The sequence below is a fragment of the Desulfosporosinus nitroreducens genome (assembly GCF_023897015.1).
GTDB classification, from domain to species: domain Bacteria; phylum Bacillota; class Desulfitobacteriia; order Desulfitobacteriales; family Desulfitobacteriaceae; genus Desulfosporosinus; species Desulfosporosinus nitroreducens.
Genome location: NZ_JAMHFY010000001.1, coordinates 1 through 54,353, shown reverse-complemented (window position 1 = coordinate 54,353; position 54,353 = coordinate 1). Strand labels below are relative to the sequence as shown.

General features: G+C 42.9%; 82 protein-coding genes and 1 pseudogene (1 of these 83 running past the window's edge). 65 read left to right on the top strand and 18 right to left on the bottom strand.

Annotation, left to right across the window (positions count from 1 at the left end; translation table 11 throughout):
- The 8 genes from M8E35_RS00410 to M8E35_RS00375 form a co-directional block, all read left to right on the top strand.
- A protein-coding gene (locus tag M8E35_RS00410; RefSeq protein WP_252466659.1) for a baseplate J/gp47 family protein crosses the window boundary here: on the top strand, positions 1–358 show its final stretch. 680 nt of this gene lie to the left of the window's left edge; 358 of the gene's 1,038 nt are visible here — the last part of the coding sequence; its start codon lies beyond the left edge, outside the window; the stop codon is at positions 356–358.
- A 12-nt stretch (positions 359–370) separates the two neighbouring features.
- Complete coding sequence (locus M8E35_RS00405) at positions 371–757, top strand: phage tail fiber protein (RefSeq protein ID WP_252466655.1); 387 nt, start codon at positions 371–373, stop codon at positions 755–757.
- Between the two features lie 10 nt (positions 758–767).
- The gene (locus tag M8E35_RS00400) at positions 768–1,571 is read left to right on the top strand and encodes a putative phage tail protein (RefSeq protein WP_252466651.1); all 804 of its coding nucleotides are present in this window, start codon (positions 768–770) and stop codon (positions 1,569–1,571) included.
- 12 nt (positions 1,572–1,583) lie between these two features.
- The gene (locus M8E35_RS00395) at positions 1,584–3,104 is read left to right on the top strand and encodes a hypothetical protein (protein ID WP_252466650.1); all 1,521 of its coding nucleotides are present in this window, start codon (positions 1,584–1,586) and stop codon (positions 3,102–3,104) included.
- Positions 3,104–3,313 carry a hypothetical protein gene (locus M8E35_RS00390; protein ID WP_252466641.1) on the top strand — a complete coding sequence of 70 codons (210 nt, stop codon included), beginning with the start codon at positions 3,104–3,106 and terminating at the stop codon, positions 3,311–3,313. Before M8E35_RS00395 ends, M8E35_RS00390 begins: the two co-directional genes overlap by 1 nt.
- Positions 3,310–3,489 carry a CD1375 family protein gene (locus M8E35_RS00385; RefSeq protein ID WP_252466639.1) on the top strand — a complete coding sequence of 60 codons (180 nt, stop codon included), beginning with the start codon at positions 3,310–3,312 and terminating at the stop codon, positions 3,487–3,489. Before M8E35_RS00390 ends, M8E35_RS00385 begins: the two co-directional genes overlap by 4 nt.
- Before the next feature lie 77 nt (positions 3,490–3,566).
- Positions 3,567–4,058 (top strand): hypothetical protein, encoded by a 492-nt coding sequence (locus M8E35_RS00380; RefSeq protein ID WP_252466636.1) that lies wholly within the window; start codon positions 3,567–3,569, stop codon positions 4,056–4,058.
- Positions 4,059–4,069: 11 nt separating this feature from the next.
- Positions 4,070–4,342 carry a hypothetical protein gene (locus M8E35_RS00375; RefSeq protein WP_252466629.1) on the top strand — a complete coding sequence of 91 codons (273 nt, stop codon included), beginning with the start codon at positions 4,070–4,072 and terminating at the stop codon, positions 4,340–4,342.
- A gap of 63 nt (positions 4,343–4,405) precedes the next feature.
- On the opposite strand, the gene xerA is transcribed toward M8E35_RS00375, so the two are convergent.
- From xerA to M8E35_RS00360, 3 genes are all read right to left on the bottom strand, one after another.
- The gene (gene xerA / locus M8E35_RS00370) at positions 4,406–5,233 is read right to left on the bottom strand and encodes a site-specific tyrosine recombinase/integron integrase (protein WP_252466627.1); all 828 of its coding nucleotides are present in this window, start codon (positions 5,231–5,233) and stop codon (positions 4,406–4,408) included.
- Positions 5,234–5,329: 96 nt separating this feature from the next.
- Entirely contained in the window at positions 5,330–5,572 is a 243-nt protein-coding gene (locus M8E35_RS00365) for a hypothetical protein (protein WP_252466624.1), read from the bottom strand.
- Between the two features lie 50 nt (positions 5,573–5,622).
- Positions 5,623–6,096 (bottom strand): hypothetical protein, encoded by a 474-nt coding sequence (locus tag M8E35_RS00360; protein WP_252466623.1) that lies wholly within the window; start codon positions 6,094–6,096, stop codon positions 5,623–5,625.
- Positions 6,097–6,264: 168 nt separating this feature from the next.
- On the opposite strand from M8E35_RS00360, the gene M8E35_RS00355 reads away from it, so the two are divergent.
- The 4 genes from M8E35_RS00355 to M8E35_RS00340 all read left to right on the top strand — a co-directional run bounded on the left by M8E35_RS00355 (position 6,265) and on the right by M8E35_RS00340 (position 8,655).
- A complete protein-coding gene (locus M8E35_RS00355; protein ID WP_252466622.1) occupies positions 6,265–6,474 on the top strand; it encodes a helix-turn-helix domain-containing protein in 210 nt (69 codons plus the stop codon).
- A gap of 146 nt (positions 6,475–6,620) precedes the next feature.
- Positions 6,621–6,872, top strand: a complete 252-nt coding sequence (locus M8E35_RS00350) for a hemolysin XhlA family protein (protein ID WP_252466620.1) — start codon at positions 6,621–6,623, stop codon at positions 6,870–6,872.
- Between the two features lie 171 nt (positions 6,873–7,043).
- Complete coding sequence (locus M8E35_RS00345; protein ID WP_252466617.1) at positions 7,044–8,429, top strand: N-acetylmuramoyl-L-alanine amidase; 1,386 nt, start codon at positions 7,044–7,046, stop codon at positions 8,427–8,429.
- Between the two features lie 49 nt (positions 8,430–8,478).
- A complete protein-coding gene (locus M8E35_RS00340; protein ID WP_252466614.1) occupies positions 8,479–8,655 on the top strand; it encodes a hypothetical protein in 177 nt (58 codons plus the stop codon).
- A gap of 81 nt (positions 8,656–8,736) precedes the next feature.
- Here M8E35_RS00340 and M8E35_RS00335 read toward each other — a convergent pair whose 3' ends face one another.
- From M8E35_RS00335 to M8E35_RS00325, 3 genes are read right to left on the bottom strand one after another with little or no spacing between them, the layout of a single operon-like run.
- Complete coding sequence (locus M8E35_RS00335) at positions 8,737–9,396, bottom strand: DUF6941 family protein (RefSeq protein WP_252466611.1); 660 nt, start codon at positions 9,394–9,396, stop codon at positions 8,737–8,739.
- Between the two features lie 50 nt (positions 9,397–9,446).
- On the bottom strand, positions 9,447–9,869 hold the full coding sequence (locus tag M8E35_RS00330) for a type II toxin-antitoxin system PemK/MazF family toxin (RefSeq protein WP_252466608.1): 423 nt from the start codon (positions 9,867–9,869) through the stop codon (positions 9,447–9,449).
- On the bottom strand, positions 9,856–10,053 hold the full coding sequence (locus M8E35_RS00325) for a hypothetical protein (RefSeq protein ID WP_252466606.1): 198 nt from the start codon (positions 10,051–10,053) through the stop codon (positions 9,856–9,858). Before M8E35_RS00325 ends, M8E35_RS00330 begins: the two co-directional genes overlap by 14 nt.
- A 227-nt stretch (positions 10,054–10,280) precedes the next feature.
- On the opposite strand from M8E35_RS00325, the gene M8E35_RS00320 reads away from it, so the two are divergent.
- Positions 10,281–10,526, top strand: coding sequence for a hypothetical protein (locus tag M8E35_RS00320; protein ID WP_252466604.1), 246 nt, complete (start codon positions 10,281–10,283; stop codon positions 10,524–10,526).
- Between the two features lie 108 nt (positions 10,527–10,634).
- Here M8E35_RS00320 and M8E35_RS00315 read toward each other — a convergent pair whose 3' ends face one another.
- From M8E35_RS00315 to M8E35_RS00280, 8 genes are all read right to left on the bottom strand, one after another.
- The gene (locus M8E35_RS00315; protein WP_252466602.1) at positions 10,635–10,829 is read right to left on the bottom strand and encodes a DUF6019 family protein; all 195 of its coding nucleotides are present in this window, start codon (positions 10,827–10,829) and stop codon (positions 10,635–10,637) included.
- 63 nt (positions 10,830–10,892) lie between these two features.
- Positions 10,893–11,435, bottom strand: a complete 543-nt coding sequence (locus M8E35_RS00310; RefSeq protein WP_252466601.1) for a hypothetical protein — start codon at positions 11,433–11,435, stop codon at positions 10,893–10,895.
- A gap of 94 nt (positions 11,436–11,529) precedes the next feature.
- Entirely contained in the window at positions 11,530–11,757 is a 228-nt protein-coding gene (locus M8E35_RS00305; protein ID WP_252466600.1) for a hypothetical protein, read from the bottom strand.
- 5 nt (positions 11,758–11,762) lie between these two features.
- Complete coding sequence (locus M8E35_RS00300; RefSeq protein WP_252466597.1) at positions 11,763–12,422, bottom strand: hypothetical protein; 660 nt, start codon at positions 12,420–12,422, stop codon at positions 11,763–11,765.
- 16 nt (positions 12,423–12,438) lie between these two features.
- A complete protein-coding gene (locus tag M8E35_RS00295; protein WP_252466596.1) occupies positions 12,439–13,833 on the bottom strand; it encodes an FtsK/SpoIIIE domain-containing protein in 1,395 nt (464 codons plus the stop codon).
- A complete protein-coding gene (locus tag M8E35_RS00290; RefSeq protein WP_252466593.1) occupies positions 13,811–14,008 on the bottom strand; it encodes a hypothetical protein in 198 nt (65 codons plus the stop codon). The genes M8E35_RS00295 and M8E35_RS00290 overlap by 23 nt, the downstream gene beginning before the upstream one ends.
- Positions 14,009–14,124: 116 nt before the next feature.
- Positions 14,125–14,313 (bottom strand): helix-turn-helix domain-containing protein, encoded by a 189-nt coding sequence (locus M8E35_RS00285; RefSeq protein ID WP_252466592.1) that lies wholly within the window; start codon positions 14,311–14,313, stop codon positions 14,125–14,127.
- Positions 14,314–14,363: 50 nt separating this feature from the next.
- A complete protein-coding gene (locus tag M8E35_RS00280) occupies positions 14,364–14,567 on the bottom strand; it encodes a helix-turn-helix domain-containing protein (protein ID WP_252466591.1) in 204 nt (67 codons plus the stop codon).
- 199 nt (positions 14,568–14,766) lie between these two features.
- Here M8E35_RS00280 and M8E35_RS00275 point away from each other — a divergent pair, with 199 nt between their 5' ends.
- Positions 14,767–14,976 carry a helix-turn-helix domain-containing protein gene (locus M8E35_RS00275; RefSeq protein ID WP_252466589.1) on the top strand — a complete coding sequence of 70 codons (210 nt, stop codon included), beginning with the start codon at positions 14,767–14,769 and terminating at the stop codon, positions 14,974–14,976.
- A 192-nt stretch (positions 14,977–15,168) separates the two neighbouring features.
- Positions 15,169–15,426, top strand: a complete 258-nt coding sequence (locus tag M8E35_RS00270; protein ID WP_252466586.1) for a hypothetical protein — start codon at positions 15,169–15,171, stop codon at positions 15,424–15,426.
- Positions 15,427–15,714: 288 nt separating this feature from the next.
- Here the strand turns inward: M8E35_RS00270 and M8E35_RS00265 are convergent, their stop codons facing one another.
- Genes M8E35_RS00265 through M8E35_RS00255 form a run of 3 tightly spaced genes read right to left on the bottom strand, consistent with a single transcriptional unit; the run spans position 15,715 to position 17,646 of the window.
- The gene (locus tag M8E35_RS00265; protein WP_252466584.1) at positions 15,715–16,836 is read right to left on the bottom strand and encodes a site-specific integrase; all 1,122 of its coding nucleotides are present in this window, start codon (positions 16,834–16,836) and stop codon (positions 15,715–15,717) included.
- Positions 16,820–17,011: a hypothetical protein gene (locus tag M8E35_RS00260; RefSeq protein ID WP_252466581.1), complete on the bottom strand. Its 192-nt coding sequence runs from the start codon at positions 17,009–17,011 to the stop codon at positions 16,820–16,822. The genes M8E35_RS00265 and M8E35_RS00260 overlap by 17 nt, the downstream gene beginning before the upstream one ends.
- A gap of 2 nt (positions 17,012–17,013) precedes the next feature.
- A complete protein-coding gene (locus M8E35_RS00255) occupies positions 17,014–17,646 on the bottom strand; it encodes a LexA family protein (protein WP_252466578.1) in 633 nt (210 codons plus the stop codon).
- A 176-nt stretch (positions 17,647–17,822) separates the two neighbouring features.
- Between M8E35_RS00255 and M8E35_RS00250 the strand changes: the two genes are divergently transcribed.
- From M8E35_RS00250 to M8E35_RS00150, 21 genes are all read left to right on the top strand, one after another.
- Positions 17,823–18,065: a helix-turn-helix domain-containing protein gene (locus tag M8E35_RS00250; protein ID WP_252466576.1), complete on the top strand. Its 243-nt coding sequence runs from the start codon at positions 17,823–17,825 to the stop codon at positions 18,063–18,065.
- 48 nt (positions 18,066–18,113) lie between these two features.
- Positions 18,114–18,314: a hypothetical protein gene (locus M8E35_RS00245; protein ID WP_252466574.1), complete on the top strand. Its 201-nt coding sequence runs from the start codon at positions 18,114–18,116 to the stop codon at positions 18,312–18,314.
- Between the two features lie 155 nt (positions 18,315–18,469).
- Positions 18,470–18,736 (top strand): hypothetical protein, encoded by a 267-nt coding sequence (locus M8E35_RS00240; RefSeq protein WP_252466572.1) that lies wholly within the window; start codon positions 18,470–18,472, stop codon positions 18,734–18,736.
- On the top strand, positions 18,726–18,950 hold the full coding sequence (locus M8E35_RS00235) for a hypothetical protein (protein WP_252466569.1): 225 nt from the start codon (positions 18,726–18,728) through the stop codon (positions 18,948–18,950). The genes M8E35_RS00240 and M8E35_RS00235 overlap by 11 nt, the downstream gene beginning before the upstream one ends.
- A complete protein-coding gene (locus M8E35_RS00230; protein WP_252466565.1) occupies positions 18,934–19,296 on the top strand; it encodes a 3D domain-containing protein in 363 nt (120 codons plus the stop codon). Before M8E35_RS00235 ends, M8E35_RS00230 begins: the two co-directional genes overlap by 17 nt.
- A 17-nt stretch (positions 19,297–19,313) precedes the next feature.
- Positions 19,314–19,694 (top strand): hypothetical protein, encoded by a 381-nt coding sequence (locus tag M8E35_RS00225; protein ID WP_252466546.1) that lies wholly within the window; start codon positions 19,314–19,316, stop codon positions 19,692–19,694.
- Positions 19,695–20,081 carry a hypothetical protein gene (locus M8E35_RS00220; RefSeq protein ID WP_252466543.1) on the top strand — a complete coding sequence of 129 codons (387 nt, stop codon included), beginning with the start codon at positions 19,695–19,697 and terminating at the stop codon, positions 20,079–20,081.
- Positions 20,082–20,095: 14 nt separating this feature from the next.
- Entirely contained in the window at positions 20,096–21,718 is a 1,623-nt protein-coding gene (locus M8E35_RS00215) for a PcfJ domain-containing protein (protein ID WP_252466541.1), read from the top strand.
- Between the two features lie 34 nt (positions 21,719–21,752).
- Positions 21,753–22,865, top strand: a complete 1,113-nt coding sequence (locus M8E35_RS00210; protein ID WP_252466538.1) for a DUF3102 domain-containing protein — start codon at positions 21,753–21,755, stop codon at positions 22,863–22,865.
- Between the two features lie 31 nt (positions 22,866–22,896).
- On the top strand, positions 22,897–23,838 hold the full coding sequence (locus tag M8E35_RS00205; RefSeq protein ID WP_252466535.1) for a DnaD domain-containing protein: 942 nt from the start codon (positions 22,897–22,899) through the stop codon (positions 23,836–23,838).
- A gap of 23 nt (positions 23,839–23,861) precedes the next feature.
- A complete protein-coding gene (locus M8E35_RS00200; protein ID WP_252466522.1) occupies positions 23,862–24,278 on the top strand; it encodes a hypothetical protein in 417 nt (138 codons plus the stop codon).
- A 15-nt stretch (positions 24,279–24,293) separates the two neighbouring features.
- Positions 24,294–24,689, top strand: coding sequence for a single-stranded DNA-binding protein (locus M8E35_RS00195; RefSeq protein WP_252466520.1), 396 nt, complete (start codon positions 24,294–24,296; stop codon positions 24,687–24,689).
- A gap of 14 nt (positions 24,690–24,703) precedes the next feature.
- Entirely contained in the window at positions 24,704–25,288 is a 585-nt protein-coding gene (locus tag M8E35_RS00190; protein WP_252466516.1) for a Holliday junction resolvase RecU, read from the top strand.
- A gap of 16 nt (positions 25,289–25,304) precedes the next feature.
- On the top strand, positions 25,305–25,742 hold the full coding sequence (locus M8E35_RS00185) for an ASCH domain-containing protein (RefSeq protein WP_252466514.1): 438 nt from the start codon (positions 25,305–25,307) through the stop codon (positions 25,740–25,742).
- Positions 25,739–25,966, top strand: coding sequence for an alanine racemase (locus M8E35_RS00180; protein WP_252466512.1), 228 nt, complete (start codon positions 25,739–25,741; stop codon positions 25,964–25,966). The genes M8E35_RS00185 and M8E35_RS00180 overlap by 4 nt, the downstream gene beginning before the upstream one ends.
- 44 nt (positions 25,967–26,010) lie before the next feature.
- Entirely contained in the window at positions 26,011–26,283 is a 273-nt protein-coding gene (locus M8E35_RS00175; protein ID WP_252466509.1) for a hypothetical protein, read from the top strand.
- 6 nt (positions 26,284–26,289) lie between these two features.
- Positions 26,290–26,490: a hypothetical protein gene (locus tag M8E35_RS00170; RefSeq protein WP_252466506.1), complete on the top strand. Its 201-nt coding sequence runs from the start codon at positions 26,290–26,292 to the stop codon at positions 26,488–26,490.
- A gap of 319 nt (positions 26,491–26,809) precedes the next feature.
- A complete protein-coding gene (locus M8E35_RS00165) occupies positions 26,810–27,034 on the top strand; it encodes a hypothetical protein (RefSeq protein WP_252466494.1) in 225 nt (74 codons plus the stop codon).
- 37 nt (positions 27,035–27,071) lie between these two features.
- Complete coding sequence (locus M8E35_RS00160; protein WP_252466492.1) at positions 27,072–27,473, top strand: hypothetical protein; 402 nt, start codon at positions 27,072–27,074, stop codon at positions 27,471–27,473.
- Positions 27,455–27,919: a hypothetical protein gene (locus M8E35_RS00155; protein ID WP_252466479.1), complete on the top strand. Its 465-nt coding sequence runs from the start codon at positions 27,455–27,457 to the stop codon at positions 27,917–27,919. Before M8E35_RS00160 ends, M8E35_RS00155 begins: the two co-directional genes overlap by 19 nt.
- Positions 27,906–28,325 carry an RNA polymerase sigma factor sigma-70 region 4 domain-containing protein gene (locus tag M8E35_RS00150; protein WP_252466476.1) on the top strand — a complete coding sequence of 140 codons (420 nt, stop codon included), beginning with the start codon at positions 27,906–27,908 and terminating at the stop codon, positions 28,323–28,325. The genes M8E35_RS00155 and M8E35_RS00150 overlap by 14 nt, the downstream gene beginning before the upstream one ends.
- Positions 28,326–28,478: 153 nt before the next feature.
- Here the strand turns inward: M8E35_RS00150 and M8E35_RS00145 are convergent, their stop codons facing one another.
- Complete coding sequence (locus tag M8E35_RS00145; protein WP_252466465.1) at positions 28,479–28,628, bottom strand: hypothetical protein; 150 nt, start codon at positions 28,626–28,628, stop codon at positions 28,479–28,481.
- Positions 28,629–29,120: 492 nt separating this feature from the next.
- Here M8E35_RS00145 and M8E35_RS26350 point away from each other — a divergent pair, with 492 nt between their 5' ends.
- The 29 genes and pseudogenes from M8E35_RS26350 to istB all read left to right on the top strand — a co-directional run bounded on the left by M8E35_RS26350 (position 29,121) and on the right by istB (position 54,151).
- A complete protein-coding gene (locus M8E35_RS26350; protein ID WP_289710601.1) occupies positions 29,121–29,255 on the top strand; it encodes a hypothetical protein in 135 nt (44 codons plus the stop codon).
- A gap of 832 nt (positions 29,256–30,087) precedes the next feature.
- Positions 30,088–30,441 (top strand): HNH endonuclease, encoded by a 354-nt coding sequence (locus M8E35_RS00140; RefSeq protein ID WP_252466462.1) that lies wholly within the window; start codon positions 30,088–30,090, stop codon positions 30,439–30,441.
- Positions 30,442–30,680: 239 nt separating this feature from the next.
- Positions 30,681–31,022 (top strand): P27 family phage terminase small subunit, encoded by a 342-nt coding sequence (locus M8E35_RS00135; RefSeq protein WP_252466459.1) that lies wholly within the window; start codon positions 30,681–30,683, stop codon positions 31,020–31,022.
- Complete coding sequence (locus M8E35_RS00130; protein ID WP_252466456.1) at positions 31,012–32,685, top strand: terminase TerL endonuclease subunit; 1,674 nt, start codon at positions 31,012–31,014, stop codon at positions 32,683–32,685. Before M8E35_RS00135 ends, M8E35_RS00130 begins: the two co-directional genes overlap by 11 nt.
- A 14-nt stretch (positions 32,686–32,699) precedes the next feature.
- Complete coding sequence (locus M8E35_RS00125) at positions 32,700–33,872, top strand: phage portal protein (protein ID WP_252466454.1); 1,173 nt, start codon at positions 32,700–32,702, stop codon at positions 33,870–33,872.
- Positions 33,859–34,653, top strand: a complete 795-nt coding sequence (locus M8E35_RS00120; RefSeq protein WP_252466452.1) for a head maturation protease, ClpP-related — start codon at positions 33,859–33,861, stop codon at positions 34,651–34,653. Before M8E35_RS00125 ends, M8E35_RS00120 begins: the two co-directional genes overlap by 14 nt.
- A 27-nt stretch (positions 34,654–34,680) precedes the next feature.
- Entirely contained in the window at positions 34,681–35,883 is a 1,203-nt protein-coding gene (locus tag M8E35_RS00115; protein WP_252466449.1) for a phage major capsid protein, read from the top strand.
- Positions 35,884–35,897: 14 nt separating this feature from the next.
- Positions 35,898–36,203, top strand: coding sequence for a hypothetical protein (locus M8E35_RS00110; protein ID WP_252466447.1), 306 nt, complete (start codon positions 35,898–35,900; stop codon positions 36,201–36,203).
- A complete protein-coding gene (locus tag M8E35_RS00105; protein WP_252466445.1) occupies positions 36,178–36,531 on the top strand; it encodes a hypothetical protein in 354 nt (117 codons plus the stop codon). Before M8E35_RS00110 ends, M8E35_RS00105 begins: the two co-directional genes overlap by 26 nt.
- A complete protein-coding gene (locus M8E35_RS00100) occupies positions 36,518–36,829 on the top strand; it encodes a hypothetical protein (RefSeq protein WP_252466442.1) in 312 nt (103 codons plus the stop codon). Before M8E35_RS00105 ends, M8E35_RS00100 begins: the two co-directional genes overlap by 14 nt.
- A complete protein-coding gene (locus tag M8E35_RS00095; protein WP_252466438.1) occupies positions 36,829–37,248 on the top strand; it encodes a hypothetical protein in 420 nt (139 codons plus the stop codon). Before M8E35_RS00100 ends, M8E35_RS00095 begins: the two co-directional genes overlap by 1 nt.
- Positions 37,249–37,253: 5 nt before the next feature.
- Complete coding sequence (locus M8E35_RS00090) at positions 37,254–38,039, top strand: major tail protein (protein WP_252466433.1); 786 nt, start codon at positions 37,254–37,256, stop codon at positions 38,037–38,039.
- A 26-nt stretch (positions 38,040–38,065) separates the two neighbouring features.
- Positions 38,066–38,476 (top strand): hypothetical protein, encoded by a 411-nt coding sequence (locus tag M8E35_RS00085; protein ID WP_252466430.1) that lies wholly within the window; start codon positions 38,066–38,068, stop codon positions 38,474–38,476.
- Positions 38,477–38,637: 161 nt separating this feature from the next.
- Positions 38,638–41,526, top strand: a complete 2,889-nt coding sequence (locus tag M8E35_RS00080) for a phage tail tape measure protein (RefSeq protein ID WP_252466427.1) — start codon at positions 38,638–38,640, stop codon at positions 41,524–41,526.
- Positions 41,526–42,938: a hypothetical protein gene (locus M8E35_RS00075; RefSeq protein WP_252466415.1), complete on the top strand. Its 1,413-nt coding sequence runs from the start codon at positions 41,526–41,528 to the stop codon at positions 42,936–42,938. The genes M8E35_RS00080 and M8E35_RS00075 overlap by 1 nt, the downstream gene beginning before the upstream one ends.
- Positions 42,935–43,270 (top strand): hypothetical protein, encoded by a 336-nt coding sequence (locus M8E35_RS00070; protein WP_252466412.1) that lies wholly within the window; start codon positions 42,935–42,937, stop codon positions 43,268–43,270. The genes M8E35_RS00075 and M8E35_RS00070 overlap by 4 nt, the downstream gene beginning before the upstream one ends.
- A complete protein-coding gene (locus tag M8E35_RS00065) occupies positions 43,267–44,058 on the top strand; it encodes a hypothetical protein (protein WP_252466409.1) in 792 nt (263 codons plus the stop codon). The genes M8E35_RS00070 and M8E35_RS00065 overlap by 4 nt, the downstream gene beginning before the upstream one ends.
- A 45-nt stretch (positions 44,059–44,103) precedes the next feature.
- Positions 44,104–44,442 carry a hypothetical protein gene (locus M8E35_RS00060; RefSeq protein WP_252466406.1) on the top strand — a complete coding sequence of 113 codons (339 nt, stop codon included), beginning with the start codon at positions 44,104–44,106 and terminating at the stop codon, positions 44,440–44,442.
- Position 44,443: 1 nt separating this feature from the next.
- Positions 44,444–44,581, top strand: coding sequence for an XkdX family protein (locus M8E35_RS00055; protein WP_252466404.1), 138 nt, complete (start codon positions 44,444–44,446; stop codon positions 44,579–44,581).
- A gap of 61 nt (positions 44,582–44,642) precedes the next feature.
- Positions 44,643–45,008 carry a hypothetical protein gene (locus M8E35_RS00050; RefSeq protein WP_252466392.1) on the top strand — a complete coding sequence of 122 codons (366 nt, stop codon included), beginning with the start codon at positions 44,643–44,645 and terminating at the stop codon, positions 45,006–45,008.
- A 10-nt stretch (positions 45,009–45,018) separates the two neighbouring features.
- On the top strand, positions 45,019–45,864 hold the full coding sequence (locus M8E35_RS00045; protein ID WP_252466380.1) for an N-acetylmuramoyl-L-alanine amidase family protein: 846 nt from the start codon (positions 45,019–45,021) through the stop codon (positions 45,862–45,864).
- Positions 45,865–45,909: 45 nt separating this feature from the next.
- Positions 45,910–46,350: a hypothetical protein gene (locus M8E35_RS00040; RefSeq protein WP_252466377.1), complete on the top strand. Its 441-nt coding sequence runs from the start codon at positions 45,910–45,912 to the stop codon at positions 46,348–46,350.
- A 183-nt stretch (positions 46,351–46,533) separates the two neighbouring features.
- Positions 46,534–48,198 (top strand): AAA family ATPase, encoded by a 1,665-nt coding sequence (locus tag M8E35_RS00035; protein ID WP_252466365.1) that lies wholly within the window; start codon positions 46,534–46,536, stop codon positions 48,196–48,198.
- Positions 48,199–48,266: 68 nt separating this feature from the next.
- A complete protein-coding gene (locus M8E35_RS00030) occupies positions 48,267–49,133 on the top strand; it encodes a DNA adenine methylase (RefSeq protein ID WP_252466363.1) in 867 nt (288 codons plus the stop codon).
- A gap of 189 nt (positions 49,134–49,322) precedes the next feature.
- A complete protein-coding gene (locus M8E35_RS00025; RefSeq protein ID WP_252466351.1) occupies positions 49,323–50,144 on the top strand; it encodes a DUF4393 domain-containing protein in 822 nt (273 codons plus the stop codon).
- Between the two features lie 90 nt (positions 50,145–50,234).
- A complete protein-coding gene (locus M8E35_RS00020; RefSeq protein ID WP_252466348.1) occupies positions 50,235–51,017 on the top strand; it encodes a DNA adenine methylase in 783 nt (260 codons plus the stop codon).
- Positions 51,014–51,258 (top strand): annotated as a pseudogene (locus M8E35_RS26815) (hypothetical protein). Before M8E35_RS00020 ends, M8E35_RS26815 begins: the two are co-directional and overlap by 4 nt.
- Positions 51,259–51,869: 611 nt before the next feature.
- Complete coding sequence (gene istA / locus M8E35_RS00010; RefSeq protein WP_252466346.1) at positions 51,870–53,408, top strand: IS21 family transposase; 1,539 nt, start codon at positions 51,870–51,872, stop codon at positions 53,406–53,408.
- Positions 53,408–54,151: an IS21-like element helper ATPase IstB gene (gene istB, locus M8E35_RS00005; RefSeq protein ID WP_252466333.1), complete on the top strand. Its 744-nt coding sequence runs from the start codon at positions 53,408–53,410 to the stop codon at positions 54,149–54,151. Before istA ends, istB begins: the two co-directional genes overlap by 1 nt.
- Positions 54,152–54,353: the final 202 nt, after the last annotated feature.

The following is a 54,353-nucleotide window of genomic DNA, read 5'->3' as shown; positions in this document are numbered from 1 at the left end:
CCCAGGATCAGAGTTAGTAGTGGATGTGGCAAACAACATCGAGGACCATCGACCAATCGGCGCAACAGTTACCGTTGAGGCCGCCGCGGGTAAGGACATCGATATATCCGTAAGTCTAACAATTAGCTCTGAATACACGCAGAATCAAGTCGAGATTAATATTCAAACGAATATTATCGCTTACCTAGCGGAAATTGCTTTCGTGGAAACATACGTCAGTTTTGCAAGGATTGGCAGCCTTATTCTCGGGAGCGAAGGTGTTCTGGATTACACAGGCCTAACAGTCAACACGGGTACCGCAAATATTGCTATTGCTGATACCGAGGTGGCGATTCTCGGCATAATTACATTAACTTAGGAGGTGGCTTATTTGAGTCAGTTATCTGATTACCTTGAAAATGCACTAATTAATGCTGTACTCCGGAACACAGCATACAGCTCACCAGTGACCGTATATGCGGCACTTTTCACCTCTGATCCGACAGATGCAGGAACTGGTACGGAAGTAACGGGCGGTGCCTATGTACGTATGCCAGTTGCATTCACGGATCCGACCGATGGGCAGACCAGCAATTCTGCCGATGTCCTATTCCCGATCGCAACAGCAAACTGGGGAACAATTACGCACGTTGGGCTATATGACGCACTAAGCGGCGGAAATCTTTTGTTTCACGCGCCGCTGGAGTTTTCTAAGGTTATAAATATTTCAAGCCAGTTTAAGGTTCCGCAAAACTACCTAATCGTACGACTTAAGTAGGTGATTGAATATGCCGGCAATTCAGCAGCAAACATGGGATGAGATACAGGTCCTGACATGGGGTGACTTAGATCAGAACCTGTATCTTGATTTTCGTATAGCGTTAGTAGATGGGCTTATTGAAGCGCAGGCTCAAGGTGTTGACCTAAGCATTGGTAAGTCAGCAATTGAGGGTATTGTGGAGATGCTGGTCCAGGGAGTTAAGATTGAATTTTCGCCAGCAATCGTACAAGTCCGGGCAGAGATTGTTGTTTCGTCCAATGTTTCCAGACGTGACTATAAAGGAGATATGCTAAAGTTACTCCCTAGTTACTACAACAACTCCAGGTTATTTGGTAGTCTCCTGGATACTTATACTAAAGAGCTTCGAGGGCTAGAATTCAAGCTAGACACCGTTCAAGATAGTTATTTTGTCGACAGTGTCGTGGAGAATATTATCCGATGGGAGCAGGATCTTGGTATTGCTTCTGATGTCTCTAAACCATATAATTTCAGGCGCGAGAAAGTTAAGGCTAAGCTTAGAGCGGTAGGTACCACGACAAAGGCCATGATCGAGACGGTGGCTGCAGCATTTAGCGATGGGCAGGTTGAGGTAATCGAGGACAATGCAAGCTATGCCTTCCGAGTTAAATTTACCGGGACAAAAGGAACGCCCGCAAATATGACTGACCTTACAGCGATCCTAGAAGAGATCAAGCCCGCGCACCTTGCATTTTCTTATGATTACACCTACAACACTTGGAGTTTTTTGGCTGATAAGACGTGGCAGGAAGTATCGGCTTTAACCTGGGCAGAGATACAGACTTTTAACTAAAGGAGTGATGAAATGCTCACGACAACCAATTACGGCTTAAAAAAGCCGGAGCTTACTGACAATGTCAAGATATCAGATTTCAATGAAAATGCGGACATTACTGACGCTCAATTGAAGACACAATCTGATACCCTTACTGCGCATTTGGCGGAAGAAGCGACACAGGATGATCTCGGGCATATTCGACTTTCCGACTTTCCGAAACCACTGGACTATGGTAGGTATCAAGCTGAGTTTGGCTTTGATAACTCTGTGTTATATAGTGCTGGTATTGGCGCAGATGGTGCAGGATTAGACCATACAATAGTGAGGGATCAATTACAGTCGGGTGATGCCCATCAAACTTACGGCAATTATGTACGGGGGCAGCGAATCTTAAATACCAACTACGATTATATAAGCGATTTTACATTCTACGTAGATAGTATTGTCGGTACTGCCCCAGACGCTAGAGTGTCTGTTAGGAATGGCATTACTTATGAAGTGTTAGGTAGTAAGATAGTCACACCTATATTAGGGTCAAATAAAGTCGTTTTTGATAGCTTGGTCGATATTAGGGGTTTGTCCAATATAGTGTTAGCCATAGATACAAACGGCGCTGGGAATATAAGCAATCAATTTGGTATCGCGAGGGCTACTAGCAATTTAGTAGAAAATGAAAACTTTTTTTACTCTAACGATTTGTGGGTTACGCCCCAAGAATCTCTTGTGCATGAGCTTAAATATAGTGTAACTGCCCTTACGAAATACACTTCTGGCACAATCGCTAAAACTATTAACCCTCTATACCTAAAAAAATACGGAAATTTAAAATTCACAAAGACTACTCCTGTTAATACGAGCGTGGTCTGTGATGTGTTGGATAGTTCGGATAATGTGTTAAAAGCAGATGTGACTAGTATTACGGATTTAAGTGACATCGACCCTATCACATACCCATCACTCAAAACTCGTTGGACATTATCTCGTAACTCAATAACTGACGAGTCACCTACTGTAAGTGATCCTAGTTGGACTTGGGAGGGTTCTCTTTATGATGGTGCGTGGGAGAAGATTGCCGAACAAACTCTTACGAGTGCTACCGCACAAGTTGATTTTTCGAATATACCAAGTGGATATAAAAACTTTAAGATATTTTATAATACAAGAAGTAGCTTATCGACCAACAGAAAGATATTATTAAGATTTAACGATGATACATCAACAAATTATAGGTATCAATCGACTAATTTTTTTGATACAACGGTGGGAACTGGGGAGTTTTTATTGCAAACGTACATTGGTTTTAGCAATGCTTTGTCAGCGTCCACTGGAAACCATTCGTTTGGAATAATAGATGTATCAAATTTCGATTATTCTAAACCAAAACGCGTACACAACATACATTATTTCGACACATCTACTTCATTATATACATTTATTGTAAGTGGGTCGTGGGAAAACGCGATATCGGAAATAAATAAAATATCATTCGTGGCTGAAGCAGATAGTATCGGGATAGGTAGTAGATTCGTTCTATGGGGGTGTAAGTAGTGGCGGATAAATTAGTTATAAATTGCTCAACCAGAGAAGCTGTAGAAACTATATTTACACCCGAGGAAATAGCACAACAGGAACAAGATAAATTAGCGCAAGAAGAAAAAGAACAGCTAGACTTACTCATACCAACCATAGAAGAGGTTGCAAAAGCTGAGTTTGATTTAAAAACCATTACATTATTACAGGAGGTAGGTTTACTATGACAATTGTACAAGAGAAGTTAATTAACGCTTATACAACATTGGTTTTAGCGGGTAGAAAGGTCATCGAGGACGTACCAGAAACCGCTGTATTACTGGATGATGGAGTAACAGAAAGCACCATGAGAGCAGAGGTTGATATAAAGGTGGCTGAACGAACAATTGCAGTATTAGGTTAATGAACATTTGACGCATTATATGCAGCAAAACGCCCTTACAAGAGGGCGTTATTTTATTGTCCTAAGGAGGGGTAAGATTGTTTAGATTTAAAATTTATTCCAGGAATTACGAATGTCTCTCGACTGACGTTAAGGTAACAGAAGGCATCGAGAACGGATCGACCTTGACGGAGATTGATACAGGGAACGAATTTATCTTTAGCGGCACAGCCTGGGTTCCTAAAATTGTTAAAACTTCTATAAATGGGAGTTTAGCGAAGACTGTAAAGGTAATGACTGATAAGGTAATTGTCGCTGGAGCAACTTATACAGCACCTCTTGAAGATATGACTGGATATTCAAAGATTGCCGGTATATCTATTGCGGATGCAAGTCACACATATACTTTAAACTGCTCCTATAGCCCTGATGGGGTTTTGCTTACCATACCGGTTGCCTTAAGCGCGTCAGGCGTGGCAGTATCAAAACACGGGGAAGCTACAGCCCGTGGGGATTACGCAGCGATACAAATTATAAACGGCGACACAGTAAGCAGGACATATAATGCGTGGATGCGCAAGTTAGTGTAAGGAGGCTGAATATGAACGATTTAATTTCTAGATTAGAAACTAACGGCTTAATAGATTCAAACGGAAACATTATTCTAGACGAAAACCAGTGTGTAGAGCAACAGACTTTTACAATTTTCTTTGGGGATATTTTTAATGATCCGAGCATTACGGATAAGTACGTAGCATTAAGTGGCGAAATTTCCTTTCAATGGGGAGACCCACAGCAAATAATAACCACTACTTCTGAATCTATGGGTTATCAACAATTCTTCGATCAATGGCACCAACTAGGTATTATCTAACTTCGCTAAAGACTGCTAAAACGAAGATATGTAATAAAGCCCCCATTTTAGGGGGCTTCCGAGTTAGCTAACCAAATACTTATCGTACATCTGAGCCATCGCCGAGGCATTAACGTGAGTATATTTCCTCGTTGTATCCGTGGATTCGTGCCCAAGTAGTCGGGCGATAAAATCTATGTCTGCTCCCTGCTCATACATTCCACTGGCAAAAGTGTGTCTGAGCATATGGGGCGTAACCGCATCCTTGATTCCTGCTTTTCGGGCTTGGTCTTTGATCTGCATTTCAACGCTGCGGACCGTTAAGCGTGCGCCATACTTATTAGTAAACAATGCAGGGTTATCATCTTTCCGAGTGTTAAGGTAGCTGATCAAGCAGAACTTAGCAATCGGCCCGAAAAATACCAACCTCTCCTTATTGCCTTTACCGGTTACCCTGATCTGACGGTTGGCCATAGATAAATCATTCCTGTCGAGGCTAACGAGTTCGCCGATCCGCATACCGGATGATACCAGCAACTCCATTATGGCTTGATTGCGAGGCGATTTAGAATGCCAGCGTAGTAATTCAACATCCTCATGGCTTAGGTTTCGCGGGAGCGAAGCCGGCTCCCTTGGTGTCTTAATCTTTTTGGTGGGGTTTCGCTCGATATATTCCTCATTGATTAGCCATGAATAAAATGCCTTGAGGGTTGATATCTTGCGGTTTACAGTGCGCTGGGCCATCTCATTGAATTGGATTAAGTACCCTCGTAGATCGTTGGTTGTAGTATCAATTGTGGGCTTGTCCAAGTGAGAGGCAAACTTTTTTAATTCCATTCTGTATTGATCGAGCGTCCCGGGCGCTAGGCCATCTAATTTTCGTGCGGTTAAGAATTCTTTAACATATCTCATATTCTTTTCGCTCCTCTTTCTTTGGCCCGGAGCGCCTGCTATAATGGGAGCAGGACACTCCGGTGTTCTACTTAAGCACTCGTCTAGGCCGGCAAGCTAGGGACGGGTGCTTTCTAATGCGCTGCGTAAGATCTCTATGTCGTATTTACCTAGCCAAATACAGCTTACCCTTTTCTCGCGGTATAAAAATAATCCGATAATATCATCATCCTTAACAAAACATTTAAATTCTTTATCGTCCGTTCGTTTACACTTTAAAACTTCAAATGTATCGCATACCGCAGTGATATGTTCTTGAAACTCTATCGGAAGATCCTCAAAGGTGCATGGTTTACTCATGGTTATTCCTCCTTACGCCGGTATTGGCCCCGGCTGGCGTTGGATAACTCCTAGTGACTAGAGTCTCCATATTCACGCTCAAATGCTTCCGTGGTTGCCTTATCTGCCGCCTTGAGTTCGCTTGCCGCAATAAGCAACCATGCAGCACGAGGTAATTCACCAGGACGCTTTGCAGTCATCTCGTCGGCTATAGAGTTTGCATCTCGCATAATACGCCATTCTTTGAACGCGGCATACATTTCTTCGTCGGTTTCGTAGTCGCTGTATGTTGGCATGTCGTGGTTGTCATACTTAGTTACTATAATGTGGTAGCCGTTTGTCTCGACGATGTAGTGGTCGTCTATGTGGTCCATGTGGTAGATTGCCCAAGTCATATCTGGATATCTGTTGAGTACATCAACGGCGTGCTCATCACCTGTGCGAGCATTTTCGATATACACGTTAATGTCAGTTTGGCCAACCATACCAGTTAAATTGGTGATACCTTTGGTTTTCAGAGTTTCTAGAGCGTCTATCATTTTCATTTTCGTTTCCCCCTCAACTTATATTGTTCCGTCTTCTTGATATTATATTACACATTCACGGAAGTAATGTCAATGGCTTTAGTGTAATTATTTTCGATTTGGTAAAAGTAATTTACAACAAAGCGTAAATGTGTTATACTCCCCTTGAAATAAAGAGGAGGCTTTAAAATGATTAGTTACGAACCATTGCGTATACTCATGGTTAAAAGAAAACTAAAGAAAATGGACGTTGTTAGTCAGTGCGGATTATCACCAACAACAGCATCTAAATTATGGAATGATGAGTATGTAGCATTATCTGTGATTGACAGGCTTTGTAATTTACTCGATTGTAAAATAGAAGATATTTTAGAACACAAAAAAGACGCTGAAGCATAAGCCTTAGCGTCTTTCCTTTTGCCGCCAATGAGCGGTTTTTTCTATGCCCCAAATCTAAGCCCGAAAATCCGTAGGAGGTGGCGGAGAAGTAGGGCGCTGGGGCTCCATGGGTAGCAAACGAATAGAGGTGGAAAGGGGTGGGCGTATTGGCGGACCCACAAGAAGTCCTTATTGACATACGCGAGCGCCTGGTGCGCGTAGAAACAAAGCTCGACAACCAAAACGATCTAAGAGACAGAGTAGGAGTTGTGGAAGAAAAGGCCACCGAGACAGAGTCGAGGTCAAAGTCAAACTGTCACCGCTTAGATAAACTCGAAGCAAACAATACTTGGCTCTGGCGAACTGTTGCCGGGGCCATTATTAGTGGCGGAGCTGGAGCGTTGATGATTCTTAAGTAGAGGAGGTGATATACAATGTTTCCAGAAAACGATTCCATAAGAAAACGCCTAATCCCGCCTGTATGGGAGGAGTATGACGGAACAGGCGTAAACATACTGCTTCTTGATCTTAATGGAAAGACTCTCGACTACACGAAACCATTTACAGTCTTAGTCGATCCAGAAGGCAAGATGATCGATAAAGAGAAGCACAACACTTACGTCATGCAGATTCTTCACGAGTTTGCACCTGGGGCCACTATTTATGTTTGCCCCTGGAATTTCTCAAAGAAAGAAATTGAGGCTTATGTCAGAAGTAAACCTCCCGGATTTTTTGACCTTGCCAACGTGAGTATTAGTAGCCCTAATAGTGATGCATACAACTTTCTTCTCGACCTTGGAATTGTAACGACATGCTCTTCAGGTAATGATGGAGATCAAGACGATAACGGAGTGGACTTCCCTGCGAACTTACCATGGACCGTTGCGGTAGGGGCAGAAGGAAAGTCATATTCGAACGGTGGAAAGATGCTTAACTGTGTTGCTCCAACAGATATAACCGTACAGCGTGGGAATGGCCAAAAGTTTAAATATACCGGCACTAGTTCATCAAATCCTGTTACCAATGCTTTGTTAGCCAGATACGTTTGTTGGGGTAAAGAGAGCGGACAGCCAAGATTGTTGCCATATGATTCCGTTAAGCTGGTTAATCAAATGAGTATAGATATCGAAGAAGAAGGCTTCGACTACGCGAGTGGTTATGGTCTTTTTTGTTTGCCCAAAGAAATACCAAAAGTAGAAGAGGTGCCAAGCATGAGCACACCATATAACCGAACAATCCAAGCCATCGTCATCCATCACATGGGCGATGGCCTTCCGCCTGAGGTCTCAATCTTAAAGCGCTGGAACCCTTACAACTATGATTACCCCGAATACGATTATGGCATCGAGGCAGACGGGACGTTACGGATCGGGAGACCTCTGGATGTGCAGGGATCGCACACCATAAGCGATAAAGCTCCGTACAGTCAGAAAGGTTATAACTGGTGGAACCGTAATGCAATTGGGATTGGTTTAGCCGGGGATTTTACGTTATACCCAATGCCAAAAGCTCAATTTGACGCACTGGTGGGCCTTGTGAGGAGTTTAATGGCAGAGCATAAGCTAACACTCGACAACGTCTATCCACACGGTCAGGTGGCTTATACGGATTGCCCTGGGTGCACTTACAGCAAGGTGCCGGTACTCACGAATGGGTTATGGTCCTATGATGAGTTTGAGCAGGCCGTATTGGAGCCAGAAAAAGAAGAGGAGGACGAAGAAGCAATGGATCACGCAGTTATTTATTTCACTGACACAGATTTCTCCAGTGCGAGGATTGTATCAAGGAAGTTAGGCGGATGCGCAATGTACTGCAGGGATGGAAATAACGCCAATGTGCACAAAGACATTGAGAAGTGCAAGCATCCTGTCGTTGTTGGCGGCGAAGAACTTAACATCTCAGGTGTAACAAATTGTTGCGGGCTACATGCTGAGGATACAGCTATTAAGGCTGCTCAGTACGCTCAAACGCTGTAATCAAATCGCAAGCGCTTGCCAATTTGAAAATAAAGAGGAGGAAATTAATATGCAAAAGAAATGGTACGCATCGAAAACCTTATGGTCCAACGCCCTAATGCTGGCCGGAGTGATCGTCCTTAATGCAACTGGTGAAGATATCCTTACTCCAGAAGTGCAAGGAGCAATACTTGTAGTTGTGAATGTGGTTCTTAGAGTTGTGACCAAAGAAGAGATTACCTGGTAATTGTAGACATTGCGAAAGCCTCTCTCCTTAATTGGAGGGAGGCTTTTTTGCGTCAGTTTGCTATTTTTTTAATTTTTTCAGTTATATGTGAGTAGGCGCTGTTTGAATTTTTTGTCCGAATGTCCAAAATATTTGGTTACGCACTCCTGTAAGATCTACTTCCTTGTCACAACACTTTAAAATGTTGTCTTCTGGAAACTTTAAGCTCCCTGGATCAACTTCTCTATTTGGATCAAGAGACAATTGAAAACTATGAGCTTCTTTGCAATAAGGGCACCCTATTTCAATTTTCGCTGATTTAGCTAATGATGGCTCGTTTAAAATTTTCTCTACTTCTCCTTGCTCAAAAATCCTTTCCGGAGGAAAATTAGCTGTTAGGTGATAGGTATTAATAACTTTGTTGCAATCCCTGTCTATAACCTCTATCGTATATAAACCTTGTTCAGGAAGAGGTAAATTGGGGATTTCTATAATGCTACTTACTGTTTCATTTACCGACTTAGCCAGAGTGTCAATTTCCACTTCAGCCACAATCCCACCAGTTGGTTGCTTGATCCTTAAAAGAAGATTTAATTTCCCTTCAGATTCGAATGTCCCTAATACGATAAAGAATTTAGGGGCCTGGGAAGGGAAAAGAATAATTCTAAAGTTGTCAAATAATCCATTGACACTAAGTTTTTGGGTAATCTGATCTATAATTGCATTGTCAGCAGTAATAAAATACCTGATTTTTGGTGTCATGTATTTTCCCTCCTTAGAAATATAACAATAACGTGGGATGAGATTAACCTTTAATCGAAGAATCCCAAAGTCATTAGTACTGTTGATTTAAGTTGTTCAAAAGTGGAATTATCCATAACCCCGATGCATTTATCTAAGTCTGTTTTTAGTATTGGTTGTAACATGCCAGTTTTTAGATACGAGTTTTTGTTTAAGTTGGCTGTCCCGGCGTTTACTTGCAAATCCTGACCTGAATCGCTATTAACGGTAGTAATTGGTATAACAGAAATTACCGGCTCTAAGGGATCCTCGAGAATTTGTTGGTTTCCCATAGCAATAACTAATCTAGGCTTGTCCTCGATGTGATTTCGACCAGGCATAAGCACATTGGGGTCCTTAGTTAAATAAACGCCCCCAGCCTGGAAAGACCGAGGGGGAATATTAAGTGCTTTAAATTGTGTTCTTATATCTGGACTTACATTACCTTCGCTCATGTTCTTCCCCACCTAATACTTCTTTATTAGCCCGCTTGCGGAATGGAGCAAAATCTTCAAATACTCTTATTGTTTCTTGGCAAGTTTCATGTGAGCTAGTTTTAACAGACATGTTCGGAAGTACTTCTTTATTGTATATCTGACGGTACTTCTTAATGGAGTCAGCCATTTTGCTGTCTTTCATAATTTCACCTTTTCTAATATATTACGTGATTAACATTTCGCCTTGCCAGACTTAGCTAATCTTCGCCATTATTCCTATTATTCCTTTCGAACATGGGTTCTATAATAAAATTAAATATTTTTTAATATCTATGTTATTATACTTTAAAAAGACCTATGTAGTGTAATATTTATGGCCGTAATCGTAAATACATCTTCAAGAATGTGCCGATAAGGAGCGTGATATAAATGAAAATTTACATGACTCCCATAGAAGTCCTAGCCTGGTTTGAAAACGGCACACCCCACCCTATCAGACTTAAGCTCAACGACAAAGAACTTAAGATCGAACAGGTAATATCCATGACCGAAGAAAAGCTGTCCGGCAATCGTATGCTCGTGTTCAGGTGCCAGTCAGAGATTAAAGGCGAGCTCCGGCCGTTTGAGATAAAATATGAACTTAATACATGCAAATGGTTTCTGTGGAAGATGTAACGTATCAGACGGATGGGACATATAGTGTAGTGTGGTGAGGAAGATATTTTTGGAAATAAGCAGAAACCCGGTGTGTGGTGGCACCGGGTTTCTGCTTTTAAGGAGAGCTTAGCTGCTCTCCTTTTTGGTCTTTATTTCGTGGACTGACTTCTCAATCTCTCTGACCGACTCTAGTATTCTTGCATTTGCCTCGCGCACTCCGCTAGAGACTGCAGTTTTGATGATGTAGTAGAGCAGCGCGATGGAGAGGAAGAAGAGGATCAGAAAGAGGACGGTATTAGGGATTAGTAGTAAGCCGTGCATAGGATCATCCTTTCATAGAATTAGCCCTCGGCGTGGTTGCCGGGGGCTTTTTTGTATTTCGGATTAAATCTCGTAAGCTTGTTTATGCGTACCTGGTACGATACCGAGTTTCTCATTAAGCGCTTTTGTGAATTTGATTAATAGTAAAGGTCCGGGCCCTGTGGTCTTGAGTATTGCAGTTTCTGCTATTCCATCCTTGTCTGTGTAATGGATCGCAATAAAACCTACAGTTTTATCCGTGTTCTTTTGTCCAACTCCGCTCATACCTCCGACCACGGCCCCCAATGGACCCAACAGAGCTGCTCCGATTATTCCTCTGCCGACAACGCTTTTATTTTTACCTTCAATGTCTTTCTGACTAAAGCTTACGGCTTCTTTAATCCTGGCTAAAGGTATAGTCTGTTGATCGTTCACGGTTACCGTGTCATCATATAAGCGTAGAAATGCAGGTTGACCTTCGACTGCACCGGGTACACCTTGCACTATTACCAATTCATCAATCCTTGCGATAATGCCTTTTTGCTTGTTCTCGCGAGATGTTTTGATTTTTTTGAATACGACATACAAGATACCAATACAAATACCCCAAATTATATAATTGCCCAAAACTAAAACTCCTTTCTGGATATAATTACGTATTTTGTTTCCCTGCATTATTGAATTTTCCTGCTTTTCGACAGGATTAATGGTTTTGCGACTATTACCACAAATGATGTTGGTGAACAATAGAATCAAACGGCTGATGCACTTCGAATCGTCTTGGTCCGGACAGTTCGGCCTGAACATCTTGTGAAATCTGATTATCAAATTTATCCCAGCGTCTAAGTTCTTCTTTGCGCTCTTTTCTTATCTGATCGTAAAGCGGTTTCATGGCGAGATTTAGAATCCCATATGTTGCCCTTGTGGTTGCTCTCCCTAGTTTACTCATTTTCTCTACCTCCTTAATAATCCATAAATATCTTTTTGCACGTCATCAATAGATGCGACAATAAAGTTAAGATCGCTTTTAATAGTAAGATCATGATCGGTTACTATTAAGATAGTAGGGAAGATAGCCGTATTACCCTTAATAACAGACCACTCTTCATTAACCCAATCGGCATCGTATACTTTTTGGTATTGCTCAGGCTTATCAAATCTCTTGCTTGGATTTCTCTCGACCTCGACAAATACCACGCGCCGATCCTTGCGGTCTGGATCAAGATAAATACTTGCCATAGCATCAGCAACTACCATGCCACCTAGAATTGAATACCTCCATTTCCATTCAATTGAGTACCAGGACTTTTTCTGAGAGAGAAGGGCACAATAAACTTCATTAACAAGTAAAACATGATCCAACTGTTTTGGTTTTCTAGCGTAGTAGATAGAGGGGAGCTGCGGAGCGCGTTTCCATTGTTTTATTCTTTCTTGAGCACATAGCCGAGTAAGAGAGTGCTGGGCGATGCGCTTCGATGATTTACGCTTGGGTATTATGATTTGTTCTATTTGCCTTCTAGTAAATGCAGTTCCTGATTGGATTAACTTAACGATATGATCATCCCTACTTTGTCCAAAGGCAACACAATTTGTCCCTTTGAGCTTGTTCACCATTCGTTCACCCCTTCGCTCATTCCTTCGTGATACCCTTCGTGCCCAGTGGTTGTATAAGGCACAATTTAGCCTTTTGCAGCTGGCTTTTTTTAGGCTGCTGGTCGCATAAGAGCTCTTTTGCCCCTACTTTTTTATCTTGATTTTCATGGATAAGCTTTTTTGGCGCCTTAACGAGCTTAGTCGGCGTGTCAGCTTGTGCCATGGGCGGCTTTTGATAAGCGGCCATGAGGTCCTTGATCATCTTGTTATCAATGAATGGCACCTGAATAAGGACCTGATCTTTGAAGGAGAATAACGCTCGGCCCTCTACGTCTGGATCTATCATGCTGGCCGCTTTATAATCTTCTTCATCTTCTCCAAGCAGGACCCTGGCAGACACGGCATTGCACCGGAAAGCGACTACAGCGCTAAAGTTATTCTTCATGGTCCCGCTAACTAGATTAGCAGTTGGCCTATGGCATGAGATGATAACATGCACCCCTGATCCCCTAGCTTCCCCGGTAACCTTTGTCATTTTCTCACGAGCAACCTTAAACTCCTTTCCTTCTATTTTTGTCATCTCATCAACATAAACAACGATGCGCGGCAGACGTTTCTCTGGATACTCCTCATTATAAGCTGCCAGATCGTCACATTCGTGTTGCTTAAACAGGTCGTACCGTTCGCCGATAACCTTAGATAAATCATCCATCATTTGTTCTACTTGCCCGGGATCCGAAATAGATCTATCCACAAGGATGGGGCCCGGCCCGAGCTTTGCTGTCCCGTTGCCATGTTTAAGATCGCACAGCCAAAGGCGACAATCATCCCGAGTATACCTGATATGCAGTGCTGCTAAGATTAGTCTGCCAAGGATCGACTTCCCGCCGCCTGTGGCCCCTCCGATCATGAGGTGAGGACTGTTTGAGGAGGCTAAATCTAACTGTTCTAGGCCGCGCCGTGACCATCCGAGGGGAATCCATAGGCCTTTGCTTTTTGGTACGCTCTGAGCCTCGTTTGTGTACTTGATGAAGTCTAACAGGTGACCAGATAAGATGGTGAGGGAGAAGTGAGCCTTTGGGTCGTTCTCCAGTAGTTTGAATAAAATTTCTGACTTAAGATCAAATTCAATATCATTCATGGATTTTATGAGCTTGGAGTGACTTAGGCCGGTTGGTATTTTATACTTAAATACTCGATTGTGGCCTTTCCAGCCCTTGTCTACGAGCTTAGGGTATTCCTTGGTAACGTGGTCCTTGCCACGCTCCTTAGTCTCAATACACACGTCATTGCGCTTCCAGCATAGCATGATTCTCCCGGGGTGGGAGTCTTTTTCTTTCCCGATATGCTTCCATGCAAAACGGCTTATTTGTACGAGTACTGATCCTGTCAGGCCGATAATGTCAGGCTTAACTATACTTGATTTTGTCATCTGGGATTACTCCTTTTTCTCTTAATTTTAAGCGCATTCCATCGCGAATTAAGTCACTGAGTTCACCTTGTTCAAGTTGCTTATTAGGTCTTTGTTCTTCAAGAATCTGTAAACCGTGCTTAATGTCACGGTCTAAACGGTTTCTGAGTCTTACCTTAAGATTATCGTTCTGCAATTTTTTCCTCCTCCTTTTGTGGGCAGGTCGTGGAACAATTTACATGTTGTATTTATATGAGCAGTAGATAATAATTATGATTGATAAATCATAATGTTGGCAAAAAAATATAGCCCCTAATCGGGCCATATTTTTTCAACTGTACAGTTTAAACCTTTAGCAATTCGCTTAGCTTGAGTTAATGTGAGCTTCGGTTTCTTGTCGTTCATAATTTTACTGATTTCGGATTGAGCAATGCCGGTTATTTCCGAAAGCCTAAGCTGAGTAATTCCTTTGCTTTTCATAACTTCCCACAATTTATTCATTCTTTATCACCACAGGAAATATATTCCACATCACTTTTGCAGATTCCTGCTTACCTTTTTCGATATTTGTGTCCCCAAAGGTAGTCCACTGTACATCCTACTGCATCTGCTATTTTGAATGCCGTAACAAGCCAAATTTCCTTTTCGTCATTGACTATTTTACTTATATCAGATTGAGGGATACCCGTGCGCTTGGATAATTCCTTTTGAGTAATACGTTGAAGTAACATTTCTTCTTTTAACTGCTTTGTCAATCCCATCACCGAGGGAGGTATTTCTTCGGTGAGGAAGCAATTTCCTTTGATTGCAGATAATATATGCGATAATATATATTATTCTACGCTATTTTGTCGTATAATGTCGCATAACAAAGCAAGAGATGTACTTTTATCTCTCTAAAGCAAACAAATTCGACCAATGAAAAATTGTATACTTAAGGGGCCTTAGGCATAAATGAACGACAACATTGGTACAGGCAGAATTATCGCTATCTTTCGCAAATCAAAAAGAATGACTCAGTCCGAACTAGCCAATAGCGTAGGCATAAGTAAGGGACATATAGCTGCAATTGAAGAGGGAAGAAAACAACCAAAGATTAAAACACTAGCTAGAATTGCAAAATGTTTAGGCGTAGAAATAGAGATTCTTTTGAAAAGGAGGTAATAAGATTATTTACTTCGACAGATTACCACCTTGAATATAGACAGAACATATGTTCTAATTGTGGGAGAGACATTCCATAGTAGAACGAAAGAAGGGTAATGACTATGTAGCTTAGGATTTGTCCTAATACGGGTAGCGCAAAAGGAGGCTAGACTGACTTGATAAAAGTCAGTATGGAAGGGGCATACGTCATTGGATAATGATAAAGAGTGGGTAATCGAAGCGTCTTACGAAGAATCAAAGAAGGAACTTGAATACATCGAGCTTATAAATACTGTTATTTGTTTAGGTAAAAAAATAATGGCCCTGCTCGGCCCAAATAATAGACTGTTCTTGGAATATGAGAAGTCGGTTTGTGCGGCAAACGATATTAATATGAGACGCGCTTACTATTTAGGACACAAAAAGTCATGCCCAACAAAATGCCCAACAGAGTATACCAATTCATGATGTTAACAATTAAAGCTGTGTGTATGTTTAGGATAACGCAACAATTTATATGTATAGTCATAATGATTCAAGTAGGCTTGTATACTATATCTACATAAATTGTTGCGTTACTCAAAAAATTACCTTGGGGTGGTAGAGGTCGCATGTTCAAATCATGTCGCTCCGACCAATTACATCAACGGTTTGACGTTTTAGGGTAGGTCGCTAAAATAGGGAATGCTCAACAAATGCTCAACAAAAAAATAGACCACATAAATGGTCTATTTTAGTATACGTTCTGCTTGTTTATTACTTGCATTCTTCTTGCTGGAGATCAATAATTTTTTTGTTAATTTCCTTTTTCTTTTCAACTCCGAGATGTTGGTATATTTCTTTCAAAACCTTAATATCGTGTCCAAGGCGCTCGGCTGATAAATGATCTGGTACATCATTTTCGTAAAGCCAAGTCGCGTGATAATGCCGGAGAAAGTGCATACGGATCTTCGGCATATTTTTTTTCTTTGCGAGCTTTGCTAGATAACTGGTATAGCTATCTGGTCGCATCGGGAATATAAGCCTGTCCTTTTTTTGTTTGGTTTGCTTAGTAGCGATATTTGTTACCTTCTCCTTTTTAGGTTTCTTGAGTTTTATGCCGTTTTTTACAACTCCTTTAAGTAGGTCCATGAGATAGGGCGGTGTAGAAACGAGTCTTAATCCGTTTTCGGACTTCGTGCTTTTTAGCTCATATTTTCCTTGATCGTTAATTACATAGGCTTCGTCGATCTCTATTGTGTTGTTTTTAAAATCCAGATCGTTTTCCTTGAGCGCAAAAATCTCCTCTCTTCTTAACCCGCACCAAGCTGCCAGAAGAATAATAGATTCGTCCCTCGTTCCCCGAACTCCGTTATAAATTTGTTTAAATATTTCTGGCGTAGGAACGTCCGAGTAATCAACCTTGGCTTCTTTTGGCAATTTTATTTCTTCGAACGGACTTTTCTTTTTCATAGCATCATAGATAATTGGCCTTAGGCACGACAATACCCTGCGTGTACTCGTTGTAGACATTTCACCGAGCAGCTTATTGCGTAATCTTTTGATATGGATTTCTTTTAAATCTTTGAATTTCATTTGTTTGAAAAATGGTTGATAGTGATTTTTTAGATAGCTCAGGTACAGAACATACGTACTTGGGCTATAGTTATTTTTGTTGTCCTCGAGCCACTTCTGTATCCAGCTGGCAACTCGGATATTAACAACATTTGTCATCTTTCCATCTTCTAATTCTTGCTCGATTTCTCTTGCTGCAGCCTTGCACTCCTTCAAGGTAGGCTTGGTTACGCACCTTGGGGGTAACTGTTTTCCATCAATATCACGGCCTACGTGTATTCTTGCTTGGTACGACCCATTGGGGCGTTTAGTTATGCTTGCCAACTATATCATCCCCAATCGGTATTTTATGAGCCTGCTCAAACTCTCGGGCCGCTATTTTAGCCTCCTTTAACGTTTTTCGAGTAAAGTATTTCATTATCCTTTTCCCTTCAGTATTTACCCCAGCGTATATCGTTGCTTGATATGATCCGCTGGGGCGTTTTCTAATACTAGCCATGATTATCTCACCTCCGAAATATATCGTATTGCCTTGCCTAAGATAACTACCCCCTTTTTGTTATTTTTTGTGAATGTAAGATCTGGGTAATTTGGATTCTCTGAACGCAACGTGATCTTGCCATCTGCCTTAAAAAATCTTTTCAAGGTCGCCTCCTCTCCATCTATAAGAACGGCTGCTATTTCACCGTTTTCAACTTCTTTCTGTTGTCGAATAAATACTAAATCTCCATCTAAGATTCTTGCCCCAATCATGCTATCTCCTTTTACTCTAAGACAAAAGTGAACATCTATCTCTGATGGCACATACTCAAAGTTTTCGATATTCTCTTGTGCAAGAATAGGAGCACCGGCCGCAATAGTGAAAATTACAGGTATTTTCTTGCATTCATCCTTATGTTCTGGATATTTTTGTACTCCTTCTGTACCCATTAGCCATCCGGGATTAACTCCATATTTTTTAGCGATAGAATCAATGGTCGGGATCTTAGGCGCATTGTCACCAGTTGTATATCTGGAGATAGCAGAGGGGCTCAGATGAAGAAATTCTGCAAGGCTGTAGGTTGTGTCATTATTATCCCTCATTGACTCTGCAAGTCTTTCCCCAAATAAGTCCTTGTCGAAATATTTACTCACTGCAACTATCCCCTTTTGTTAATTTAATAATGTTATTATATTTCTTAACGTAGAGAAATGCAACACATCTATACAAAAAGTTAAAAATATTATTGCGAAACTCATTGACAGTATTTCGACAGAATGCTATTCTTAAATTGCTGAGAAACGCAATAAATAACTGGAGGTGTATGAATATGGCGAAACGCAGAAAGTACCCTGTTCTTAATTCCCTGAAGGGCCGAATTACAGAGCAGGGTACTTCTTATCGAAAACTAGCCGATGGTATCGGTATTGCAGTGAACACTTTGTCGGACAAAATCAATGGCTTTTATGCAATGAGTATTCCTGAGGCAGAGGCGATCGCAGAGTTTTTGGAGATATCGCCAAGGGAAATGGATAAATATTTTTTTCCCTCAATGCTGAGAAACTCAGCATAATTTACTTCGCGATTGTGAAAAAGTTGGTTATGGAAGAGGTGGAAAGTAATGCTCAGAAAAATCCTCGAGACAAAATTAGGTCCCATGACTAACGCAGAATTCGCGGAGGTCATGGACCTAACTGAAACAGACATAAGGATTAACCGACTTGTTCCAATTAAGGTGGGGAGAAAAAGGACAAGCCTTGGGAAACTTGTTGAAATTGCGATAGGCTGTTTTATTGCAATGGGCCGTGGGAATGTAGCGTAAACAACTTGAAAAGGAGGGGATGCCATGTCGTACACAATCATCCAGAAACGAGGCTATGTCGAGCTCTGGATTGACGGAGAATTCGCGGGGAACTTTGATTCTAAGGAAGAGGCAAAAGCAGAAGTAAGCGCTGCGTAAATAAGGAGGGAGGCACTTTGGGAGAAGTTCTCGTATTAACTCCAATTTGCAAATGTGGACAAGCTATATCCTTTCCCAAAGGTAAAACCAAAGCCAGATGCCCAGTAGAAGGTTGCGGGATGCGCTGGGAGTATGGCACAGAAGGATACTGGGCGATTGGACTCTTTACTATCTCATTTACCCCAATTTTCACAGAGGAAAGAAAGCAAAAACTTAACCACTATGAGCGGTACATGAGGTGGAGGAACAAGACTAAAGGGAGAAGGGCTATTCATGACCTATGAACGCTTTTTCGAACGATTGGAAACATGCGGAGGATGTACTGGGCTACGCAATCAAATGCAGTGTCGATACGCAGTCGTTTGCGCCCACGTTGAAAGACTCGCTAAAAAAGGAGTGATTAAAAGTTCGAAGGATTTTTGTTATCCCATTAATGGTAGCGATCTTATGTCTTACACCATCGGAGGCTGTTTGTTCGGAGATGCAGCAATCAGTTAAACAACATCAGCCAGCATCGGTTCCCGTAAAGCCGATTAGTCGAGGAACAACCATAAAGCATGAACGACGAACGATGGTTGTTACAGCTTACACGGCTAATGACAGAGGAATGGACGGTAAGGGAATCACAGCCAGCGGTGAGCTCGTGCAAGAAGGCCGGACAATAGCGGCGGATCCTAGTGTAGCCTTTGGTACTAAGATTTATATTCCTGAGTTTGAGAAAACTTACACAGTTACGGACAGAGGCGGTGCTATCCGTGGGGATAGGCTAGACCTTTATATGGAGAAGCGGAGCGATGCTATAGAGTTTGGAGTTTGGGAATTGGAGGTCTGGATTAAAAAGTAAAAGGAGGGCAATCGCATTTGGATCGTAAAGCATGGTTTATCGATTTTGCAAAAGTTGCGGGTAGGAAAAATCTTAATGCCTATGCTATTGGAGTTATTAAAAGCATTCTCTGTTGTGATTGTAACGATCCGGCTAAGCAGGTGGCGGAGATCCACAATGCCACAGAGTCTTTGGTTGAAGTATTTAACGACGAATCATTGCCATGGGATGTTATGGACGTGAAAAAGGCCTCTGCGCCAACAGAGACCGTCGAAGAAATATCTCACCTAGATTGTACCATAGATGTCTCGAAAGTTGAACCACTGGTTGACCTGGTGTGGGCCGAGGAAATTATATTGAATGGTTGTCATCCTGATGATAGATACAGCGACGAGAACCAGGGAAGAAGGGTGAGCTAGATGCCATTAAAAGCTATTAAAAAATTAGAGTCTGAAATGACTCAAAATAACGCAAACCCTTATATCCAAGTTGTCGGCGGTTTTTTGTTGCAGCATCTTGAGGTCAACCCTCAGGATGCAGAGAAGATCCTTGCCACGGATAAGACCATCAGCAAAAGTCTTGATGAGATGTGGAAGGATGCTAAGAAAAAACAGTCCCATAATCTCGCAATATTTACACCTCAGGAAGGTTTTGAAATCGTTATGAAATACTTTGGGATTGAAGCAACCGCTCCGACGGCCACTCGAGCGGTACCTACTTCAGCTATGCCTGACAGAGTAATTCAGTCTGATGTATCCTCAAAACCGGCAATCGACTTTGACATTAAGCTTGAAGATTTATTTTAGGGGTGTGATGAGAAGTGCTAGTTGCAGAATTGGTTATACCTCAAATGTTTTCTGCTTATGCGGAAGATATAGACTACCTTAAAAACGGATTGCACCATTTTCAATATTTCTGTGAAGAGTGTGACCAAGTGTTTTGCTCTGCTTGGGGAAAGATACCAGGGGCTATGTGGCATTACGAACGTGGAAGTCATTTCATTTGCCCCTATTGTGGTCATCGACATCACGAGAATGTAGTTTACATCAAACGTGATGAGCACGCTCCTAATAAAATTCGTTTAGTCGTTAAGGAATATAAAAAGATAGTTACTCTTGAAGTAACTAGTGAAACAGTGGCATTTACGGACTATCTTCATGTGAGATCAGGGTATTACAGAGAAGTTTTCCGGTTCGATATCGCTAAGCAGAAGGTCACGTTTTCAGTCAATTCTAAAGCTTCAAATAGGGAACCAATCGAACTAGGAAATCCTTTCAAGTTGGAAATGTTCGAAAGTAATCTGATGTACTTCATTCCAGGTAGCCTTGCAAATTCAAAGCAAAGGTCAGGAATAAGCGATATTTTGAGGATTCTCCGAGAGACTGTACATTGCAAGCTTGAAAAGCACCTCAAGCACAAAGTTTCTTCCATGTACGTCAGCGCTGGTCGGTTCCACGGCGCATTTTTACTTCCCATCTTCAATATAGCGTTTCGCGTAGGTTGTCCAGATGCTCCAAACCTTCCAGCAGAATACCGTGAAGGCCCTAAAGAAGTTGAAACTTTTTGGAAGAAAAAACTACTCGATAGCAACACTTATCTTGCTGTAATGGATGAGGTCATTACCTTAACCCGTCGAAAAAAGGACTTTGTCACGGCAATAATCAAAACTAAATCCCTGCCAGACAGACCAATGGTACGCCGAACGTTAAGGGAAGATCCTTTTAGTGTCAGCATACTAGCTAGAGCCTTCAATCTTTGTGAAAATTATGATTGCGCTATACGAATGTATGAAGGCCTTAAAGAGATGGGCAATGACGCGCGGGTTAGATGGTCAGTGAATGACGGGTTATTACAGTTCCTGCGCGAAATGAAGCCCTTATACGGTGAAATAGGAATTGTCCGTATGGTAGAAGACTATATGCAAACTCAGCTATGGGATTGCGTTACCTTATTTCAAGAGCTCAACAAGGAAAACCTTAAGGCTCTAAGATCTGAATCAATAAGGATGAGGGACCTGCACGACTGGATGTCCTTGAGGCACAAGAGACAGGGTCACGTTAACCTGAAGTTTGATGTTCCTGACCATATTATCAAAAGATTGTCAATGCAAACTGACCGACTGAAATTTTTCATGCCCAAGGAATCCTTGGAGTTACTGGTAGCTGGCCATGAACTAAATAACTGTGTGGCTTCGTACGGAAAAGCCATGAAAGATAACACGAAATGGATTGTTTTAGTTGCCGATGATAAAGGCAAATTAGCAGTTTGCTTAGAGATTAAGGGGAATGAAGTTATTCAGGCTAAGACGAACCATAATAAGGCTGTATCAGGTGATATCAAACTTAATAGTGAAGTGTTAGCTTGGGCCATGGAAGCAAATCTCGAGATAAAGACCTCAGACATTGAAATGCCAGGCAAGAAGAAACTGGCAAAAACAGGTTGAATATTTGTTTTAAATAAACGTGGGAGGGAACATTTTGAACGAAATTCTAATGATGGATAAGAATCTGTCCGTAGATAGAACACCTGAAATGATTGCTGTAGAGATCAACAGTATCAAAGAACAGACCCGCAAAATTTTCCTATTCAACAGCATTGAAATAGGCCGTCGGCTAACGGAAGCCAAGACCATGATCGGGCATGGTGAGTGGGGTGAATGGTTAGAAAAGTCTGTCGCCTATTCCCAAAGAACGGCCAATAACCTCATGAGGATTTTTACGGATTACGGTTCGTCGCAGATAACCTTTTTCTGCGATAACGCAAAATCGCAAGCGCTTGCTAATTTGAGTTATACCCAAGCGGTTGCGTTGCTCGGAATTCCTCAAAACGAGCGGGAAACATTCATTCATGATCATGACATCGACAATATGACTACTAGAGAACTGCAACAAGCAATTAAGGAGAAGCAAGAACTTGAGGCCAAAGTAATGGAACTGGAAGTAGCATGGGGCAAAGATAAAGGTATTACTGATGATGCTAAACGCTTAGCGGATGAGAAGGCCGATGAAGCTAGAAAATTGCTCGATGAAAAACAAAGTATTGAATCTGAGTTAATGACTGCAGATAAAATGCTTCGTGATACTCAGGCCGATGTTAAGAGACTTCAGGATGCCCTAGAAAAAGAGAAAGAGAAATCCAAACAAGAGATTGACCGATTGGGATTGTCCATCTCTGAGACCAAAAGATTACTCTCTGAAGCCCAAGATTCAGGGAATAATGATGAGATTGATCGACTATCTGAATCACTTGTCAAAAGCGACAGTGAACTCACCATGGCCCAGCACAAAATCGAGGAACTTGAGCGGCAACTTAAAGAGCCGATTGAAGTTTCAGCTGCACCGGTCATTGAGAAAGTACCTGAAGAAGTTGAACGAGAGCTAAATGAGCTAAGAAAAAGAAACAAGGAGCTAGAAGCCAAGGGATCTCAGCCAATCAGCACGGCGACCATCAGATTCAAACTTCATTTTGACTCGTTAGTAAAAGGATTTGGAGATCTTCTGCGAGTCTTAGACGAGATCGAAGATGAAGGGAAAGAGAAGTACAAGAATGCGGTCAAGGGTCTAATTGGGAAAATGTCAGAGAAACTGTAATAAATCTATTCAAAAATAAGAAGGTGGAAAATTGGGCAGGAAGGTTTTTGTCACCAGTGATATAAGCATTGATGAAAGTTTGATTACTGTTGCTGAGCATAATCCATTAGCAGCCTTAATCTGGCCTTGGATCTTGACTGCCTTGGATGACTGGGGAAGGGCTGAGGCTAAATCAAAAATGCTTAAAGCTAAAGTCTTTCCTTGTAATGACATGATCACTGCAGAATCAATAGGAACTGCTTTACGTTTATATCACGACGTTGGCCTTGTCAAATTATATGAGGTATCAGGCAAACCATACATGTCTGTTCCTCATGATAAATGGTTCAAATATCAGACTCATATTCGTAAAGAGAAAAGAAATGTTGACGAGTCAAAATACCCCGCTCCACCGATTACGCTAGATTGCGCGGAGTTGCGCGAGGAATCGCGAGAAAACGAACCTTCACCTTCACCTTCACTTACACCTACGCCTCCACCTTCAGTTATTAACAACAACAATAACGCGCGTGAAGAAATTGAAACAGTTGTGAACGAATCCGAGGAAAGCGTATCCAAAACGGCGCAAACCGTGAACGAATTGAGCAAAATCGGATCTAGGACCGAGGATAACCGCTCCATGGCTATAGGAACGCGAGCGGTCGACTGGGCGCAAGAGAAATGGGGGCGACCGATTTCCCCTGGTGAAGCTGAGGGTATCGTTGCATGGTGCGATGAGTTTTCAACACGAGGAAGCCCAGATCCGGATGCAGTGGTCATCGAAGCTTTGAAACAGTGCGACAATGCCAGTGTTCGCAATAAATTCTATCTGAGTACTGTCTTGGCCGACTGGCGAGAGGCCGGTGTCCTAACAGTCGATCATGTTTTGACTCGAGATGCTGAGCGTAAAAAAGTACACAAGCGTAATAAAGATCCGGGAGATAAGCCTCCGGAACCACCAAGGACCGGGAAGTACGATGCATTTTACCTGTGAAATCTTACGAACAGGAGGGAGCTATGCAAAAACCAATAAGCGGTCGTCAAAAGCTACGCGACTTACTACCGACGATAGAAGATTACGAGAAAGCGGTTAAGAGTCATGGGGATAATAAGGCCTTAGCTGAATCACTAGGCTTACATGTTAGCACCTTACATGCGCATCTTAGGTGGATCAAGGCAGGGAAAAAGGAAATCACCACTAGAACGGACCGCATAAAAACAGATCCTAAGAGTGTGAGGGCCGCAATAGATGCTTTAGTTGCTGAAAGTTGTTCAGCTAACGAGGTAAAAGTTTTCAAGCTTACTCCTGATTATCAGCCCTGCCAACCTGGTTATGAAGGATTGGAGTTTGTCGGAATTAAAAAGGGAATTACATGGACCGAAGCTGTCGCAAAGTCAAATGAAAAAAGGCGCAATTCCTTTGCGGATTGGTAAAAAGGAGTTTTGACATTGTTGAATCGAGTTGTTTTGATTGGCCGTTTGACGAAAGACCCAGAATTGCGTTATACGCCAACAGGTGTAGCGGTCGCCAATTTTACACTAGCGATTGATCGTAATTTCAAAAATGCCCAGGGAAATAGAGACACTGATTTTATCAATTGTGTGGTCTATCGACAACTTGCCGAACTCTGTGCAAATTATCTGGCCAAAGGAAAGTTAGCCGCGGTGGACGGTCGAATCCAAGTACGTTCATATACCGCTCCAGACGGTCAAAAGCGATGGGTTACTGAGGTCATCGCCGAGGATGTAAGGTTCTTGAGTCCTAAGGACAGTGGGAGCGGTAGCACTGGTGGGATGAGCTCATTGGGGCGTGAAGTAAATTTGGATGACGATATTCCATTTTGATGGAGGTGAGCTTAGTGAATAAAGACCATCGCAAGAATTCCGAGGGATATAACGATCCGACCGCTTACGAAGCCATGAAACGCTGCAAGGATCCACGACGTCAACTGCAAGGCAAGCGGTCAAAGATTGTTGGTGAATACTTTGAAAATCTGATTACCTCAGCCTGTGACTTTTATTACGACCGAGATATTGCTCACATCGAAAAGACGCCTGAACCGATGAAAGTACTCAAGCCAATGCCGAGACAGCCTGGTAAATTTATAGCCTGCTTTGAAAAGGCGGCACAACCTGATTATAAAGGCACAATCAATGGTGGACGTGCCATAGTGTTCGAAGCTAAACATACTGACGGAGACCGCATTGAGCGAAGCAGACTTACACAGGAACAACTTGACGGACTTGAAAAGCACCATAAGCTTGGAGCATTTACTTTTGTTCTCGTATCCTTCAAGTTCCAATCCTACTTTAGAATTCCATGGGATATATGGCGTGACATGAAAAGAATATACGGTCGCAGATACATTAAGCCTGAAGAGCTTGAGAAATATCGAGTATCTGCGACTAGCCAAATGATACTACTATTGAGCGGAATCGTCTAAACAGGAGGTTTTAGAAATGAAAGCGCTAACAGTATGGCAACCTTGGGCAACATTGATAGCAGAGCGCCACAAGAAGATTGAGACACGGAGCTGGAGCACTAATATCAGGGAAGCGGTTGCTATACATTCTGCAAAGAAGCCATTCAACGAGGTCAAAAAGCTCATTCATCCAAAATCCATCACGGTTATTAATAACCTGTTATACCCGTTCTCACTAGAAAGGCTCCCATTTGGATATATATTGGCCGTTGGGAATTTAGTGGATTGCAAACTAATTGACGAAGTGTTCCTAGAAACATTGGATCCGATTGAGCTACTTCTTGGTGACTATACCCTTGGTCGCTATGCATGGATATTTGAAGACGTAAAACATTTTAAATCGCCTATTCTTGCAAATGGGTCACAAGGCTTTTGGAATTGGAAAATGCGGCCTGGAATTGAGGTAGTGCCATGAATACAAGGATTTGGCAACACAACCTTGGAGACGGAGGCATAGCCTGTATGCCATTAAAGAAAAATATTCCGGATGCTAGTCATATGCCAGATTGGAAGCTCGTATCTTGCCCAGTGTGCGGATCTGAGTGTTGGGAGTCAGAACTTTTACGTCAGGTCGTTATGGAAGAGGGATGTACTGCCGCTTGTACTGAATGTGCGCTACGAGCGGCTAGGAATAGCTGACAGTAGCTTCTGGATGTATCTGAACGGGGTAGGAGGGATTTGGAGTGAGTGACTTCTACAACGAGCGTCAAGTAAAAAAGACGAAGAAAAATCACAGATGCTTCGGATGTAGGGGGAAAATACCAACTGGATCAAATTGTTTTTATATAGCAGGAGTATACGAAGGCAATTTTGGAGCGGAATACCTATGCATCAAGTGTAAAGATTTTTTAGTTAAGAATCCTGAGTTTGCTAGAGATGGATATGGCGAGGGAGATATTAGAGATGCAATGTTAGAGGATGAAGAGTGGAGGAAACAACGTGAGAAAATGTTGTGATTGCGAATGAAAGCAATCGTAGTCTTAAACGGTCAATTTTACTCGGGTGAAAATACCGAGGAAAACAAGCTAACATTTAGCTCTAAAAGATCAGATGCAGTGATCATTGATGAGCGGCGACTGAGGTTTATTATCAAAACAATCACTAATTGGTTCATGGATGAGGAAATCGTACTGAAGAGGTTGGAGGTACTAGATATTGTGTAACTGCCGAAAGTGTAAAGATGGACCTTGCCAGTGTAAATCATGCAAAGAAAAGGATAAGTGCGGATATGTTCGCATCGATGACTGTAGATGGGTGAGGATCGGAGGTAAGAAAGGTGCTTAAGTGCGGTGATTATTTCTGCACCAAATCAGATATCAAGGATACTAGTGAATGCCGTAACTTAAAAATAGAGAAAAACCCAAAATGGAAAGGACATTGTTTTTATATGAGTTTTGGCCAAGGATGTAAGGAGTGCGGAGGTAAGACGGTCAGGGCGAGCGGCTGTATGCATTGCCTGCAGTGTGGTTGGAGCCAGTGCGGATGAGTGTAAAGAGTGATTTACAAGAGGCCCATGAGTCAGTCCATGATGCTATCGTGTTTGATGTTCGAGATTGGGGAGCAGACAAAAGAAGTGCATGGATCTACGGCATTATGGTTGGCTGGGATAATGATAGTTATCAAGAATTTAAACAGAAGTTTAGATGGACAGATAAAGTTATATCAAGAAACAAGAGGCTTCGCCAGGCAATAAGTTCTTGTGGATAACCTGTTAATGAAATGTGGATAAAGCGAGGTGAGGTAGTTGCCAAGCCTTAGTACTTTACTCCAATATGCTTATAAAAAGGTAGACGAACGTGATCAGGGTGTGTGTCAGCACCCTGGTTGCTGTAGCTCATATAAAGTTGACCATCACCACATTGAATTTAGAAGTGAAGCTAGAGACCGGGTAGCATGTGTAGAGAACATCGTAACATTATGCCAAGTACACCATCATGGGAAAGAAGGACCTCATGAGTCCGCACTCTGGCGTGAGTACTGGAAACAGTGGCAGAGAGAAAAATACCCTTACTACATGAGTAAGATCGAGCAGAACGAATTGGAGCGGCTAAGGCTAAAGCGCTTTATAGACCAGAGAATACTTCTTAGACTTGATGAGTTAGAAGAGAAGCGGAGGGTGTGGGAAGAGTGCAAGATAGCAGTGTGATAACAGGTGATCTCAATGAGCAGCTACAAAGCGATGATGAACAGCTTGAACATCTAAAACGTGAATATCTGCAATGGCTTGAAATAGCGAAAGAAGCAATGTTGGTTGTTGGCGTGGGATTCGAAGAAGCTGCGGAAAAAATGTGCGAAGCATTTGTGAGCACATTTATTATTAAATACGAAGAGACGGATGAGGAACCGATAGGGATATTGGCCGCCTCATTGGACATGAAACAATTATCTGTCGCTGAAAAATTAGACAATTCATTCCATGAGCGTTGGAATAAGCATTGGCACACATCTCGAAACAACTTCCGCAAACTCCACAACACTCCATTGAAGCGCAGACCAAGGTGCCGATGGAGGCCCAGGGAGAGTCGGCGTCAACTGGATGGGTTGAGTCCTGGCATTGTGGTAATTGATGAGTATGCTTTTGCGGAAGGGTGATCGTGTGACTAAGCAAGAACTCCGTGAGTACTACTGGATCCGTCGAAACATTACTAAGCAAGAATATAAGTTGATGGAGTTAGGAGCGGCTGCCACCAAGATCACAACACAACTGAAGAATAAGCATGACGCCATCGTTGGCAAGGGTAATACAAGTGATAAGGTGGGCGACGCTGTAGCAGATATAGAAGCGGCCCGTAAGAAACTGGCCGAGCAGATTGCAGAGTCGACCAAGGTACTTATGAAAATTGAAGAAGCCATTAAAGCGTTACCGGCTCGTGAGTGTTATCTGATTAGAACCAGGTATATTGAATTGTTATCATGGGAGCAAATTGCTGTTGATATGAATTATTCGTGGCAGCACATTCACAAGATACATGCTGAGGCATTGAGATTATTAGCTTAAAAGAGAAGAGGAAATGCGATAGTTCTTTGAGCTATAATGGTATTGTTAGAAAGCGTTCCGAAAGGAGCGCTTTTTCTATTTCTCTTAAAGTGGAGAGGACTCATTAAAAGGCTACCACCTTTAAAAGATGATAGCCCTATTAGAAAAATGTTTTTAGAAAATAACTCCTAAAGCAATAAGAATCAGAATTGCAATTGCAATGATTCCTACACCGACACCATGACCGTCGCCGCCATATCCATAAGAAGTAGCTGGTGGATGACAACATGCTCCACCCATTCCACCGTAACCCATTCCGTACATTAATCATTACCTCCTTTTAAATTTAGAATACGATTCCTAGTGCAATAAGCAGAAGAATAATTACGACAACTATAGCGATTCCTGCAAAACTTTTTTTTGGTCTGCAATCATCTAGATCAACACCACCGAATGCCATTTGCATTTCCTCCTTTGCCGAAAGATAGGACATAATATTCAGATGTTGGTTGAGTTGGAACAATATGGTAAATAAATTAAATATTGAATTCTACCTAATACTACCAACGTCGCCGACGAATAAAGAATGGGAAGAAAAACGGAAAGAAAAACGGATTGAAAAACGGGAAGAAAAATGGTCTGCGAAACATTTATTGGTCCCCCTTTCACATAGAGTTAAATGGGTAATATCTGGAAGTTGATATATAATATGTAAATTATTGGATGGATGTTCAAGCTTCAAAGTTGATCAAATCAAGAATATACACTTAGAGCCTCAATGGGGCTCTTTTTCTTATAGGCAAAAGGAGGGGGAACATGGCTAAGAAAAAGAATCCAAAGAAAATAGTACCTGCTAAACCCCCACCAAAGATTAAGTTCGAAGATACAAAGGGATTTAAAGTGCTTGATCGGATGATGCGAAGTAATAAGGGGATATCGGGACCGATGTAATAGTTATAAAGAAAGCCTAGGTGATCACACCTAGGCTAAAGCTGTTAAGAAAATAATAATCTTCGACAAGGTTTTGGCGGGCAGATCGGTTTTCGGTGCTTTCGTAGTTGAGCGATAATTATTAGCAGTAAAATAATAATTATTATTAGTGCTACAAAAATCATATACTTCACCTCTTTATCTTAGATTCCCATAAGATAAGAATAAGAGGTTTCTTGATCTATACTATTCAGCATGTCCGTGAGATGTTCGTGGAGGGAGCATGATGAGGTGATGCGGGAGAACAAAGGGATACAACTGTAAAAAAGCCCAGGCATAAATACCTAGGCTGAAACAGTTATAGACCAATGGCGGCGATTAGTATTACCAGCAAAGATACAATTATTTGCGGTATCAGGAAAAGTAAACCTAAAACGCCTAAAAGCATATAGTTCACCTCTTCGTATTAAGTTACGATAGCTTATTCGGCATGTCCACTGTATGTTAGTCGTGATTGGATGATAAAAAAGCAGCCGGTTAAAGGCTGAGGATCAGGTATTAAAAAACTTAAAAGAGCCTCATTTAGAAGCTCTTTTTAAGTGATGATAATTTATTATTTTTAACTCCTTATGTTTCTTTGTTTGAGAGAAAATGCCCTGAAGCATTTTCTCCTGCTCTAATCTTAAACGTGAAGTATCAACAAGATTACTACAAGAGTAAGACAGAACACAAGAAACATAGAGTTATTCATGTTCAAAAATCCTCCTATTGAGTTAATGTATATCACCTAGTATGTCATAGATGATGGTCGTTTATGCACCAAGGTTACTTTGGTTTATGAGGTTAATGAAATTTGAATATCAAAAACCATAATGAAGTTGGTCATTGGGTTCAAGGCCTAATAGAGACTGACAACCTTCATGCATTCTACGTTTCGCGCTATTGGTTGCGGCTTAGGGCAGAGGTCTTACTTGAGTTTAAAAATGAGTGCCAGCACTGCAAAGCAAGAGGTTTCTACAAACGAGCTGACACGGTTCATCATGTTCAGTATGTTAGAAAGTATCCTAGATTGGCGTTGAGTAAGGTTTATATTTTTGGGGGGAAAGAATACAAGAACCTTATTCCTTTGTGTCATGCATGTCATGAAGAGGTGCACGGATATAGACAAAAGGAAAAGAAGAAACCTTTAACTGAGGAGCGATGGTAAGCGTGGAACCAAAGTATTACGACTGTGATCCAAATAAGAATAAAGAATGTAAGAAGACTAACTGCATCCATGATTTGAAGTCTGCTTATCCGGTGTGTAGTCACACAAAGAAAAAGGAATATGCAATAGATACCCCCCGGTCAGAAAAAAACGCATTTTAATTAGGGGGAGCTTGACCGGTAAGGGTTATAGACAAAGGAGATTTTTGAGTTCTCACGTGAGGGGGGGTGGGGGGAGACATGGCCGCAAATGCAAAAACAAAAAAATATTTAGTCTCAGAATTATTCGCCGAAGTAAAAAAAGATCTTCTGGATCAGCTTGACCGAAACGGCACCGTTGGCACATATTATACGGATTTGGTGGGCGACTACATGGATATGTGGGTCACTAAATGTCTCCTTGTCGATGACATCCAGCGGCGTGGTGTAACGATCAAATATGACAACGGAGGGGGTCAAAAAGGCCTCAAAAAGAACGATAGTATTGAGCAGCGCATTAAAATAAACGCTCAAATGCTCAAGTTATTGGCGGAGTTAGGGATCAAGCCGGCGCAATCTGGCGGTGAGGATGATGAGCTCTAATATTAATCCCTATATCCTTAGATATATCGAAATGGTGGAGACGGGAGAAATTGAAGCTTGCGAAGAACAGCAGCTATTGGTTGCCTATGTTCGAAAATGTTTTGCTACCGAAGAAATCTACACCGACAGTGAGCAGCTTGAAAAATATCTAAGCCTGGTCAAATATTTTCCCTATGACCGACTCTTTGAGTGGGAAGAGTTTTGCTTGGCACTCCACTGCTGCACTTACCGGGCAAAAGATGACATGCCGCGTTGGCCCGATCTATTTGCCCTAATGGGCAGAGGCGGCGGCAAGGATGGATATATCGCTCTCGAATCCTTTTGCTTGATGTCCGAACATAACGGCATCCTGCGTTATGACATCGATATTTGTGCCAATAATGAAGACCAAGCTAAAGCCCCCTTTGATGACATATATGGAGTCTTAGAAACGCCAGAGTTTACTAAAAAACTGAAGCGTTTTTTTTATTGGAACAAAGAAGAGATCATTAGTCTTAAAACTAAATCCAAACTCAAGTACCGCACCAACAGTCCCAAAGGGAAAGATGGCCTGAGATCCGGAGCCGTTATTTTCAATGAGATCCACCAATACCAGGATTACGCAAATATTAACGTCTTCACCACCGGCCTGGGCAAAAAGAAGCACCCGCGCCGGACATATGCTACCACCAATGGGGATGTGCGGGACGGCCCACTGGATCATCTGCTCGAACGATCAGAACAAATTCTACGCGGAGATATTCCAGACAACGGACTCTTGCCGTTTATCTGCAAGTTGGACGATAAAGAAGAGATCCACGAGCCAAAGAATTGGGATAAGGCCAACCCATCTTTGCGATACTTGCCCAATCTCCAAGAGGAAATGGCCAAAGAGTATGAGGAATGGAAGTTAAATCCCTCGCAGTTTTCAGCCTTCATGACCAAGCGGATGAACATCCCTGATGGGAACAAGGAGATCCAAGTGACAGATTGGGAAAATATTAAGGCAACCAATAAGCAGCTTCCGGAACTGACAGGACGGTCGGCGGTGGTGGGAATTGACTACTCGAAAATCACAGACTTTGCATCTGCAGTGATCCATTTCAGAGAGGGTAACACAAGATATGACATCTCCCACTCCTGGCTTTGCTCCCAATCAGCAGACATCCCGCGGTTAAAAATTCCGTGGCGGGAATGGGAGAAGATTAAGCTTCTGACAGTCGTCGACGATGTGGAAATTAACCCGGACTTAATCGCCGAGTGGATCGCCTCCCAAGCGGCAAAATATAACCTCGTTAAATTAGCCCTGGACAACTACCGCTATGCACTGCTTGCGAACTCCCTGAAAAAGGTCGGTTTCGATGCCAAGGATTATAAAAATGTTAAATTGGTTCGTCCTTCAGATATCATGCAGATTTCCCCGGTGATCGACAGCTGCTTTGCAAAACAAAACTTTATCTGGGGAGACAATCCTTTACTTCGCTGGGCCACCAACAATACCAAATTGATTAAGTCAGGCGTCAAAACGGGCAACGACACAGGGAACTATGTTTACGGCAAGATCGAAGCAAAAAGCAGGAAAACGGATCCCTTTATCGCCGTCGTGGCAGCCATGACCATTGAAAGCGAACTGGGGGATGGGGCCTGCGGAGAAACGCCAGATATTGGCGTTTATACTTATTGAGAGGAGGTGTGAGCTTGGGGATTCTTACCTGGATCAAATCACGGATGAGCAATGGCGAAATCACGGTGACACCCACCGATGGAGCAGACTTCTTCAGTCTCCTTGGAGAAACCTATATCCGTGAACTAGCCTTTTGGTCAGCTGTCAATATGATCGCGAACTCCATTAGCAAGTGTGAATTTAAGACCTTCCTGAACGGAAAAGAAGTGAAGGATCGGGAATACTACCTGTTTAACATTGAGCCAAATAAGAATCAGAACTCATCGGCCTTTATCCATCAATGGATCAGTCAACTCTACAGAAAGAACGAATGCTTGATCATTGAGGAAAATGGTCAGCTGCTGGTGGCAGATAGTTACATTCGAAAACCTTATGCTTTGCTAGACGACGTATTCACCGGCGTAACCGTGGGCGATTTTACCTTTAATCGTTCCTACACACAGGCAGACGTGTTATATTTCAAACTCTCAGAGCAGGATATGCGCAAAGTCACTGCAGGGCTCTATGAAAGCTACGGCAAACTGATCACCTATGGCATGAAAAGCTATCAGAAATCACGGGGTAACCGAGGGACGCTTAACATAAGTACCTTAGCCCAAGGAAAAATCGACTACAAAGAGACGGTCGAGAAGCTTCTCAATGAACGCTTCAAGACCTTTTTTAATGCTGAAAATGCCGTGCTTCCTTTATTCGATGGCTACAGTTACACGGACATCGGCTCAAAGACCTACTCCAACGAAGGCACCAGGGACATCCGGGCCATGATGGATGACATATCCGACTTCACAGCCAAGGGCTTCGGTATTCCCCCGGCTCTGCTACGTGGGGATGTGGCAGGGATAAAAGATGCCTTGGAAAGCTTCCTGACCTTTTGCGTGGATCCACTCTGTGACATGTTGCAGGAAGAGATTAACCGCAAGCGATCCGGGTACGCAGGGTTCAAAGCGGGTACCTATCTCCAGATTGACACCAAGGCCATTAAACATGTGGATCTGCTGAGTGTATCCACGGCAATCGATAAGCTCGTAGCCTCCGGGGCCTTCTGTATCAACGACATACGAAAACTAGTGGGTGAAGAACCGATCGATGAACCGTGGGCTTGGCAACATTTTATGACTAAAAATTACTCAACTGTTGCTGACCTGTTGGCAGCTTTGGAGGGAGGTGAAACAAATGAAAAACTTTAAACCCATGTGGGAATTAAGGCAAGCGGCCAATCAGGATACTTTGGAACTCTTCATTTATGGTGATGTACAAGCAAACTATTTTGACTGGTTTCAATGGGGAATGGTTGAAAGCGAAACCTCAGCGAATCACTTTAGGTCAGAGCTGGCAAAGTACCCGAACGCTCAAACCATAAACCTCTATGTCAATAGCTTTGGTGGCAGCGTCTTTGAAGGCACAGCCATCTATAGTCAGCTTAAGAGACACCCAGCGCAGAAGATCGGCTATGTGGATGGCTTTGCCTGTTCAATAGCGACAATCCCCTTAATGGCCTGTGACAAAGTCATCATGCCCAAGAACACCATGATGATGATCCACAACATGTGGAATGTCGTGGCGGGTAACGCGTCACAACTTAGGAAGGGCGCGGATGACCTGGATGTCATCATGGCCGGAAACCGACAAGCTTACCTGATGAAGTCGAACGGTAAACTTGCTGAGGAAAAACTTATCCAAATGCTTGATGCTGAAACCTGGCTGACGGCAGACCAGTGTATTGAGTATGGGCTGGCCGATGAGCTGCTGGAAAAAGACGTTGACCTAAGCAATGCTCAACAGCTCTTGCAAAAAGCCAACCTTTCTATCGCTCAGCAAATCCAGTTTAATAAAAGTTTTGCCGCACAGCTTAGAGAGATGGCAGCACCGCCGGACACACCGGCTGCTCCTCCCGAGCCATCGCCAGCGCCACCTCCGGAACCCCAAGAAAATAAAGCAATGAAGTTAATGGCGGCCTTGTTCCGCTAATTTTTATTTGAAGGAGATGTAAACATTATGACCATGAAGAATCTCGATTTGTTGCAAGCTAAGAAAGCAGAGATCATGAACAAATTGAACCAGGCTCTGAAAGATGGGAACGAGGAAGCTTTTGCCCAGGCCTTTACCGAGTTTACCGAAACCATTCAGGAAGCTGTTATGCAAGAGGCTAAAGGATTAGTGCAAACGGTTGATACAGGTGTCTTGGCAGGGCGGGGAGTTAGGCAGCTTACCTCCGAGGAAACAAACTATTATCAAAAGGTCATCGAAGCCATGAAATCCAGCAATCCTAAACAGGCCCTTACGGATTTGGATGTGGTCATGCCGAAGACGGTGATCGACGCGGTCTTTGAAGATCTGACCGAAAATCATCCTCTCCTGGATGCAATCAACTTCCAAAACACTTCCGGATTGATTGAGTACCTGGTCAACGTTAACGGAACGGAATTAGCTACATGGGGAGCCCTTACTGCTGAGATTATTAAAGAGCTCACCTCAGGCTTCAAGAAAATGAATATGGCCTTTAATAAACTCTCGGCCTTTCTGCCGGTGGCCAAGGCTATGCTTGACTTAGGCCCTACATGGCTGGATCGATACAACCGGGTAATCCTCGGGGAAGCCTTATCCAATGGGCTTGAAGCGGGCATTATTGACGGTACCGGGAAGGAAATGCCCATCGGCATGAACCGTCAAGTGGGTACCGGGGTCGTTGTTACTGATGGAGTTTACCCCTTGAAGAATACTGTCCCGGTAACAGCCCTTGACCCTGTAAGCTACGGAACTCTAATTTCGGGAATGGCTGTTGGACCCAATGGAAAGACAAGAATCGTTCGAGAGGTGATCATGGTTGTCAATCCTGTAGACTATCTGCAGAAGATTATGCCGGCAACGACGATCCGGGGAGCCGATGGAACCTATGTAAACAACGTGCTGCCGTTCCCTACCCGAATTATCCAATCCACTCAGCTAGCTGTGGGAAAAGCAATTATTGGTCTGGCCAATAGCTACTTCATGGGTATTGGGACGGCCAAGTCCGGCAAGATCGAATACTCCGATGAGTACCGATTCCTTGAAGACGAAAGAGTTTACCTTGTAAAACTTTATGGTCACGGTGAGCCCCTGGACAATACAGCATTTGTCTATGCGGATATTTCTGGCCTACAACCGGCAGTGCAAACTGTTACTGTTAGTGGAACCGTTCAAACTCATGAAGTCGTTTAATCGAGGTGATATAAATGGTGCTGTCTGAGGGGCTGCTAGAGGCAGTCCGAAACTACCTTGATATAACTTGGACGGATCCTGCCGGGGACGAAAAACTCTCCGGCATTATTGCCCGAGGGATAAAGTATATTGACGGAATAGCTGGTTCGGCCATGGACTACAGCTTAGAGGACAAGCCCCGGGAACTACTCTTTGATTACTGCCGCTATGCCCGCTCAAATGCATTGGATCAATTCCAGAAAAACTATCTACACGAACTCCTCTCACTTCAGCTGACAAAGGAGGTTGAAGCCTATGAGCTCGCCAACTCAGTCGTTTAATGATGGAGTCGTGAACATCTATTCCGTCGGGAACATAGCGTCGCCTGGCAATAAACCGAAAGAAGGACTGACCTTGAAAGTCGGTTCTTTACGTTATGAGGAGCGCACTGTGGGCATGGGAAGATTCTGGTCAGCCATGCAGGCAAAGGCGCGGATCGACTTAATCCTCCGGGTACCACAACTTAGAAGCGTATCGGCGCAAGATGTAGCCATTCCCATTGACGGTAAGCAGTATGAAATTAAACAGATCCAATACCCGCCGGACGTGGATCCACCCGTGATGGATTTGTCCCTGGAGAGGATTGATGTAGCCTATGACCTTGCTTGAGTTAAGGGATTTATTACTAACAGTTGGAGTCCCTGTTTTCCATTACCATGCATCAAAACAAACCGAAAGTTACATTGTATGGACTGAGTTTGGCCGGAAGGGATTAAACGCAGATAGTCAGATTCAAGAAAAGGCCATCAAAGTCCAGGTGGATCTTTTCACGAAAACGGAGTTTGATCCAAAAGTTGAAGAGATTGACTTTCTTTTAGACAGTGATGACATCTCTTTCGAATATCAAGTTGACTATGAAGAAGATACCGGCTATATCCATCATATTTGGGATGGAGAGGTGGCATAATGGCACGTTTTAATACTTCGGGCCTTGAAGGACTTATCCGGCAGGTTGCTGCGCTTGGCGAAGCCGGGGAGCAGGTTGGAGAAGAAATGCTGATGGCTGCAGCCGAAGAGGTCAAGCAAGCCTGGAAGATGAGCGCAGGTATCCACGGCTTGAAATGGACGGGCGACATGATTGAGTCAATCGGGTACCCGAACAAACCTAAAAATGTTGGTGGGGTTAAAACCATCGATATTTATCCCCAGGGCAAAGACCGCCGAGGCACGAGAAACGCTGAAAAGGCCTTTATCTTGCATTACGGATCGTCCAGCATCCGGCCAACCCATTGGGTTGATGATGCCGACGAAGCGGCCGGCCCATTAGTAATGGATGTCATGGAACAAATTTTTGATCAATTTTTAAGAAGTTTACAAGGAGTGTGAAATAAATGGCTTATATCGGGTTAAAACATCCCGTCTTTGCACCCATCGCTACAGAATCGGCCAACAGTTTACCCACCTATGGAGCGGGTCTGGTTGTTGGCCACGCCATTGCGGCCAATGTTGCCATAGAGTTATCGGACAGTAAATTAGCCGCCGATGACATGTTGGTCGAAGTGGATAACAGTTTTACGTCCGGAACCATTACCACTGGGGTTGACGACCTGTCCGACGAGGCCTTAAAGGCCTGGCTTGGGAATCGAGACGCAACCTTAAACGGAGTCCCAACGATCCGATCGGCAGCCAGCTACGAGGCTCCGGAGGGCGGCTTTGGTTACTACCGCGTAAGAAAGAAAAACGGAGTGCGTTCCTATCGCGCTTATTGGTATTACAAAACAAAATGGGGGATCCCTTCTGAGGATGCCAGCACCAAACCTGACGGATCCATCGAATGGCAGACGCCGGAAGTGGAGGGAACCATCATGACCGCTCAAGATACGGCTAATTCATGGAGAGACATGGCAACTTTTACAACAGAAACCGATGCCCTAGCCTGGCTGAATGAACTGGCCAACATCGGCGAACCGGCAAACAAAACGAATCTCAATGCCGCCATTGCTTCAGCTCAGGCCAGGAATCCTGAAACTTATACCTCGGCATCCTGGGTTGATGCAGCAAATGCCCTAGCTGAAGCCGTCGGAGTTGCGGCCATGCCCAGTCCGTCCCAGGCAAGAGTTGATGCCGCGGAAAGCCTGCTGGAGGCAGCCGTGCTCACCCTGGTTCCGCGCACGTAATTTAAAGCCATTAAAGGAGTGTCCCTATGTACGAAGATAAAGAAATCAAGATTGGTAAACGAACCTTCCCGGCCGTCTTTAATGTTGTCGCCCTACAAGAGATTGTGAAACGCTTCGGCGGCGTTGAAGAAATGGGTAAGGAACTTGAAAAGGATTATGTGAAGGCCATCGACGAGTACGCTTGGATTATTGCCTTACTCGTCGGCCAGGGAATTGCTTTAAAGAACTTTGAAGATGGTACCGACGAAAAAGCCCCTAACCCGGAGCAGATCAAACTGTGTTTGAAACCCCACGAATTCATTCATCATCGCCAAACCATCTTCAGTGTGGTCAGAGACGGCATGAATTCCGGATCTGAAGTAAGAGACGAAGAAGAGGTCGACGAAGTCTTGGAAGAGGTTCTGGCCTCAAAAAACGTAATGGGCGCAAGGGAATAGATCCTTTGCGCCTCATATTTTTAGGCATGCGCTGTGGAATGAGTGAGAAACAAGCCTGGCTCACAACACCAGGGCGCATCATTGCCTTTTGGAAATGGACGAAGGAATATGACGAGTATCTGCACGGTATTGTCCATAAGAAGACGCGAGGTGAGGACTAAATGACCACCCGGGAGATCAGAACAACCTTGGCCCTGGATGGGGAGCAACAATTTAAACGGGAAATGCAGGCGGCTGCTCGTGAGCTCCGTGTCCTAGGTTCGGAGATGAGAGCCAACACCGCGTCCTTTGGCGACAATGCTGGTTCCATGGAAGCCCTCACCTCACGGAGTTCAATTTATGAGCGCCAGATTGCTCAACAACGAGAGAATGTTGCTGCCCTTACCAGAGCCGTTGAAGAGAGCGCTCAGATGTATGGCGAAGCGGATCGGCGTACGGATGGCTATCGAATTCAGCTGAACAACACTCTGGCTGCTCTTAGAAACACAGAGAGACAGCTGGCCCAAACGAATGAAGAAATTGAGAACTATAGTCGATCAACGATCCAATCGGCCTTAGATAGCGAGGAAATGCAGCGTGCCCAAGAGGAGCTGGGAAAAACTCTTGATGTAATTAAAGGAGCTGCCATGGCTGCAGCCGGGGCGATTGCAGGGGCGTTCGCCGGCGCTGCATATTTCAGCGATGAATCTAAACAAGCCATGAACAGCTTACAGGCCCAGACCGGTGCCACAACGGAAGAAATGAGTAAGCTGAAAGAAACAGCCACTGAGATCTATACCGATAATTTTGGCGAGAGCATCAAAGACGTGGCGGACAGTATGGCGGTCGTGACTCAAACGACGAAGCAAACCGGCGACGAACTAAAAAAGACAACGGAACAAGCGTTGCTCATGCGGGATACCTTCGGCTTTGAAGTTACCGAAAGTATTAACACGGTTAACTCCCTAATGGCTGCTTTTGGGATAACCTCAGAGCAGGCCTACACCCTTTTAGCCCAAGGGGCTCAACAAGGCGCTAACAAGAACGGTGACCTCATTGATGTCATGAATGAGTATGCCCCGCATTTTGCCCAGCTAGGGTTAAGTGCCGAGGAATTCACAGACACCTTGATCCAAGGAGCCGCCTCCGGGGCCTTCCAAATTGACAAGGTAGGGGATGCCATCAAGGAATTTGGGATCCGATCTAAGGACGGAAGCGACGCAAGTGCGGCAGGGTTTAAGGCTCTTGGATTAAATGCCGAGGAGATGTTTGAAGCCTTTGCCAAAGGAGGCCCAGGTGCTGAAAAGGCTTTTCAAGAAGTGATTAAGAGTCTCGGAGATATGAAAAATCCCCTGGCTCAAAACCAAGCAGGGGTTGCTTTGTTTGGGACAATGTTTGAGGATCTGGGAGTGGATGCCATCAAGGCTCTGGGGGACATTGAGGACTATGCAAAAATTGATGCCAATACCCTAGCGCAAATCAACGCTGTAAAGTATGACGATATAGGCGCAGCTTTAGAAGGCTTGAAGCGCCAACTGATCACGGACCTGGCTGGCCCCATTGGAGACGAACTCACGCCAAGGATCGGGGAAATGATTGAAAAGGTCAAAGAGTTTGACATGACACCTGTTATCGATGCCCTTACATGGATACTCGACAACGCGGGAACCATTGCAGCCTTAGCCGTGGGAATTGGTGCCGGCATGGCTACCTGGAATGTAGTCTCAACAATAACGGCGGTTGTAGATGCCATTAAGGTATGGCGAATCGCTACGCAGAACGTTGCTATAGCACAAGCCGCCTTAAACTTAGTCATGGATGCAAACCCCATTGGCATTATTATTACGGCAGTGGCAGGCTTAGTAGCAGGGTTAGTCGTTCTCTGGAATACCAATGAAGGGTTCAGGACTGCAGTTATTGGGATGTGGGAAACCATTAAGACCACAGTAGGGGCAGTCGGAGAATGGCTGACCAATTTCTTCACCGTCTCTATCCCGGAAGCCATCACAACGGCTATTGACTGGGTATCACAACTTCCGGCCAACATTGGGACATTCTTTGGAGAGATACCGGGCATTGTTTCTGAATTCTTAAGTGGGGCAATCACTTCCATAACTGAATTCGGCGGTAATATTATTAACTGGGTTACGACAGAGATCCCTAAATTTGTAGGAAACTTCATGACGTTTCTCGGAGAGTTACCGGGGAAAATTGGATATGCCCTAGGCTTTGCCTTAGGATCCATCGTTAAATTTGGGGTAGATGCTGTAAGCTGGGTCATGACCGAAGTGCCTAAATTCATTCGTGGGATTATAATGTTTTATGCAGAGCTACCGGGTAAAATTGCTGAACTATTGAAAGAGGCCTTGGATAAACTAACCGACTGGGGAAGCTCAGCCGCATCTTGGGTTGCGACCGAACTTCCCAAACTTATTAACACCATCATAACATTCTTCTCCCAATTGCCCGGCAAAATTAAAACGCAGTTATCAATGGTTCTTACGGATTTAGTAACATGGAGTTCAAACATGTTAACGACTGTTGGGATCCAGATCCCTAAGATAACAAGTAGTATTGTATCCTTTTTCTCCGAATTACCCGGTGATATCTTTGATATTGGGGTGAACATTGTGGAAGGGCTGTGGTCTGGCGTAAACAGCATGGTTTCTTGGCTGGAAGGTAAGGTTAGAAGTTTCGCAAGAGGGATCATAGATGGCATGAAGGATGCTCTCGGTATTCATTCCCCCTCAAGAGTCATGCGCGATGAAGTGGGGTTAATGGTCGGAGCTGGGATGGCCGAAGGCATCGACAAGAGTATCTTGGACGTACAGTCAGCAATGTCTCGCCTGAATCGAAACCTGGTTGCGGAAGCACAAATATCCACGAACACCAACAATGTGGTGGGTAATCCGGCCATAAAGGGGGTATCCAGCGGTGGAAGAGGAAGCACGATCATTAAAGTCATTAACCAAGGTACCATTGTTGGATCCGGAGGCATGAGCGAATTCGCCAAAATGGTCAGCCGAGAAATCGGCGGAGCTTTTGGCCTTAGCACTGGGGGAGCGTTCTAATGAGTACAGACATTCTAATTACTCCACCAGGTGGGCAACAACATAGAGTTAAAGCCTTTGACACATGTCAAACAACCCTATCCACCACAGATAAGGCCGGTTCTTTCAGTTTGGAATTGCCGGCCTTTGATAATTCCCTCATCGATGCTTTCCCCGTTGGCTCAGACGTACAAATTAACCAGGATGACAATCTCTTCAGAGGATGGGTAATAAGTCCCCCAAAAACCATGAATGGCAAACTGAAAAACGTTAGCCTCCAAGGATCCACCTATACGTCCAGAACCCAGAAGATTATTGTTACTGAGAGCTATACGAATACGGCAGTGAGCGATATTGTCATTGACCTATTCACGAAGTATGTTCCCTGGGCGACGAGGGTCAACATTCAATCTTGTCCTAAGTCCGTAACCATACGCTTCGGTGACAACTACCTCTGGGATGCCATGGAGCAACTTTGCCTAATAGCCGCCTACGATTGGTACATTGATGATAACTTGGACGTTAATTTTTTCAAAGGATCAACGCGGGTAAACCCTTTAGTATTAAGTCAGGCAAACAGAAACTTCAAAAAGGGTACCGCGAATTTTACCCCTGATGCCTCTAAGTTGGTCAACAAGCTTTGGGTAAAGGGAGGTAAGGCAACCTCTGATCCATTCACACAAACCATAATAGTCAATGGAAAAACGCCAATATCTCTGTTCTATACCCCTAGAGCTCCTGGTGGTGAAAGCGTGACTGTTGTCATTGGTGGCGTCATCAAAACCGTTGGAATTCAAAACATTGACAAATCAGGAACGAAGCATTTCCTTCTAAACGCAAGCGAGAAATTGCTTATTCCGGATCTTTGCACCAGCGGCACCGGCTCGATCACTTACCGATATGAATATCCGATTAAGATACTCCTGGAGGATCAGGAATCTCGGGCAAAATATGGACTCTTCGAGGACGTTCTCAAGGTGGAAACGGATGATAAAATACTGGCCAAGGAACAAGGGATGCAACACTTGGCCAGATATTCAAATCCCGTCATCACAGGAAGTATTCAACCAATGAAGGGATACTATCGACCTGGTGAACTTATTAAGATAGAAATCCCCGATTTGAAGATTAACGAATATATGCAAATTAGAGAAATTGCCTGTGAGTCTTTAGCCGGGTTGGGTACCGTCAACCGAACCCTGCAGCTTTCCAGCAGGGAACGGGATGCAGTTAGCATTCTGAAGGATATGAACAATCGCCTGGCTAAGCTCGAAAAGACGACCTTTAATGATGATGATGGCCCGGTCGAAAAGTATGTGTATTTCGGGGATAGCATCAAAACTCCGGGGCTAGTCGATGATGGGCTATCCTGGTCATTACACCAATACCATATTTGTGGCCAAACCATGTGCAGCGCGGGGGTGATCATGTGAGTGTGACAGCGGCATCCAAAGCCTTAGCGCTTAGTACTGTCATAGCGGCAACCATGGACTCAATCACAGTAATATCGCTTAAAACTGCAGCAGGGGAGCTTTTCAGAAAGATTCCCACTGAAGTGGATGAGATAAGCCCGCAGAAGAAACAGTTCACCTTCTGGATAAGCGACACGGAAGGGAATGGAAATCTGACGGGTCTGTCCTTATATGGCAATGGCGCAACGACAACCTTAGGAACTGGGACGGAAATGGTCGCTCAAGCAGTGACTATTAAGAAGGACAATACAAACAGCCTGACCGTGATTTGGACAGTGGAGGTGACACAATGAGCTATGTAAAAACAAATTGGATCGACGATGTAACGCCTATATCTGCCGAGAAAATGAACAACATTGAGCAGGGAATCGCCAATGCAACGCACGGAACTGTAACCTATACCACGTCTGGAACATTTACTGTACCGGAAGGCGTGTACTCATTATTCGTGCAAGTCAAAGGAGGCCAAGGAGGCGGTGGAGGTGGAGGAGGAGGTGGTGGTGGCGGATCTGGTTCGGCTGGTGGCGGTGGCGGTGGTGCAGGATCTGGTGCTGAAGGAGGATATATTGAACGGTGGGTTAATGTCACTCCTAGACAATCTCTTCCCTACGTTGTAGGCATTGGAGGCGCTGGGAAAAGTGGCGGATTGGGCGGAGGTCCCGGAAAAACCAACGGGGCCGGATATGATGGCAACAATGGAACCCCGGGGAATTCGGGCGGTAATTCATCTGCTGCCGGTTTAACAGCTTACGGCGGCGCGGGATCTCCCGGAGGAACTGGAGGCTGTGGCGCCGGGACTTATAATCGTGGGGCCAATGCGGCCAGTGCCAGTGCAGCACCCGCAGGTGGTTCTTCTACAGGGGCCTTGGTAGCATTCCCCGACGGAGCTAGTGGACTCGCTGGATCAGCCGGCACGGCGACTGCTGACAACTCTACAGCTGGTGGCGCTGGTAGTGCTGGAAGAGGAAGCGGTAGTGGTAAGGGCGGGAATGGTGGTGCTGGGGCAGCTCAAAACGGAACGGGAGTTACAGGTACGGCCGGGACCGCCGGAAACCCTGGCTATGTAAAGCTTTCATGGTAAGGATGCCGGGTGGCACTTTTTTAAAAAAGGAGGGAAGCCTAAAATATGTACGTTTTCACGGATACAGAAGGTTGGGTAATCAGCATAGCGGTCGCTGATAAGGAAATCCTAGAAATTACGGCTACGGGAGGAGTTTATCTTGATGATAAAGAGTTCTTAGACATTTTTGAAAACCCTTTGTTATACAAAATAGTTGATGGTGTACCAGCAAAGCAAACTACACAGAGACCTTCCGACCCCGCACCAAAACCGACCGAGACCGAAATTCTTGGTCGGCAACTCGTCGAAAAAGATCTTCAAATTCTTGAACTTCAGTCGGAAAATCAATTGCTAGGTTCACAGATTGTTGACCTCGACTTACGATTATTGCAAGGAGGACTGTAAGATGACGGATTTCGAACGCATCAAAATGTATTACGAGAAAAGTTGGGCTACTAAGGCACAGGTCGGCAAGTATGTTAATTTTGGTAAGATTACGTCCGAGCAGTATCAAGAGATCACGGGAGATACTTATACAGCATAACGTTAGGAATTGACGCTAAAGAGGGCGTTATTTTTATTGCCTAAAAAGGTGAGGTGAGGCTATGACGGTGGAAAACTCAGTGACGGAACAATCATGTGAAAGAACCCATAAAGGCTTAGACAAACAATTGGAGGTTGCAGAGCGCAGATTAAACGCGCACAGTGAGACTATAACTGATTTAAAAATTATCATTAGCCAACTCACTCAATTATTGGAGACAACGACAAAGGCTCTTGAAACAATGGAAAAGCGAGTCGCTACTCTGGAAACAGCCCGTGAAGATATCGAGGAGGCCAACGGGTTCTGGAACTCACCAGGTGGCCAATGGATTATCAAAGGATCCATGACCCTAGCGCTCATCATAACGCTTGCGGCCATTGGGCAGAACGTTAACCCTGAGTTTTTGGCTAGTATATTTGGAAAGTGAGGTGAGTAACGTGGGCGAGTCAAAAATATATGACCTGATTTTCGACCCCGGCCATGGCGGAACGGATCCGGGAGCAGTTGGCCCAACGACCAAGGAGAAGGACAATGTCTTAGTGTTGGCCAAGAAAACGGCAGTGATCCTCGAAGCAACTGGCCGCTTCAGAGTAAAGTTCACTAGGACTACAGACAAGGACTTCTGCGCCCCAGCGCCATATAACGATGACCTAGACTTAAGGAATCGGGTAAAAGTGGCCAATACCTTGGGGGGTGATGCATTCTATTCCTTCCACAATAATTCGGCTACGGTCAAAGCTTACGGGAACGAGATCTATGCTCTAGCGGCCGGCGGCGAAGGAGAGAAGATGGCCAAGGCAATCCGGGCTAGAATGGCTCTGCTGGGAATGGTGGACCGTGGGATCAAATATGCAAATTGGTATGTATTAAAGTGGACCGAAATGCCGGCCGTGCTCATTGAGTACGGTTTTATTAATTCTGAGGAATCCACGATCTTGGACAAGATGGACCAGGCAGCTCTGGCGATTGCCCAGGGGATTGGGGATCATTTCGGAGTTAGTGTCAGTGCGAATGTTATAAAAAAGGAGGTCTATGAGATGAAAGAAGCGGTCTTAGCTCATGGCATTGAGGATTACCTGGTACCAGCTCGAAAAGAATCAATTAAGCTTGGGAACTGCGCGGTGTTTCTGAGGTTTGATGATAAGACTCCCCCGGCAGACGTTTTCAAGGCAGAGCATTTGACCATCGTTGGCGGCGGATCCGTCGGACATCCAAACGAAATGATTCTATCCGGAAAGACGTGGGGAGATACTTCGGCCGCAGTAAGTGCAACGGGCGCGTAATAATCGCAAGCGCTTGCCAATTTTGAATTTAAAGGAGGAAATGACATGTCAGTTCAAACAGTAACAATATTGATAGGTGTACTATCTTTGGTATGTTTCTTTGGGACCATGTATGGAGTTCAGGCGTTGGTTAAACAGGGCAAGGATCCAGGTAAGCGGCTTCAGGTTGCTGATGCTATTGTGGATACTGCTGAATCCATACACACGGTATTAGACCCCCTCATCCCGGATCCGGTAGATAACATTATTGATACGGTCCTGAAGATTACTCAGACTGGTGTACATTCGGCGCAACAACTCTATAATAGTGGGCAATTACCGCCGGATCTGCGCAAGGAACAGGCTACTCAATATGCTGTGGATGTGATTAAGTTAACTGGGCACGAGGTTACGCCAGAATTGGAACAGATAATTAGGAACTCTGCCGAGGCAGCCGTCTTTGTAATGAAGCAGAACAACATAGGATCAACAATCCAAAACATCTGAGCCACAATTAATTGTTTCCGGAATCTACGTAAAATGAAATAGGTTGCGAGCCCTCACAATAAGGTGGGGGCTTTTGCATTTATGGACATGTTTCGACAAAGATATTAATTAGATTGTGAGATAATGTCTATAACTGCAATTTGTAAGAACTCTCTAAACGTTTAATAAAGGAGATTCCAAAAGTTGATTAAAAAAATATCTGTTATACAATATCGCAAAATAAAGAATCTCGAATTTGAGTTTTCGAAGGGGATTAATGTTATTTCTGGAACTAACGGAACATGTAAAACGTCAATATTACATATTGTGAGCAACTCGTTTCAAGCAGTTAATAAAAAATGCCCTTGGCTAATTGATGATTCTTGCTTAGAAATAATTAAAAAGGTGAACAGTATTATTAACCCTAAGGTTGAAAGTTTAACACGTGGCGATAAGCGATACAACGACCCTGCATTTGAACAAAAAGGGTCATTATTTACTATAGATTATTTTGATAAAACATCTTTGGGCTTTAGAAGACATAATTCAAAAATGCATAATCGATATTCTATCAAGCCTTTTTATCCAAAAGGGACAAAAGATTCCTTGCCTTATTGCCCTGTAATCTATTTGGGACTATCGAGGTTACTTCCGTTTGGTGAATTCCAGAACGATGATGCAATCGAAGGCGTAAAGAAGACGCTACCTTTAATTTATCAACAAGAAATTGCAGATGTTTACAGAAAGTTTACGGGGTTATCAGTTTCATCCACTGCCCCTCAAAAAATGGGTGATATTAAAATAAGGGCGGATTTTTCCAGTGATCAAAACGGAATAGATTCTAACACTATTTCAGCTGGGGAAGATAATTTGTTCATATTAATAACAGCTATTGTATCTCTTAAATATTATTTTAATTGTATCACTAGTAGCAATACGGTAGAGAGTATCTTATTAATTGATGAGATGGATGCCACATTACATCCATCTCTACAAATCAAGCTTTTAGAGTTATATAATGAATATTCTAAAGCATTTAAGATACAGATAATTTTCACAAGCCATAGTTTATCTCTATTAGAACACGCCCTGAGTAAGAAATATAATGTTATTTATCTAATTGATAATATATCAACAGTTCTTAAAATGGAGGCTCCAGATATATATAAAATTAAAATGCATTTACATAATATTACTAGGGATGACATTTACACGAATAAAGTTATTCCAGTTTTTACAGAAGATAAAGAGGCACGACTGTTTTTAAATATTCTTTTTGATTACTATACAGAAAAGTATTTAAGTGCATTTTCTAAGGTAAAACAATTTTTTCATTTAATAGATGCTAATATCAGTGCAAATAATCTTTTAAACATATTTGATGATATATATTTATTAAAATCAACAATGCAATCAATTTGTATATTAGACGGAGATCAAAAAAGCAAACAAGATTATAACAAATATGTAATAACTTTGCCTGGTGCAAATTCTCCTGAGAAGCTTATAATGGATTATTCAATACAATTATTTGATAATGATGATCAATTCTGGACGGAAGGAATTATAATAAATCTTGGCTACGGAAAGATTTATTATAGAGAAAATATTCGCCCAGATATTGATAGTATCTCCGAAAAACTTAAAGAACTCAATGATAAAAAGGAGTCTACTCATGGGGTGCAAAGAGAAATAAGCAAGAAAGTATTTAATAGACATAAGCGCTTCTTTGAGATATTGTTTAGGCATTGGGTTAATAATACAGAGAATGAGGATCAATTAAATAAATTCTATAAGGATTTATATGTTATGTTTAAGAAAGTGGCTGTGTTTCATGGAATTAACTCAAAGGAATGGGATCTGCCATAAGATACTACTTATAAATCTCTAACTTCCTAAATATATATATTTATAGCTTTAGTTTAGGAGGCGACTTTATGCCTACTACTTTATCCCCGTTAAGGTATCCAGGTGGGAAAACAAAATTCTATTCTTATGTAAAACAGATTTTAGAATGTAACAATTTATTGGGACAAACTTATATCGAGCCTTTCGCAGGTGGGGCTGGTTTGGCCATAAAATTACTAATAAATGGCGATGTTAAAAGGATTGTCATTAATGATTATGATCCGGCAATATATGCTTTTTGGTATAGCGTCTTAAATTATACAGAAGACCTCTGCAATCTAATTATAGAGACTGATATCACACCAGATGAATGGCAACGGCAAAGAGGAATATATCTCCAGCATAATGTTGCTAATACTTTAGAATTAGGGTTTTCTACATTTTATTTAAATCGAACTAATATAGCAGGCGTAATTAAGGGCGGGATGATTGGGGGATTAAAACAAGAAGGTATTTATAGTATTTGTGCACGTTTCAACAAGCCCAATCTAATACAAAAAATCCAAGATATATCCAAATATAGAAAGAATATAGTCTTGTACAACTTAGATGCAAAAGAATTATTACAGCCAGAATATTTAAATCGCTTTTATAAGGCTTTTATAAATTTTGATCCTCCCTATGTAAGAAAAGGGGCTCAGTTATATCAGAATTCTTTTAATGAAGAAGATCATAGAGCTTTATCAGAAAGAATATCTAGATGTGGACGAAAATGGATTGTAACATATGACGTATGTTCACTAGTTACTGATTTGTATAGTAATTATCGATTTAGTTATCTTGATGTCACATACACTGTTCAAAATAGCAAGAAGGCAAAAGAATTTATCTTCTTCAGCAACAATTTAAATTTGCCTGAGGATATTAAATTGTTTCCTACTTCAATAGAAGCTTGACTATAATAGTGGTTTGAAAGTGTCGGTGAATAAGGCATGAAATTCACAATGCCCTCCAACGAAGTTTTAACTGACTCATGACTCTAATCGGAAACGGAAGGTTTGTTTTATTGTGATAACAGCTTTCCTCTTACTTCGCGAGAAAGTTGTAAGATTATTAGTATTACTTGATAAAGGGAGTTGAATAAGTTGGAGAATTTAGGCGATCTAATAGTCCCCAAATTTTTAGATGCTGCATTAACACCTGTTGCTAAAGAAGCTGGTGATAGACTTGTGGACGTTATAAATTTAGTATTTACCCCCATAATCATGGCCCGTAAATATCGAGACATTAAAGTAAATCTGTTTTTCGATGAAGTAGAAAATCGGTTAAAAAAAATCCCGGAAAATAATGTTGTTAATCCCCCATTAAATATAGTTGGCCCTGCGCTAGACAGTGTTGCTAAATTTTATTATGAAGAGAAACATCTTCGTGAGTTATTTGCACATCTTATAGCTGCATCTATGAATAAAGATATTTTACCTGAAGTACATCCTGCCTTTGTCGAAGTTATAAAACAATTAGACTTTAACGATGTTACTATATTAAATAGTAACTACCTTTTTGAGGTTGAGGATAACGATGATGATGAAGAAATTAAATGTTTATATAGTGTATGCTACCGTCCAGTTTGTGATATTGTTTATCGTTCTAAATCTACTGGTGAAATAGTTGGATATATTACTAAGAATTTTGTGTTTGCTAAGAATTATTTTAACAAAATGAGTCTGCAAAATTTTTCGCTTTCACTCCAAAACCTAGTAAGATTAAACATTGTTACTATAGAGGAAAACCTACTCTACTTAGACTCTTTTTACGAAGACTATCTAGACCAGCGTTTTTGGGATTATAACAATTTATGCAAAGAAGATTCAATATACAATTCGAAAGATGTTGAGGTATCACTTGTTAAAAAGGTTATAACCTTAACAGATTTTGGACAGCGCTTTGTGAAAACATGTGTATCTTAGATATGGAAGCTGCCCCCTTTCAGGAGGCTTTTCTTTTTTTCTAATATCCTGTATAATAGAACATATGTTCTTGTTGTGGGAGGGAGTAAATTGAATAGTCCAATCAAATGGATGGGCGGAAAATACAGACTAAGAAAGACCATCGTAAAAATAATACCCGAACACATATGCTATTGCGAGCCCTTCGGCGGCGCCGGCTGGGTCCTCTTTGAAAAACCGCCCTCTGAAGTAGAGGTCTACAACGACATAAACTCAGAACTGGTCAACTTCTTTCTAGTCGTAAAAGAAAAGCCCGAACAATTCATCCAGGCATTCAATTATTTACTTATTTCAAGAGAGATATTTCAGAAATACAAGGCATTAAGTATCGCTGGCACATCCGATGTAAATAGGGCAGTAAGATTCTATTACCTATTACACTTTAGCTTTGGGGCCTTGATGAAGGATTTTATGATTACCCCTTTAAAGAAGCCTCCAATGGTTCTTGAGCGAGTAAGGGATAACATAATATCCGTAAGGGATAGGCTAGTAAATACAATTATTGAAAATAGGGATGTCGAAAAGATAATATCCAGTTATGATCGAAGCTCAACGTTTTTCTATTGTGATCCGCCTTATTATGGTTTAACGGATTATACAAGCCAAGGGAGTAAGCCATTTTCTAAGGAAGATCATGTGAGGCTGAAGGAATGCCTTTCAAAAATTCAAGGAAAGTTTTTGCTGAGTATTAATGACCATCCGGAGATCCGGGAGCTATATACCGGATTTAACATTAACCCGGTTGAAGTAAGATATTCAGTCTGCAGAACTGACAAAAGTAGTAAGGCCGGGGAGTTACTCATTAGCAATTATAAAGTCGGGGTGGTTCAATGAAAATCCTAGCAGCCCCCATCGAAGCCTTGGCTTGGTTTGAGAACGGTAAACCCCACCCCTTAAGTTCAAGCTCGATGGTAAAGAACTAAAAATTGATAAAGTAGTCACCGTGAGTGAAGAAAAACTTGCCGGCAATCGCATGCTCATTTTCCGCTGTCAGTCTGAAATTAACGGGGAGTTGCGGCTCTTCGAGCTTAAATATGAACTGAATACGTGTAAGTGGCTATTGTGGAAGATGTAAACAGGGGAGAGTTGACAAAGCTCTCCCCCTATATCGAAAGGAGGCGTTACCATGGCCATGCCAGCAATACATACTATGCCAGATCGTCCAATAAGGTTACATGCTTCCCTATCACTTTGATGGGGGCTTTTTTATTTGCCAAAGATCAAGTATATATTAAGGCCTACTTTGCAAAAGCCAGCTCGAAGCGGGCTGTGGCTTTATCTGTAATTGATCGACTTTGTAATTTACTTAACTACAACATAGAGGACGTTTAGAGCATAAAAATGACGCCGGCAATTAACCGGCGCGTCACACTTTTATGGACAGGGACATATAGTGTAGTGTGGGCGTGAGGAAAATATTTTTTGAGATGAGCAGAAACCCGGTGTGTGTGGTGGCACCGGGCTTCTGCTTTTTTTACGTTTATTTTCCCTAACTCTAATTCCTGTACCCGGGCTGTCAGGATGAATAATATGCTCCGCGAGAGCCACCGATACGCACAAGTTGAGCCGGCTTCACGCTAAAACTAAACCACCTTCACGCTAGGTGGACCACTCGTTCCATATTAGTGGTAGATTGGATTAATGCACTACTTGGTGGTGTAAATAAATCCAAGGAGGGTCATATCAATGACCAATTACCGCGAAATTCTTCGGCTAAATAGCCAAGGGATCAGTCAGCGTAGCATCTCAGCAAGTTGCGAGTGCTCACGAAACACAGTGTCAAACACCATAAAACGAGCAGAGGAACAAGGGATTTCGTGGCCGCTACCAAAAGGCATGTCAGACGGAGATTTAATAGAAGGTCTTTTCCCAGAGCGTCAAGTTTCAAGTTCTAGAAGGCTGCCTGACTATGACTACATCCATAAAGAAATGGCGAAAAATGGTGTTACTTTAAGCCTTGTTTGGAATGATTACTGTGAAACATGTCGACTTAGTCATGAAGTGCCTTTCATGTACACACAGTTCTGCAAATACTATCGTGAGTATGCTAACGTTTCAAAAGCTACCATGCACATCAACCGCAAGCCTGGAGAGCTACTAGAAGTCGACTGGGCTGGCAAGACAGCTACCATTATCGATCGTGACACAGGCGAAGCTATTAATGCCTATGTTTTTGTAGCAGCGTTATCTTCTAGCCAATATGCCTATGTTGAAGCCTTTTTATCACAGAACCAGGAAAACTGGATAGCTGCACATGTTAATGCCTATCAGTTCTTTGGAGGCGTTACCAGAATTCTGGTTCCGGATAATCTTAAGACAGGTGTAGAGAAAACGTTATGGTATACACCGATCATCAATAAGACCTACCACGACATGGCCGAACACTATGGAACAGCTGTTATTCCTGCTCGTGTTAAAAAACCAAAAGATAAAGCTACGGTTGAGGGCACGGTAGGAATCATATCAACTTGGATTATCGCAGCGTTACGCCGTCAAAAGTTTTTCTCACTAAGAGAGCTTAACGAGGCGATAAAGCCTAAACTGAAGGATTTCAACAGTAAACCGTTCCAAAAGAAACCGGGAAGCCGGCTCAGTGTCTTTCTGGAAGAAGAACAACTTGCCCTACTACCACTGCCCCAGGCTCCATACGAGCTCGCTACTTGGAAGATCGCAACTGTTCAGTTTAACTATCACATAGCCGTAGAAAAAATGTTCTATAGCTGTCCATACGAATATATCAAACATAAAGTTGATGTTCGTATCACTAGGAATGTTATCGAAGTCTTCTACAATAACCATCGAGTCTGTTCACATCCAAAGCTACATGGCCGTGAAGGCCAGTACAGCACGGTGGTTGAACATATGCCTGAAGACCATAAGCAGTATGCTGCTTGGAACTCAGAACGGTTTATCTCCTGGGCAAAAAGTGTTGGTCCTAATACCGCCATAGCTGTCCAAGCAATTCTTTCATCGCACAAAGTAGAACAACAAGGTTACCGATCATGTATGGCTCTACTCAAGCTGGCTGACAAATACGCCGTGAACCGTCTTGAAGTTGCCTGTGAAAAAGCGTTATCCTATACGCCAAATCCTAGCTACAAAAGCATCCAGACGATTCTAAAAACGGGTCATGATAAAGTGGTCAGAGAAGAAACTGTTCCTAATAATACGTCTGCAAACTTCGGATTCACAAGGGGTGCAGACTATTATGGGAGGAACTCATAATGGTGAACGAAACGACAATAACAAAACTGAATGAGCTTAGACTACCTTCTATGGCTGACTCCTATCGCAACCAGTTAGATGATCCATCCTTCAAGGACCTGTCCTTTGAAGAACGTTTTGGCCTTATGGTAGATACGGAATGGGCTAGAAGAAAGAACAATAAATTAGCCCGCCTTATTCGAAAATCAGAACTCTATTTTAGCGATGCTTGCATCGAGGATATAGAATACCATGCTGACAGAAAGCTCGATAGAGCTCAGATTACTCGTCTATCAACCTGCAATTATGTTCAAGAAAAACACAATCTTATTGTTCTTGGTGCATCTGGGGCTGGCAAGACTTACATGAGCTGCGCCTTTGGAATTGCAGCTTGTCGCAACTTTTACACTGTCAAATACATCCGCCTACCAGATCTACTCAATGAATTTGCAGTCGCACGAGGGGAAGGTATCTTCCAGAAGGTCATGAAACAGTACAAACGAGTAAGCTTATTAATCCTTGATGAATGGCTCCTAATACCTTTAAATAACAACGAAGCTCGTGACCTCCTAGAGATCATTGAAGCCAGACATCAAAAGACCTCGACTATTTTTTGTTCACAATTCGCGCCAGCAGGCTGGCACGGAAAGATCGGTGAAGGCACCTTGGCTGACGCAATTCTCGATCGAATAGTGCATGATTCATACACTATCTTCGTTGATGGAGAGGACTCCATGCGTAAACGCAAGGGGATTCAAGAATAACTTTAAATTAATCCTTGAGCCCCCTGTCTGCTCGACTCCCACAGTTAGTGGTTCAACCAGCGACAGGGTGGCTCATTCTGAGCGAGACAATGGCCCAATAATGAGCGTATTAGTGGTGCTATCACGGTTCTTCCTCAAATTTGAGTATAAACACACATTAAACTGTGTATTTATGGTATAATTAATGAAAATAATACCCGCA

Excerpts from the sequence above, each read along its gene's own strand:
- M8E35_RS00315 (WP_252466602.1), bottom strand. The coding sequence starts at position 10,829 with ATGCACGGCTTACTACTAATCCCTAATACCGTCCTCTTTCTGATCCTC.
- M8E35_RS00230 (WP_252466565.1), top strand. The coding sequence starts at position 18,934 with ATGCAGCAATCAGTTAAACAACATCAGCCAGCATCGGTTCCCGTAAAG.
- M8E35_RS00100 (WP_252466442.1), top strand. The coding sequence starts at position 36,518 with ATGACCTTGCTTGAGTTAAGGGATTTATTACTAACAGTTGGAGTCCCT.
- M8E35_RS00260 (WP_252466581.1), bottom strand. The coding sequence starts at position 17,011 with ATGGCTAGTATTAGAAAACGCCCCAGCGGATCATATCAAGCAACGATA.
- M8E35_RS00220 (WP_252466543.1), top strand. The coding sequence starts at position 19,695 with ATGCCATTAAAAGCTATTAAAAAATTAGAGTCTGAAATGACTCAAAAT.
- M8E35_RS00400 (WP_252466651.1), top strand. The coding sequence starts at position 768 with ATGCCGGCAATTCAGCAGCAAACATGGGATGAGATACAGGTCCTGACA.
- M8E35_RS00040 (WP_252466377.1), top strand. The coding sequence starts at position 45,910 with ATGTCAGTTCAAACAGTAACAATATTGATAGGTGTACTATCTTTGGTA.
- M8E35_RS00050 (WP_252466392.1), top strand. The coding sequence starts at position 44,643 with ATGACGGTGGAAAACTCAGTGACGGAACAATCATGTGAAAGAACCCAT.
- M8E35_RS00065 (WP_252466409.1), top strand. The coding sequence starts at position 43,267 with ATGAGCTATGTAAAAACAAATTGGATCGACGATGTAACGCCTATATCT.
- M8E35_RS00060 (WP_252466406.1), top strand. The coding sequence starts at position 44,104 with ATGTACGTTTTCACGGATACAGAAGGTTGGGTAATCAGCATAGCGGTC.
- M8E35_RS00115 (WP_252466449.1), top strand. The coding sequence starts at position 34,681 with ATGACCATGAAGAATCTCGATTTGTTGCAAGCTAAGAAAGCAGAGATC.
- M8E35_RS00360 (WP_252466623.1), bottom strand. The coding sequence starts at position 6,096 with ATGAAAATGATAGACGCTCTAGAAACTCTGAAAACCAAAGGTATCACC.
- M8E35_RS00055 (WP_252466404.1), top strand. The coding sequence starts at position 44,444 with ATGACGGATTTCGAACGCATCAAAATGTATTACGAGAAAAGTTGGGCT.
- M8E35_RS00250 (WP_252466576.1), top strand. The coding sequence starts at position 17,823 with ATGGCGAAACGCAGAAAGTACCCTGTTCTTAATTCCCTGAAGGGCCGA.
- M8E35_RS00105 (WP_252466445.1), top strand. The coding sequence starts at position 36,178 with ATGAGCTCGCCAACTCAGTCGTTTAATGATGGAGTCGTGAACATCTAT.
- M8E35_RS00245 (WP_252466574.1), top strand. The coding sequence starts at position 18,114 with ATGCTCAGAAAAATCCTCGAGACAAAATTAGGTCCCATGACTAACGCA.
- M8E35_RS00145 (WP_252466465.1), bottom strand. The coding sequence starts at position 28,628 with ATGTACGGAATGGGTTACGGTGGAATGGGTGGAGCATGTTGTCATCCA.
- M8E35_RS00200 (WP_252466522.1), top strand. The coding sequence starts at position 23,862 with ATGCAAAAACCAATAAGCGGTCGTCAAAAGCTACGCGACTTACTACCG.
- M8E35_RS00095 (WP_252466438.1), top strand. The coding sequence starts at position 36,829 with ATGGCACGTTTTAATACTTCGGGCCTTGAAGGACTTATCCGGCAGGTT.
- M8E35_RS00080 (WP_252466427.1), top strand. The coding sequence starts at position 38,638 with ATGACCACCCGGGAGATCAGAACAACCTTGGCCCTGGATGGGGAGCAA.
- xerA (WP_252466627.1), bottom strand. The coding sequence starts at position 5,233 with ATGAGATATGTTAAAGAATTCTTAACCGCACGAAAATTAGATGGCCTA.
- istA (WP_252466346.1), top strand. The coding sequence starts at position 51,870 with ATGACCAATTACCGCGAAATTCTTCGGCTAAATAGCCAAGGGATCAGT.
- M8E35_RS00285 (WP_252466592.1), bottom strand. The coding sequence starts at position 14,313 with ATGAATAAATTGTGGGAAGTTATGAAAAGCAAAGGAATTACTCAGCTT.
- M8E35_RS00385 (WP_252466639.1), top strand. The coding sequence starts at position 3,310 with ATGACAATTGTACAAGAGAAGTTAATTAACGCTTATACAACATTGGTT.
- M8E35_RS00090 (WP_252466433.1), top strand. The coding sequence starts at position 37,254 with ATGGCTTATATCGGGTTAAAACATCCCGTCTTTGCACCCATCGCTACA.
- M8E35_RS00345 (WP_252466617.1), top strand. The coding sequence starts at position 7,044 with ATGATCGATAAAGAGAAGCACAACACTTACGTCATGCAGATTCTTCAC.
- M8E35_RS00355 (WP_252466622.1), top strand. The coding sequence starts at position 6,265 with ATGATTAGTTACGAACCATTGCGTATACTCATGGTTAAAAGAAAACTA.
- istB (WP_252466333.1), top strand. The coding sequence starts at position 53,408 with ATGGTGAACGAAACGACAATAACAAAACTGAATGAGCTTAGACTACCT.
- M8E35_RS00170 (WP_252466506.1), top strand. The coding sequence starts at position 26,290 with ATGAAAGCAATCGTAGTCTTAAACGGTCAATTTTACTCGGGTGAAAAT.
- M8E35_RS00235 (WP_252466569.1), top strand. The coding sequence starts at position 18,726 with ATGACCTATGAACGCTTTTTCGAACGATTGGAAACATGCGGAGGATGT.
- M8E35_RS00120 (WP_252466452.1), top strand. The coding sequence starts at position 33,859 with ATGAAAAACTTTAAACCCATGTGGGAATTAAGGCAAGCGGCCAATCAG.
- M8E35_RS00330 (WP_252466608.1), bottom strand. The coding sequence starts at position 9,869 with ATGAGCGAAGGTAATGTAAGTCCAGATATAAGAACACAATTTAAAGCA.
- M8E35_RS00395 (WP_252466650.1), top strand. The coding sequence starts at position 1,584 with ATGCTCACGACAACCAATTACGGCTTAAAAAAGCCGGAGCTTACTGAC.
- M8E35_RS00075 (WP_252466415.1), top strand. The coding sequence starts at position 41,526 with ATGAGTACAGACATTCTAATTACTCCACCAGGTGGGCAACAACATAGA.
- M8E35_RS00165 (WP_252466494.1), top strand. The coding sequence starts at position 26,810 with ATGAGTGTAAAGAGTGATTTACAAGAGGCCCATGAGTCAGTCCATGAT.
- M8E35_RS00130 (WP_252466456.1), top strand. The coding sequence starts at position 31,012 with ATGAGCTCTAATATTAATCCCTATATCCTTAGATATATCGAAATGGTG.
- M8E35_RS26350 (WP_289710601.1), top strand. The coding sequence starts at position 29,121 with ATGGCTAAGAAAAAGAATCCAAAGAAAATAGTACCTGCTAAACCCCCA.
- M8E35_RS00135 (WP_252466459.1), top strand. The coding sequence starts at position 30,681 with ATGGCCGCAAATGCAAAAACAAAAAAATATTTAGTCTCAGAATTATTC.
- M8E35_RS00185 (WP_252466514.1), top strand. The coding sequence starts at position 25,305 with ATGAAAGCGCTAACAGTATGGCAACCTTGGGCAACATTGATAGCAGAG.
- M8E35_RS00110 (WP_252466447.1), top strand. The coding sequence starts at position 35,898 with ATGGTGCTGTCTGAGGGGCTGCTAGAGGCAGTCCGAAACTACCTTGAT.
- M8E35_RS00305 (WP_252466600.1), bottom strand. The coding sequence starts at position 11,757 with ATGAGTAAACTAGGGAGAGCAACCACAAGGGCAACATATGGGATTCTA.
- M8E35_RS00325 (WP_252466606.1), bottom strand. The coding sequence starts at position 10,053 with ATGAAAGACAGCAAAATGGCTGACTCCATTAAGAAGTACCGTCAGATA.
- M8E35_RS00335 (WP_252466611.1), bottom strand. The coding sequence starts at position 9,396 with ATGACACCAAAAATCAGGTATTTTATTACTGCTGACAATGCAATTATA.
- M8E35_RS00180 (WP_252466512.1), top strand. The coding sequence starts at position 25,739 with ATGAATACAAGGATTTGGCAACACAACCTTGGAGACGGAGGCATAGCC.
- M8E35_RS00275 (WP_252466589.1), top strand. The coding sequence starts at position 14,767 with ATGAACGACAACATTGGTACAGGCAGAATTATCGCTATCTTTCGCAAA.
- M8E35_RS00365 (WP_252466624.1), bottom strand. The coding sequence starts at position 5,572 with ATGAGTAAACCATGCACCTTTGAGGATCTTCCGATAGAGTTTCAAGAA.
- M8E35_RS00300 (WP_252466597.1), bottom strand. The coding sequence starts at position 12,422 with ATGGTGAACAAGCTCAAAGGGACAAATTGTGTTGCCTTTGGACAAAGT.
- M8E35_RS00085 (WP_252466430.1), top strand. The coding sequence starts at position 38,066 with ATGTACGAAGATAAAGAAATCAAGATTGGTAAACGAACCTTCCCGGCC.
- M8E35_RS00320 (WP_252466604.1), top strand. The coding sequence starts at position 10,281 with ATGAAAATTTACATGACTCCCATAGAAGTCCTAGCCTGGTTTGAAAAC.
- M8E35_RS00340 (WP_252466614.1), top strand. The coding sequence starts at position 8,479 with ATGCAAAAGAAATGGTACGCATCGAAAACCTTATGGTCCAACGCCCTA.
- M8E35_RS00030 (WP_252466363.1), top strand. The coding sequence starts at position 48,267 with ATGCCTACTACTTTATCCCCGTTAAGGTATCCAGGTGGGAAAACAAAA.
- M8E35_RS00375 (WP_252466629.1), top strand. The coding sequence starts at position 4,070 with ATGAACGATTTAATTTCTAGATTAGAAACTAACGGCTTAATAGATTCA.
- M8E35_RS00295 (WP_252466596.1), bottom strand. The coding sequence starts at position 13,833 with ATGACAAAATCAAGTATAGTTAAGCCTGACATTATCGGCCTGACAGGA.